This is a genomic window from Paenibacillus barengoltzii G22 (genome assembly GCF_000403375.2).
Classification (GTDB): domain Bacteria; phylum Bacillota; class Bacilli; order Paenibacillales; family Paenibacillaceae; genus Fontibacillus; species Fontibacillus barengoltzii.
In genome coordinates this window covers 189,136-245,756 of record NZ_KE159654.1, presented here as the reverse complement: position 1 = coordinate 245,756, position 56,621 = coordinate 189,136, and the positions used below count along the sequence as shown (strand labels likewise).

At 53.8% G+C, this 56,621-nt stretch carries 58 protein-coding genes and 1 riboswitch (1 of these 59 running past the window's edge); of the genes, 41 read left to right on the top strand and 17 right to left on the bottom strand.

Features of this window, described 5'->3' with window-relative positions; genetic code table 11:
* Window positions 1-591: the 5' portion of a PspA/IM30 family protein gene (locus C812_RS16120; RefSeq protein WP_016313715.1), read on the bottom strand. Its footprint begins 84 nt before the window's first position; 591 of the gene's 675 nt are visible here — the first part of the coding sequence; its start codon is at window positions 589-591; its stop codon lies beyond the left edge, outside the window.
* Between the two features lie 46 nt (window positions 592-637).
* Window positions 638-862 (bottom strand): PspC domain-containing protein, encoded by a 225-nt coding sequence (locus tag C812_RS16115; RefSeq protein WP_016313714.1) that lies wholly within the window; start codon window positions 860-862, stop codon window positions 638-640.
* A gap of 88 nt (window positions 863-950) precedes the next feature.
* Between C812_RS16115 and C812_RS22355 the strand changes: the two genes are divergently transcribed.
* Window positions 951-1,106 (top strand): hypothetical protein, encoded by a 156-nt coding sequence (locus C812_RS22355; protein WP_157274739.1) that lies wholly within the window; start codon window positions 951-953, stop codon window positions 1,104-1,106.
* 275 nt (window positions 1,107-1,381) lie between these two features.
* Complete coding sequence (locus tag C812_RS16110) at window positions 1,382-1,948, top strand: flavodoxin family protein (RefSeq protein WP_016313713.1); 567 nt, start codon at window positions 1,382-1,384, stop codon at window positions 1,946-1,948.
* Window positions 1,949-2,413: 465 nt separating this feature from the next.
* Here the strand turns inward: C812_RS16110 and C812_RS21605 are convergent, their stop codons facing one another.
* Window positions 2,414-3,319, bottom strand: coding sequence for a transposase (locus C812_RS21605; RefSeq protein WP_016313712.1), 906 nt, complete (start codon window positions 3,317-3,319; stop codon window positions 2,414-2,416).
* 350 nt (window positions 3,320-3,669) lie between these two features.
* Between C812_RS21605 and C812_RS16100 the strand changes: the two genes are divergently transcribed.
* Window positions 3,670-4,398: a glycerophosphodiester phosphodiesterase gene (locus C812_RS16100; RefSeq protein WP_016313711.1), complete on the top strand. Its 729-nt coding sequence runs from the start codon at window positions 3,670-3,672 to the stop codon at window positions 4,396-4,398.
* A gap of 13 nt (window positions 4,399-4,411) precedes the next feature.
* Entirely contained in the window at window positions 4,412-5,641 is a 1,230-nt protein-coding gene (locus C812_RS16095) for an SLC45 family MFS transporter (protein WP_016313710.1), read from the top strand.
* Between the two features lie 87 nt (window positions 5,642-5,728).
* On the opposite strand, the gene C812_RS16090 is transcribed toward C812_RS16095, so the two are convergent.
* Window positions 5,729-6,505, bottom strand: coding sequence for a YcnI family copper-binding membrane protein (locus C812_RS16090; RefSeq protein WP_016313709.1), 777 nt, complete (start codon window positions 6,503-6,505; stop codon window positions 5,729-5,731).
* A 38-nt stretch (window positions 6,506-6,543) separates the two neighbouring features.
* Window positions 6,544-8,157 (bottom strand): copper resistance CopC/CopD family protein, encoded by a 1,614-nt coding sequence (locus tag C812_RS16085; RefSeq protein ID WP_167669326.1) that lies wholly within the window; start codon window positions 8,155-8,157, stop codon window positions 6,544-6,546.
* A gap of 410 nt (window positions 8,158-8,567) precedes the next feature.
* On the opposite strand from C812_RS16085, the gene C812_RS16080 reads away from it, so the two are divergent.
* The 8 genes from C812_RS16080 to C812_RS16045 all read left to right on the top strand — a co-directional run bounded on the left by C812_RS16080 (window position 8,568) and on the right by C812_RS16045 (window position 18,054).
* Complete coding sequence (locus tag C812_RS16080) at window positions 8,568-9,542, top strand: diaminopimelate dehydrogenase (protein WP_036625787.1); 975 nt, start codon at window positions 8,568-8,570, stop codon at window positions 9,540-9,542.
* A 547-nt stretch (window positions 9,543-10,089) separates the two neighbouring features.
* Window positions 10,090-11,046, top strand: coding sequence for a cytochrome aa3 quinol oxidase subunit II (gene qoxA / locus C812_RS16075; RefSeq protein WP_036625651.1), 957 nt, complete (start codon window positions 10,090-10,092; stop codon window positions 11,044-11,046).
* Window positions 11,047-11,070: 24 nt separating this feature from the next.
* Window positions 11,071-13,044: a cytochrome aa3 quinol oxidase subunit I gene (gene qoxB, locus C812_RS16070; protein ID WP_016313705.1), complete on the top strand. Its 1,974-nt coding sequence runs from the start codon at window positions 11,071-11,073 to the stop codon at window positions 13,042-13,044.
* On the top strand, window positions 13,041-13,637 hold the full coding sequence (gene qoxC, locus C812_RS16065) for a cytochrome aa3 quinol oxidase subunit III (protein ID WP_009223973.1): 597 nt from the start codon (window positions 13,041-13,043) through the stop codon (window positions 13,635-13,637). Before qoxB ends, qoxC begins: the two co-directional genes overlap by 4 nt.
* A 1-nt stretch (window position 13,638) precedes the next feature.
* On the top strand, window positions 13,639-13,923 hold the full coding sequence (gene qoxD / locus C812_RS16060; RefSeq protein WP_016313704.1) for a cytochrome aa3 quinol oxidase subunit IV: 285 nt from the start codon (window positions 13,639-13,641) through the stop codon (window positions 13,921-13,923).
* A 1,113-nt stretch (window positions 13,924-15,036) separates the two neighbouring features.
* Entirely contained in the window at window positions 15,037-15,411 is a 375-nt protein-coding gene (locus C812_RS16055; RefSeq protein WP_016313703.1) for a metal-sensitive transcriptional regulator, read from the top strand.
* A gap of 66 nt (window positions 15,412-15,477) precedes the next feature.
* A complete protein-coding gene (locus tag C812_RS16050; protein WP_016313702.1) occupies window positions 15,478-15,678 on the top strand; it encodes a copper ion binding protein in 201 nt (66 codons plus the stop codon).
* Between the two features lie 141 nt (window positions 15,679-15,819).
* A complete protein-coding gene (locus C812_RS16045; protein ID WP_016313701.1) occupies window positions 15,820-18,054 on the top strand; it encodes a heavy metal translocating P-type ATPase in 2,235 nt (744 codons plus the stop codon).
* A gap of 96 nt (window positions 18,055-18,150) precedes the next feature.
* On the opposite strand, the gene C812_RS16040 is transcribed toward C812_RS16045, so the two are convergent.
* Genes C812_RS16040 through C812_RS16030 form a run of 3 tightly spaced genes read right to left on the bottom strand, consistent with a single transcriptional unit; the run spans window position 18,151 to window position 19,826 of the window.
* Window positions 18,151-18,768, bottom strand: a complete 618-nt coding sequence (locus C812_RS16040; protein WP_016313700.1) for a hypothetical protein — start codon at window positions 18,766-18,768, stop codon at window positions 18,151-18,153.
* Complete coding sequence (locus C812_RS16035; protein WP_016313699.1) at window positions 18,743-18,949, bottom strand: type II toxin-antitoxin system antitoxin; 207 nt, start codon at window positions 18,947-18,949, stop codon at window positions 18,743-18,745. Before C812_RS16035 ends, C812_RS16040 begins: the two co-directional genes overlap by 26 nt.
* A gap of 19 nt (window positions 18,950-18,968) precedes the next feature.
* On the bottom strand, window positions 18,969-19,826 hold the full coding sequence (locus C812_RS16030; RefSeq protein ID WP_016313698.1) for an SPFH domain-containing protein: 858 nt from the start codon (window positions 19,824-19,826) through the stop codon (window positions 18,969-18,971).
* Between the two features lie 238 nt (window positions 19,827-20,064).
* Here C812_RS16030 and C812_RS16025 point away from each other — a divergent pair, with 238 nt between their 5' ends.
* Complete coding sequence (locus C812_RS16025; protein ID WP_016313697.1) at window positions 20,065-20,328, top strand: hypothetical protein; 264 nt, start codon at window positions 20,065-20,067, stop codon at window positions 20,326-20,328.
* Between the two features lie 477 nt (window positions 20,329-20,805).
* On the opposite strand, the gene C812_RS16020 is transcribed toward C812_RS16025, so the two are convergent.
* Complete coding sequence (locus C812_RS16020; RefSeq protein WP_016313696.1) at window positions 20,806-22,254, bottom strand: aminotransferase-like domain-containing protein; 1,449 nt, start codon at window positions 22,252-22,254, stop codon at window positions 20,806-20,808.
* Window positions 22,255-22,428: 174 nt separating this feature from the next.
* Here C812_RS16020 and C812_RS16015 point away from each other — a divergent pair, with 174 nt between their 5' ends.
* On the top strand, window positions 22,429-23,070 hold the full coding sequence (locus C812_RS16015) for a LysE/ArgO family amino acid transporter (RefSeq protein WP_016313695.1): 642 nt from the start codon (window positions 22,429-22,431) through the stop codon (window positions 23,068-23,070).
* Between the two features lie 92 nt (window positions 23,071-23,162).
* Complete coding sequence (gene nfsA, locus C812_RS16010) at window positions 23,163-23,906, top strand: oxygen-insensitive NADPH nitroreductase (RefSeq protein WP_016313694.1); 744 nt, start codon at window positions 23,163-23,165, stop codon at window positions 23,904-23,906.
* A 58-nt stretch (window positions 23,907-23,964) separates the two neighbouring features.
* Here the strand turns inward: nfsA and C812_RS16005 are convergent, their stop codons facing one another.
* Window positions 23,965-24,795, bottom strand: a complete 831-nt coding sequence (locus tag C812_RS16005; RefSeq protein ID WP_016313693.1) for a TatD family hydrolase — start codon at window positions 24,793-24,795, stop codon at window positions 23,965-23,967.
* 211 nt (window positions 24,796-25,006) lie between these two features.
* Here C812_RS16005 and C812_RS16000 point away from each other — a divergent pair, with 211 nt between their 5' ends.
* The 3 genes from C812_RS16000 to C812_RS15990 all read left to right on the top strand — a co-directional run bounded on the left by C812_RS16000 (window position 25,007) and on the right by C812_RS15990 (window position 27,287).
* Complete coding sequence (locus C812_RS16000; RefSeq protein WP_016313692.1) at window positions 25,007-25,972, top strand: tyrosine-type recombinase/integrase; 966 nt, start codon at window positions 25,007-25,009, stop codon at window positions 25,970-25,972.
* Between the two features lie 332 nt (window positions 25,973-26,304).
* The gene (locus C812_RS15995; protein WP_016313691.1) at window positions 26,305-26,925 is read left to right on the top strand and encodes an HD-GYP domain-containing protein; all 621 of its coding nucleotides are present in this window, start codon (window positions 26,305-26,307) and stop codon (window positions 26,923-26,925) included.
* 26 nt (window positions 26,926-26,951) lie between these two features.
* Entirely contained in the window at window positions 26,952-27,287 is a 336-nt protein-coding gene (locus tag C812_RS15990; protein WP_016313690.1) for a hypothetical protein, read from the top strand.
* A 19-nt stretch (window positions 27,288-27,306) separates the two neighbouring features.
* Here C812_RS15990 and C812_RS15985 read toward each other — a convergent pair whose 3' ends face one another.
* From C812_RS15985 to C812_RS15970, 4 genes are read right to left on the bottom strand one after another with little or no spacing between them, the layout of a single operon-like run.
* On the bottom strand, window positions 27,307-28,122 hold the full coding sequence (locus C812_RS15985) for an ABC transporter ATP-binding protein (protein ID WP_016313689.1): 816 nt from the start codon (window positions 28,120-28,122) through the stop codon (window positions 27,307-27,309).
* Between the two features lie 29 nt (window positions 28,123-28,151).
* The gene (locus tag C812_RS15980; protein WP_016313688.1) at window positions 28,152-28,922 is read right to left on the bottom strand and encodes an ABC transporter permease; all 771 of its coding nucleotides are present in this window, start codon (window positions 28,920-28,922) and stop codon (window positions 28,152-28,154) included.
* Complete coding sequence (locus C812_RS15975) at window positions 28,919-29,212, bottom strand: MTH1187 family thiamine-binding protein (RefSeq protein WP_016313687.1); 294 nt, start codon at window positions 29,210-29,212, stop codon at window positions 28,919-28,921. Before C812_RS15975 ends, C812_RS15980 begins: the two co-directional genes overlap by 4 nt.
* Window positions 29,213-29,267: 55 nt before the next feature.
* Window positions 29,268-30,335, bottom strand: a complete 1,068-nt coding sequence (locus tag C812_RS15970) for an ABC transporter substrate-binding protein (protein WP_016313686.1) — start codon at window positions 30,333-30,335, stop codon at window positions 29,268-29,270.
* A gap of 155 nt (window positions 30,336-30,490) precedes the next feature.
* Window positions 30,491-30,603, bottom strand: a riboswitch (TPP riboswitch).
* A gap of 305 nt (window positions 30,604-30,908) precedes the next feature.
* On the opposite strand from C812_RS15970, the gene C812_RS15965 reads away from it, so the two are divergent.
* Together C812_RS15965 and C812_RS15960 are read left to right on the top strand one after the other, a co-directional pair.
* Window positions 30,909-31,109, top strand: a complete 201-nt coding sequence (locus tag C812_RS15965) for a cold-shock protein (RefSeq protein ID WP_009223993.1) — start codon at window positions 30,909-30,911, stop codon at window positions 31,107-31,109.
* 173 nt (window positions 31,110-31,282) lie between these two features.
* On the top strand, window positions 31,283-31,504 hold the full coding sequence (locus C812_RS15960; protein WP_009223994.1) for a cold-shock protein: 222 nt from the start codon (window positions 31,283-31,285) through the stop codon (window positions 31,502-31,504).
* Window positions 31,505-31,694: 190 nt separating this feature from the next.
* On the opposite strand, the gene C812_RS15955 is transcribed toward C812_RS15960, so the two are convergent.
* Window positions 31,695-32,186: a CcdC family protein gene (locus C812_RS15955; RefSeq protein ID WP_009223995.1), complete on the bottom strand. Its 492-nt coding sequence runs from the start codon at window positions 32,184-32,186 to the stop codon at window positions 31,695-31,697.
* Window positions 32,187-32,337: 151 nt separating this feature from the next.
* On the opposite strand from C812_RS15955, the gene C812_RS15950 reads away from it, so the two are divergent.
* The 6 genes from C812_RS15950 to C812_RS15930 all read left to right on the top strand — a co-directional run bounded on the left by C812_RS15950 (window position 32,338) and on the right by C812_RS15930 (window position 38,010).
* Window positions 32,338-33,873 (top strand): beta-propeller fold lactonase family protein, encoded by a 1,536-nt coding sequence (locus tag C812_RS15950; RefSeq protein ID WP_084770807.1) that lies wholly within the window; start codon window positions 32,338-32,340, stop codon window positions 33,871-33,873.
* A gap of 424 nt (window positions 33,874-34,297) precedes the next feature.
* On the top strand, window positions 34,298-35,374 hold the full coding sequence (locus C812_RS15945) for a sulfate ABC transporter substrate-binding protein (protein WP_016313684.1): 1,077 nt from the start codon (window positions 34,298-34,300) through the stop codon (window positions 35,372-35,374).
* 35 nt (window positions 35,375-35,409) lie between these two features.
* Window positions 35,410-36,240, top strand: coding sequence for a sulfate ABC transporter permease subunit CysT (gene cysT / locus C812_RS15940; protein ID WP_016313683.1), 831 nt, complete (start codon window positions 35,410-35,412; stop codon window positions 36,238-36,240).
* 125 nt (window positions 36,241-36,365) lie between these two features.
* Entirely contained in the window at window positions 36,366-37,226 is an 861-nt protein-coding gene (gene cysW / locus C812_RS15935; RefSeq protein ID WP_016313682.1) for a sulfate ABC transporter permease subunit CysW, read from the top strand.
* A 34-nt stretch (window positions 37,227-37,260) separates the two neighbouring features.
* On the top strand, window positions 37,261-37,416 hold the full coding sequence (locus C812_RS22345; RefSeq protein ID WP_157274738.1) for a hypothetical protein: 156 nt from the start codon (window positions 37,261-37,263) through the stop codon (window positions 37,414-37,416).
* A gap of 369 nt (window positions 37,417-37,785) precedes the next feature.
* Entirely contained in the window at window positions 37,786-38,010 is a 225-nt protein-coding gene (locus C812_RS15930) for a YezD family protein (protein ID WP_009224001.1), read from the top strand.
* A 206-nt stretch (window positions 38,011-38,216) separates the two neighbouring features.
* Here C812_RS15930 and C812_RS15925 read toward each other — a convergent pair whose 3' ends face one another.
* A complete protein-coding gene (locus C812_RS15925) occupies window positions 38,217-39,152 on the bottom strand; it encodes a hypothetical protein (RefSeq protein WP_036625646.1) in 936 nt (311 codons plus the stop codon).
* A gap of 134 nt (window positions 39,153-39,286) precedes the next feature.
* Here C812_RS15925 and C812_RS15920 point away from each other — a divergent pair, with 134 nt between their 5' ends.
* The 15 genes from C812_RS15920 (at window position 39,287) to tnpA (ending at window position 56,103) form a co-directional block, all read left to right on the top strand.
* Entirely contained in the window at window positions 39,287-39,715 is a 429-nt protein-coding gene (locus C812_RS15920; protein WP_009224003.1) for a GNAT family N-acetyltransferase, read from the top strand.
* A gap of 98 nt (window positions 39,716-39,813) precedes the next feature.
* The gene (locus tag C812_RS15915) at window positions 39,814-40,620 is read left to right on the top strand and encodes a sulfite exporter TauE/SafE family protein (protein ID WP_083791430.1); all 807 of its coding nucleotides are present in this window, start codon (window positions 39,814-39,816) and stop codon (window positions 40,618-40,620) included.
* 1 nt (window position 40,621) lies between these two features.
* Entirely contained in the window at window positions 40,622-40,999 is a 378-nt protein-coding gene (locus C812_RS15910) for a DUF1634 domain-containing protein (RefSeq protein WP_016313680.1), read from the top strand.
* 144 nt (window positions 41,000-41,143) lie between these two features.
* Window positions 41,144-41,812, top strand: a complete 669-nt coding sequence (locus C812_RS15905; RefSeq protein ID WP_016313679.1) for an NAD(P)-dependent oxidoreductase — start codon at window positions 41,144-41,146, stop codon at window positions 41,810-41,812.
* Between the two features lie 22 nt (window positions 41,813-41,834).
* Window positions 41,835-43,472, top strand: a complete 1,638-nt coding sequence (locus C812_RS15900; protein WP_016313678.1) for a bifunctional ADP-dependent NAD(P)H-hydrate dehydratase/NAD(P)H-hydrate epimerase — start codon at window positions 41,835-41,837, stop codon at window positions 43,470-43,472.
* 161 nt (window positions 43,473-43,633) lie between these two features.
* A complete protein-coding gene (gene ssuE / locus C812_RS15895) occupies window positions 43,634-44,191 on the top strand; it encodes an NADPH-dependent FMN reductase (RefSeq protein ID WP_016313677.1) in 558 nt (185 codons plus the stop codon).
* Window positions 44,192-44,398: 207 nt separating this feature from the next.
* Window positions 44,399-45,838 carry a 6-phospho-beta-glucosidase gene (locus C812_RS15890; protein ID WP_016313676.1) on the top strand — a complete coding sequence of 480 codons (1,440 nt, stop codon included), beginning with the start codon at window positions 44,399-44,401 and terminating at the stop codon, window positions 45,836-45,838.
* Between the two features lie 241 nt (window positions 45,839-46,079).
* Window positions 46,080-46,910, top strand: a complete 831-nt coding sequence (licT, locus tag C812_RS15885) for a BglG family transcription antiterminator LicT (protein ID WP_016313675.1) — start codon at window positions 46,080-46,082, stop codon at window positions 46,908-46,910.
* 273 nt (window positions 46,911-47,183) lie between these two features.
* A complete protein-coding gene (locus C812_RS15880) occupies window positions 47,184-49,076 on the top strand; it encodes a beta-glucoside-specific PTS transporter subunit IIABC (RefSeq protein WP_016313674.1) in 1,893 nt (630 codons plus the stop codon).
* A gap of 105 nt (window positions 49,077-49,181) precedes the next feature.
* Window positions 49,182-49,778 (top strand): P-loop nucleotide/nucleoside kinase family protein, encoded by a 597-nt coding sequence (locus tag C812_RS15875; protein ID WP_016313673.1) that lies wholly within the window; start codon window positions 49,182-49,184, stop codon window positions 49,776-49,778.
* Window positions 49,779-49,969: 191 nt separating this feature from the next.
* A complete protein-coding gene (locus C812_RS15870) occupies window positions 49,970-51,742 on the top strand; it encodes an ABC transporter ATP-binding protein (protein WP_016313672.1) in 1,773 nt (590 codons plus the stop codon).
* Entirely contained in the window at window positions 51,720-53,648 is a 1,929-nt protein-coding gene (locus C812_RS15865) for an ABC transporter ATP-binding protein (protein ID WP_016313671.1), read from the top strand. The genes C812_RS15870 and C812_RS15865 overlap by 23 nt, the downstream gene beginning before the upstream one ends.
* On the top strand, window positions 53,648-54,409 hold the full coding sequence (locus C812_RS15860) for an AAA family ATPase (protein WP_016313670.1): 762 nt from the start codon (window positions 53,648-53,650) through the stop codon (window positions 54,407-54,409). Before C812_RS15865 ends, C812_RS15860 begins: the two co-directional genes overlap by 1 nt.
* A 167-nt stretch (window positions 54,410-54,576) precedes the next feature.
* Window positions 54,577-55,443 (top strand): SDR family oxidoreductase, encoded by an 867-nt coding sequence (locus tag C812_RS15855; protein WP_016313669.1) that lies wholly within the window; start codon window positions 54,577-54,579, stop codon window positions 55,441-55,443.
* A 186-nt stretch (window positions 55,444-55,629) separates the two neighbouring features.
* On the top strand, window positions 55,630-56,103 hold the full coding sequence (gene tnpA / locus C812_RS15850) for an IS200/IS605 family transposase (RefSeq protein WP_016311435.1): 474 nt from the start codon (window positions 55,630-55,632) through the stop codon (window positions 56,101-56,103).
* Between the two features lie 328 nt (window positions 56,104-56,431).
* Here tnpA and C812_RS21940 read toward each other — a convergent pair.
* Window positions 56,432-56,621, bottom strand: a 190-nt coding sequence (locus C812_RS21940; RefSeq protein ID WP_157274749.1) for an IS3 family transposase, incomplete at its 5' end; no start/stop codon positions are given.

Below are 56,621 nucleotides of genomic sequence, written 5' to 3'. Positions count from 1 at the left end.
GACGCCGGCCGTTCTCCCGTAGCTGGAGGAGACTTCTTGCTGAGCCTCCCAGCTCAGAATTTTCTCTTCCATGCGCTCGAAGCCCCGCGCGGCTGCGCCGCTTTCGATTCCGCGGCTGAAGTTCGGTCGTTCGGTCTCGGCTTTGATTTGGACCTTGCGGGCACGGGCTGCCAGCTCATTCCGTTTCTCCTTCAAGCGGGCGAACTCCGCTTTCCCTTCTGCAATGCGAATTTCCAGCTCAGCGACGCGGTCTCGGGCTTCCTGCGCCTCCTTCGCGTACAGCTGCGCTTGCTCTTCGTAGCGGATTTTCTCCGCAGCGGCATGGCGCGCCGTCACTTCATCGCCTTGCTCCAGGGCGGTCAAAGCCCGAATTTCACTTTGCTTGGCCAGATGGGCGATATCCGCGCTTTTTCTCTCCTGAACAGTCGCAGTCATTTGCTGCTCCTTCAACAATTTCTCCGCGGCGGCGATGTCGTCCTCCAGGTTGCGTAAGTATTGGCCGGTCATCAGGACCGGATCTTCCAGTTTGTTTAACACTTCATGAATGGATGCTTTAGCTAGATTGGCGATACGATCAAATACGCTACTCATTGAAATCTCTCCTTTAGAGTTAATAAAGTTTGGGAACCTTCACTGATCAAAACGGAGCAAACGGGTCATCGTAGCTGTAGTTGCCGATCGGTTCCTTCGGAACGATCAGGCTCGCAATTAAGTACAGGGCAACGATGGTGCCAAAGCTGCAGAATAGCGCTACGATAGCGATCAGCCGCACAACCGTGGAGTCCATCCCAAACCATTGGGCGATCCCGCCGCACAGGCCGGTCAGTTGCTTATCCGTTGCCGAACGATACAGTTTTCTCATGGTCAACCACTCGCTTTCATTTATTTTTAAGTCAATAAGGATCATTGAGTCTAAGTTTCTAGTGCCTCGATTGGGTTATCCGTTGTTCATGTTTTCATTCTACCGGGAATCGCGGCAGCGCATAACGGGCTGGGGACGGTTTGTGAACTGGACCTTGGTCGGGTCGCTCCCTCGTCTGGAAGACGGGGCAGGGGCTTGGATGCGGGAGGGCTACTGGAATTTGGAGGCCGAGCTTATCCGGTAAACCTCAGCGGGAACGAGGTTTGGCGAATCAATCACGATCATTCCGCTTCTAGCTCTGGATCAGGTCTAATCGCAGCCTCAACTGGAAATTTGGCGGGTCCCGGTGTCGTTCTACCAACATATTACTAGACAACCCTTTGCACATTTCCCGAAAAAACGCCATAAACTTATGGAGATTGCATATATTTCAGATGCCTGTCGCATAACAATAAATAGGCGTAAAGCAGGCGCAACTTCGGGAAGTTTCGCTTGAGAATTCGGAGGGGAGTGCAGGGAATGCGCATTGCTGTCATTCAGGGGAGTGCAAGGAATGGAGGGAACACGGAGGAACTCACGCGGCTGGTTTTAGAGGGGTTACCCTATACGAATATCGTTCTGCGGGAGAAAGAGATCAAACCGATCCACGATCAACGGCACGATGAGGGCGGCTTCGATCCGGTGGATGACGATTACGACGATCTGATCTTGCAGGTGCTGGAGCACGATATTTTGATCTTTGCCACACCGGTATACTGGTACGGAGCATCCGGCTTAATGAAGAACTTTATCGATCGCTGGTCGCAAAGCTTGCGTGATGTCCGCTTCAACTTTAAGGAGCGAATGGCGTCCAAAACAGCCTATGCCGTCGTAGTCGGCGGTGATAATCCACGGATCAAAGCGCTGCCGCTCATTCAACAGCTACAGTACACGTTTGATTTCGTAGGGTTACCGTTTGCTGGTTATGTGATCGGGAAGGCCAGCAGGCCGGGGGAGATCTTCAGAGACACTCGAGCGATCCGAGATGCCGCAGCACTCAATGCCGAGTTGCGGAAGGCCGAGCCGTTGGCGGTAAATCGTTCCTGACCTTTACTTTATTCATAAACACAGATGGAAGACCGACGTGCGGTTGCGTTTGCAGCGGCACGTTTTTCCCGTGTGCGCCTTTTGTAAAACTCAGGCGGGGCATACCTATACTGTCGCCCTCCCTTTCAAGATTATCCCTTTGAGTCAGGCGGTAGAGTAAGGGAAATCGTTGTTTCGAAAAAGTGCTCTGTCTGAGGTGATCAGCCTGGTTGGAATCAGTCGAGAATTAAGTTCTTTTTGAATCGAAAAAAACTTAAGATAGCCCTAGGAATACGAACTAGGAGTATGACTAATATAGCAGATTGAAGCTGATATGACCCTAGCCTAGTGAAGAGTCAAGAAGACAAGGTACAGAAGTTAAAGAGAGTAATAGACCGCACAGAATTGAAAGTGAAATTTAAATTGAAGAGGATAAGAAGTTCAAGTACAGATTATAAAGACATATTATCCCCTGATCGCTTCTATTTACGCCGCTGTTGCAAGGAATGTCTTCTGATGACGCTTGATTAACTGGCCGTAAGGGATCGCTGGAATAGACAAGCACATCTGCAGCAAGTTCTGACACATTTCTTCCTCGGAAAAGGACATGCGAAGATGACGGCGGACGGTGTACTCATTCAAATACGCTTGCAGATGGGTTAGCCCCAGGGCAATATAGGTGCGCTTCAGCGAAGTCCACGCCGCTCTGACTTCTTTGCGCAAAGGCAAATACAGTCGAAATGCCAAAGGAAATGACTGGACGGTAGAGGTAGGGACATCGACATGCTTATGGATGAACGCGGCGACATCGTGCTTGTTCGCTCGTTGTCCGTCTCCTCTTGTGTGCGATATCAATTGAATCTTCACTCGCTCCGGCTCGCCAAACTCCGTAACCGTGCACCCGGCGACAACCGGGGTGGCATAAGGCTGAGCCGTCGGATGATAATGCGACAAATCATACGCATATTGATCACAGTTGACCTTCACGTCTCCAGAGAGCAGTTCCCGGGCATCACATTCGCCGAGGGTATGACGGATTTTGTGCAGCATGAGCCAGGCGGTCTTGTAGGTCACTTCAATGACCTGACTCAACCGCAATGCTGAGATGCCGTCAGGGAGCAGAAACAGCTCCATCGCCTGAAACCACTTTACCAAAGGCAGATGTGTTCTTTCAAAAATTGTACCAACCAAAGGCGACGCCTGATAGCCGCATCGTCTGCACTCAAATAAAGGAAGGCGGCGAGAGGACAGGCAGGTACATTCCGTATAAGCACAACGCGGGCAGACGAAGCCATGTGGCCACTTCATCGCGATGATGGCCTCTATGCAATCTGCCTCACTTTGAAAACGACTGCTGATACATTGATATTCCGCATTCATTCCTAATTTCATATCCGATCCCTCCAATCCAATCCTCTAAGCTTAATAAATACGTACGTATGTTCTCTTTTCTAAATTATACCAAACACATGTTCTGTTATCAAGAAAAAAATTCCATATCGTCCATCAAATCTTGCAAAAAAAGTAGATGATTCACGGAAGCCTCTATTCGATCCTGCTCATGGTGCCTCATTCCGGAACAAAAGGGATAAAGGTGAAAAAGTGTGGCCAAAACATTATCTTCTCCCAATTCTGACCCAAAGGGATAATGGTGCTATTTTTATACAGGCCTAACAATGCAGGATTATAGTAGGGGGATGTTTAATATTAATTTTAAATAAATGCCTGGGAGGATGATCCTTTTGAGCGATTTAATTAATTTTGCGCATCGGGGGGCTGCGGGGTATTACCCGGAGAACACGATGCTGGCTTTTGCCAAAGCTCTGGAGCTTGGGGCGACCGGTATTGAAACGGACGTGCAGATGACGCGCGACGGAGAACTGGTTCTCATCCATGACGAGACGCTGCAACGGACGGCGGGAACGCCGGAGTGGGTCAAGGATTTGACTTTGACCGAAATTAAGCAACGGGAGGCGGGATCCTGGTTCCGCGAGGAGTTTGCGGGTGAGCGCATTCCAACGCTGGAGGAGTTGCTGGACCTTGTTCGGAACACGGATACCATCGTCAACCTCGAACTGAAAACTGGCGTCGTATTATACCCGGGCATCGAGCAAAAGGTACTGGATACTGTGCGCCGCTTTGGCTTAAGCGAACGGATCATCATTTCCAGCTTTAATCACTATTCTCTCGTTGAATGCAAAAAGCTGGCTCCGGACATCCGTACCGGCATTTTGTACATGGAAGGCCTGTATGAACCGTGGGATTATGCGAAGCGGGTGGGCGCGGACGCGCTCCACGCTTATCAATACGCGCTGACGCCGGAGCTGGTGGCGGAGGCCAAGGCGAACGGAGTCGTTTATCATCCGTTTACGGTAAACGATACAAAGCTGATGCAGGCGCTGATCGCAGCGGGTGTGGCCGGTATCATTACCGATTACCCGGATCGCTTGGCTGAACTGCTGGTGAAATAAGGAGCGTGTACGGATGAGAAAAACATGGCTGCTGGGTCTCGGGTTTTTTAGCATTAGCTTGACCTGGGCGCTGTACAATGCGTTTGTTCCGCTGTTTTTGGACGACTATTTGAAGAGCGCCGCAATGATCGGGTTTATGATGACGATCGATAATTATTTCGCCATTGTATTGCAGCCATGGATTGGACACCGCAGTGATAAGACGAATACCCGATACGGACGGCGGATGCCTTATCTGCTGATTGGCATGCCGTTAGGGGCAGTGTTTGCGGCTTTGATCCCTTGGCATACCGGGTTCGTCACACTGGTATTGTTTATGGTGTTAATGAATTTATCGATGAGCTTGTTCCGCGCGCCGACGGTGGCACTTATGCCGGACATTACGCCAGAGCCGCAGCGGACCAAAGCAAACGGCATTATCAACTTCATGGGCGGCATTGGCTCGGTGCTGGCTTTTGGCATCGGCTCTCAGCTTTATGGGATCGGCTCGTATATGCCGTTTCTTTTTGCCGGAGTTGTGATGCTCATTTGTTTGTTGGTTCTGAAGACGGTGATCCGTGAACCTGCCGCAGCGCTTGTGGCGGGGGTCGCCGGGGATGATGAAGCCGACAGGAAGCCGAAACCGCAGATTCGCATCAAGGACCAGCTGGACAAGACGACGGTACTGATTTTAGGGGCCATCTTCTTCTGGTTCGTGGCTTATCAAGGCGTTGAGGCATTGTTCACGTTGTACGGCACTAAGCAGATTGGGATGAGCGATGCGGAAGCTTCTTTTTCGTTGACGTTCTTCTCGCTTGCGTTTCTGCTATTTGCGTTGCCAAGCGGCTGGCTGGGAGCTCGTTATGGGAAAAAAGCGATCATTTCCACCGGTGTCGCCGGATTGTTGGTTGTTTTTGGTGTGATGGTTTTCGTTGACTCTGTTCTGTGGCTGCGCCTGCTGCTTATTGTCGGGGGGATCTTCTGGGCGTGTATTAATATCAACTCTTACCCATGGATTGTTGCCACCGGGCGGGAGGAGAGCATCGGGACACGTACAGGGATTTATTACTTTGTATCGTCCCTGGCCGCAATTACATCGCCTCCGCTTCTTGGCTGGGTGATCGATGCGTTTGGTTATCCGGCGCTGTTCATCAGCGCGTCCGTTGGGATGTTGCTGGCGTTATGCTGCCTGTTCGGTATCCCCCGGGAACAACAGCGCTCCGGGAAGGAGCCGTTCGATCAGGCACCCATCGGTATGAAATAAATGGATATATCCGTTATGAAAAAAAACAGCGGGTCTTCCAGCGCGATGAAGCGTGGGGGAGACTCGCTGTTTTTTTATGCGATCAGCCTACTTGCGTCTGGAGCGTAACGCCAGCCCTAAAGCAACCAACGATACGAGCAGCGCGCAGGCCGAAAGTACAAGAGCCGTCGTGCCAACTGGGGAACCACTGCTACTCTCATTGGACGGGGATGCGGATGAGACCTCGCTGTCTGAACCGCTCATCTCCGTATTGTCGGCTGCGGCACTTTCATTGGGGCTGCCGTGATCATGTCCGGCGTCCTCCGTGGTACCTGCCCCGGCATCCGTTCCACCGTGGGAACCGGCACGATCCGCATCGCCTTCCGCGGCGCTCACCACCGTTAATGAATGGGGGCGATCGGAATCTTCCGCGCCGGTCCATTCTACAACGCTGCCGTCGCTGTAATATTGGAAGGCGTCCCAGGCCAGTTCCGCGGGCTCGCCAGGGTTTTGCGCGACGAATTCAAATTGCTGGAACTCGCCGGGGCCGATGCCAGCGCCTTCAGCCGTCCAGGTGACCGCCGTGACGGTTCCATCTTCCGCGGTTGTCAGCTCTACGTTCCAATCCGGTACGGGGCGGTACTGTTTGAAGGCGACTCCTTCCGGGATCTTGAGGGCGATTTTCACCGTATTGATGTCTTTCTCCACAGGTACTTTGATGGTATAGGTTTCCCAGGCTCCCGTTGGGGATTGGCTGGGCTTAACCGTTACATGTGCACTGGCCGTGCTGGTGAACAAGACAAGAATCAAGATCCATGCAAAAGCAGAAGCGATTGCTGCGTAATGCCAAAACGGCTTTTTAAAATTACGTATTGGATTGAACATAACTAAAACCTCCTTTGATCATCGTTAAGATTATTCCTCTACGGATTCCCTACTGTCAGCTCTGTATCGTAATCGTAACTGTCAAGTGAACTTGTCAGAATATGGACGTGAACGTTCCAGCGGCCGCCCATCGTAATCAAGTCACTCACCTCGGGAGGGGAGCCGCCGGGGAAGAGGATTTCGATCGTGCCCATGTCCATTTCCTTTGACGCTAGCTCCAGCGTCACTTGGTCCACATCGCTGCGGGGCTGACCATCCGGACCGAGCACATTCACCTGAAAGGTGTTGGTGCCAGCAACGTTTGGACTTATGCGGATCGTGACCTTCGTTCCATCATCCAACTGATGGATCAGAGCAGCGGGGCCGGGGGACGCAGCGGCTGTGGGCAAGTTCGCCAGGACACCAGCCAATAGAAGCACAGCTAGTCCTGCTCCCAATTCCGTCCATATGCCGGCGGCGTTCAGCGGCTTCCTTGCCTGTCTTCCACGCAGGAAGGACCAACCTCCAAGCAGCAGGCAGATCAGGGTCAGGGCAATTTTGGCCAACAGTACAAGACCATATGTCGTATGCGTTAGCGAGTAAAGCGTTGGTACGTGCAACAAACTCCCATACACGCCAGAGAGTACCAGGATAGCCACCATAATGAAGGCGAGTATGGAAAAACGCCGGACCGTCTGCCAAGAGAGAGGGAGGTGTGACGGTGCAGATTTCAGGGCCTCTTCACCAGCGACAGTCTTGGCTGCTGCCGGAAGCAAAAACGCTATCGCGCCAACACCGCCCAGCCAGATCAACGATGCGGTCAAATGCAGAAAGTCTGCCGCTATGGCTGGTCCCCGCAGGTCTACCGTGGCGGCATGTCCGATAAATGCCTTGGAGAGCAGCAGCCCTAAGCCAAGCAGCATAGCCCCAAGCAAAGGAAGCTGAGACGGTCGGTTGCTTCTGCTGGCGCGCAGCAGGTACAGCGTCCATAAGAGCAAACCTCCCAGCAATAGGAGCTGAACCTTCCAAATCTCCCCGAAGGTGGTATACACGAGCGTTTGCCGCCAAAGTGCCGGATCCAACGCTTCCTTCCATCCCCCGCCTGCATCGTCAGCGGTTTGCTGCGGCAAACTAAGCAGAATGCCGGCGGAGGAGGCGATGAGTCCGCTTAGCCATAGGACACGGCTGCGCCGCTTCAACCGTTCGGACCCCCAGGCGTTGTCCATGCGGGGGAGAAGCCAAGCATGAAAGACAACAGCCCCAAGATAGGCTGTCATTCCGCCATAAAATAGCCAGCGGACTAATAGCAGACTCCATCCTGGAAACGAGCTGCCGCCATCCGTCGTTGAATGGATCGGGAGCCCGCTCTCACCGCCTGGATCACCATGACCGATCTGAAACGGAATTGTGCCCGAGATGGCATGACCGTCGCCGGAAACCACATTCCACTTTGCCGTATACAGCCCCTCCGGCAAATCCGACTGCAGGGAGACGGTCAGCCGAGAAGGCTTCTGGGGATCGATTGCCGCTTCGCCATCGGTTACGTCGTCTCCATTGGGGCCAATGACTTCGAGTTTATGGAAGCCTGCCTCAATCGGTTCATTAAAATCGATGACGATCATCTCTGGGGACGTGTCTAATGTCTCGTTTGCTGCTGGATTGGAAGAAACCACATATGCGTGGGCAAAAACAGAAGCTGGTGTTAGAACAAGAACGATAATACATGCGATAACCGCGAAACCTGTCCATTTACGAAGAAACCTGTTCAATCGAATTCATCCTCAATTCAGATAGTCTATGAGCTTCCTCACAATGATTACCATTTTACATGGATTAATTCCGCCTGAGTATGACTAGAATGGGCTATATCGTGCCTCAATTTCTATCTAATTGTGTCTAATCTGTGAAGCCTGGCAATCCAGGGTTTGCATCAAACGTCAAATAATTTGCACAAATATGCAGAATGTTTAAACAAAAACGCTAACCTTGCATGTAAACTATTCAAAAAATGAGGAGCGTCCATTACAATGGGGGTTAGTCTATGGGTTATGACGAGTTTAACCATCATGAAGGGGGATATTCAGTGGCAACAATTAATGTCGGTATCGTAGGTTACGGAAATTTGGGACGGGGCGTGGAAATGGCGCTGAAGCAGAATCCTGACTTTGAATTGAAAGCGATTTTTTCGCGCAGACAACCAGACGAGGTGGCTGCCGCCAGCGGTGTGGTTCATATCTCCGAAATTGAAAAATATAAAGGTGAAATCGACGTAATGATTCTGTGCGGCGGGTCGGCTACAGATCTGCCGGAGCAAGGGCCGCAATTGGCGTCGATGTTTAATACGGTCGATAGCTTTGATACGCATGCGAGAATTCCGGAATACTTTGCAAAAGTGAACGAAGTAGCGCAGAAAGCAGGAACGGTCAGCGTGATTTCGACGGGCTGGGATCCAGGTTTGTTTTCGTTGAACCGTTTGCTGGCGGAAGCTGTACTCCCGGAAGGGAAGGACTATACGTTCTGGGGCAAAGGGGTCAGCCAAGGCCATTCCGATGCGATTCGCCGTGTACCTGGCGTGAAGGACGGCAAACAGTACACCATTCCGGTAGAGGCAGCCGTAGAACGCGTACGCAACGGAGAAAACCCGGTGCTGACCACTCGTGAAAAACACCTGCGCGAATGCTTCGTCGTTGCGGAGGAAGGAGCGGATCTGGCGAAGATTGAGCAAGAGATCAAGTCGATGCCAAACTACTTCGCGGACTACGACACGATTGTTCACTTCATTAGTGAGGAAGAATTGAAGGCGAATCATTCCGCAATGCCGCACGGCGGTATGGTATTGCGCAGCGGCCGGACCGGTGCAAACAGCACGCAGCTGATCGAGTTCAGCCTGAAGCTGGACAGCAATCCGGAATTTACGGCTAGCGTGCTGGTCGCTTACGCTCGCGCAGCGTACAAGCTGTCGCAAGCTGGTGAGTCCGGGGCGAAAACGGTCTTTGATATTCCGTTCGGCCTGTTGTCGCCGAAATCGCCGGAGCAACTGCGTAAAGAGTTGTTGTAGGCCGAAGATTCTGTTCAGAATTAACTTACAGCGGACATGCTTCATTTGATCGTCTATCTGTACGAAAAATAGCATAAACATGAGGTAAGAGGTTGTCCTGAAGACAAGGGAAGTTTTGCTTTGGGGCAGCCTCTTTTGTTTATGTTCAATCAAAATGTCACGAAAATGTCGCACATTCTTCTCGTATCCAGGAGAGAGGCGAGGGTGCGAGATTGATTGGAATACGAAATATTGTGAACAAAATCACAAAATGGAGATTTTCTATGACAATTCTGCGAACTCTGATAGGCTACAGCCGCATTGTGAACAATTATCAAAATCGCCGATTTTGCCGGAAAACGGCCGAAAATCGCCTTAAATCAACTTTTCATGTGATGTAAAGGATAAAAGTCACACTATTGAATGTAATTTATTTACAGAAATAACATTCTATATGAATTGTTATTCGATCCCCCCTTTCCTAACATAAAAGTAGCTGATCGAACGAAGCCATGCCCTTAGCTTTAGGGGATGGTGTTCACAATGAAGAAAGGGGTATCGGTATCCTATGAAAAGGAAAGGGTTGCTGTTAGCTTTATTTTCAGCCCTTCTTGTCCTCCTGACCGGGTGTAATCAGTTGACGGTGTTAGACCCGAAAGGTCCGGTGGCCAAGACCCAATCGCAAGTCATCATTTTTTCGATTTTAACGATGGCCTTTATTTTGCTGGTCGTTTACACGCTGTACATCTATATGTTAACGAAATATCGGGCTTCCAAAGCAGCGCCGGACTACGAACCGCCGCATGTGGAAGGCAGCAAATGGCTGGAAATCACTTGGATTACGATTCCGATCATTATCGTCGCGGTGCTGTCGGTTGTGACTGTGCGCAGTACGTCAGCCGTCGAAAAAGTGCCAGAAGGCTATGAGGATCAAAAGCCGCTCGTGATTTACGCCGCCTCCTCCAACTGGAAATGGCATTTTAGCTATCCGGAGGAAGGAATCGAGACGGTTAACTATGTGAACATTCCAACGAACCGTCCAGTAGAGTTCCGGCTGTATTCGTACGGTCCGATTACGAGCTTCTGGATTCCGCAACTGGCGGGACAGAAATACGCGATGAGCGACATGGTCAATACGCTGAACATCGTTGCTGAACATGAGGGCTCGTATATGGGTAAGAACTCGAACTTCTCCGGTGAGGGCTTCGCACACATGGAATTTGAAGCGCTGGCTATGGCGCCGTCGGAATATGACAAATGGGTCAAAGAAGTGAAGGACACCGCTCCTGAGCTGACCGAGTCGGAGTTCAATAAATTGCTGGAAACCGCACATGTCGGTCGTCAAACGTACAGCTCCACTCATCTGGACTTCCGTCCTGCGCCGGAAGGCGAGAACGCGGGCCATCATCATGGCGGCGAGAACGGAACCGAGGAAATGGATCATTCGACGATGGATCATTCGACAATGGACCACTCCAACATGGACATGACGGAAGAATCTAGCGAACACGAAGCTCATAACTAATCAACGGGAAGGGAGTACCTGAACATGAAATGGGACGAATTTTTCGTCACGGGTGAGCCGATGATTTATGGCGCGATGGTCAGTATTGTGGTTGTATCGCTGGCGATCGTCATCGGATTAACCTATTTTAAAAAATGGGGCTGGCTGTGGCGCGAATGGTTAACGACCGTCGACCACAAGCGGATCGGCATCATGTATATCATCTCCGCTTTGCTGATGCTCTTCCGCGGCGGCGTGGATGCGTTGCTCATGCGGGCGCAGCTGGCGATGCCGGAAAACGGGCTGCTGGATGCGCAGCACTATAACGAAATTTTTACAACACACGGGGTCATTATGATCCTGTTTATGGCGATGCCGTTTATCGTTGGTTTGATGAACGTGGTCATTCCGCTGCAAATCGGCGCGCGCGACGTCGCGTTCCCGCGGCTGAATGCCGTCAGCTTCTGGCTGTTCTTCGCCGGAGCGATGCTGTTTAACATCTCCTTCGTCATCGGGGGCTCCCCGGATGCCGGATGGACCGCTTACTTCCCGCTGGCGAGCGTTGAGTTCAGCCCAACGGTAGGTAATAACTACTACTCGATCGCGATTCAAATCGCGGGGATCGGTACGCTGATGACTGCCGTCAACTTCCTGGTGACGATTCTGAAAATGCGTGCACCAGGCATGACGCTGATGAAAATGCCGATGTTTACCTGGTCGGTACTGATCACCAATATCATCATCTTGTTTGCGTTCCCAGTATTAACCGTAGCGCTGGCACTGATGATGTTCGATCGCCTGTTTGGTACGCAGTTCTTTACAATGGCCAACGGCGGGATGGATATGCTCTGGGCCAACCTGTTCTGGGTATGGGGCCATCCGGAGGTTTATATCGTTATTTTGCCGGCCTTCGGGATTTACAGTGAAGTCATTTCGACGTTCTCACGCAAAAACTTGTACGGCTATAAATCCATGGTATGGAGTATGATCGTCATTTCGCTGCTGTCGTTTGTTGTATGGGCGCACCACTTCTATACGATGGGTCACGGCGTCATGGTTAACGGGATTTTCTCGATTACAACGATGGCGATTGCAGTTCCAACCGGGGTTAAAATTTTCAACTGGCTGTTTACGCTGCAAAAAGGGCGCATCGAATTTACAACGCCGATGCTGTATTCCCTCGCCTTTATCCCGATCTTTACGATCGGTGGGGTTACCGGGGTCATGCTGGCGATGGCGAGCGCCGACTATCAATACCACAACACGATGTTCCTGGTGGCGCATTTCCACTACGTGCTGATTCCAGGTACCGTATTTGCGGTTATTGCAGGGTTCTATTACTGGTTCCCGAAATTGTTTGGGTTCCGGCTCAACGATCGTCAAGGCAAACTGGCCTTCTGGATTATTGCCATTAGCTTTAACGTAACCTTTATGCCGTTGTTCTTCCTTGGTCTGAAAGGGATGACCCGGCGGATGTACACCTATTCGGAAAGCACCGGCTTTGGTCCGCTGAACTTGATCGCTTCGATCGGTGCGGTGGGACTCGCCATCGGGTTTATCGTGCTGGTGTACAACATTTACTGGAGCTTCCGCTACGCGGAACGGGACAAAACGGGCGATCCTTGGAACGCACGTACGCTGGAATGGAGCACGCATTCTCCGGTTCCAGAATACAACTTTGCCGTTGTGCCTAAGGTCGACTCGCTGGATCCGTTCTGGGTATTGAAGAAAACCGGCAAACCGTTGTACTCGGACAAATACGAAGAGATTCATATGCCGAACAACAGCGGCCAACCGTTTATCCTGGGTGTGATTTTCTTCTTCTTCGGATTCTTTATGGTCTTTAGCTGGTGGGTACCGGCGATCATCGCCGGCCTGGGAATTCTCGTCATGCTGGCAGTACGTTCCTTCGAACGCGACCACGGTCGACATATTCCGGTCAGCGAAATTATCAAAACCGAGAAGGCTTTGGCCAGTCGGTTGGACTCGGATGCAGGATTGCGGGGTGAACACGCATGAAGGTAGATCATACTTTACCGCTCGAATATCAAACGGAAGAGAACAGTAACCGGGTACTTGGGTTCTGGCTGTTCCTGGGCGCGGAAATCGTGCTCTTCGCCACGCTGTTCTCGGTGTATCTAACGCTGTGGAACCGGACTGGCAGCGGCCCGAACGGAGCAGAAATCTTCGAAATCGGACCGGTGTTGGGCGAAACGTTCTTGCTGTTGACCAGCAGCTTTACCTGCGGCTTGGCGGTACACAGCATGCGTCTTGGACTTAGAAAACCGTTTATGGCGTTCTTCGCCATCACGCTGCTGCTGGGCCTCGGGTTCCTGGGCATCGAGATTACCGAGTTTGTGACCTACGTGCATGAAGGCGCAACGATGCAAACGAGCGCGTTCCTGTCGAGCTTGTTCGTCTTGCTGGGGACGCACGGCGCCCACGTGACGCTGGGTCTGCTGTGGGGCAGCGGGTTGATGATTCAGGTGAAACGCGAAGGATTTACTCATGATACGGCGAATAAATCGTTTATTTTCTCGCTGTACTGGCACTTCCTGGACGTGGTCTGGATCTTCATCTTCAGCTTTGTATACTTGAAAGGACTGATGTGACATGAAAAAACTGTTCCCGATTCAACACGTCATGGGATATGTGTTCTCACTGATCCTTTCTGTCGTAGCACTGTCGGTGGTGTTCTGGGATATGTCGTTTGCCATGGGCATGACGATCCTGCTCATCTGCGCGGCCGTACAGATGTCGGTGCAGCTGTTCATGTTCATGCACATCGGCGAGAACCGCAGCAAAGGTGCCTTGTACGCCAACCTCGTATACGCCCTGTTCGTCGGGCTGGTGACCGTCTTTGGTACGTTGCTGACGATGATTTGGGGTTACCAATAAGAGGACAGTCAAATATCGGAAATGAAACCCGTTGTCACGTCGCGTGGCAGCGGGTTTTTTGGCGTTGGCGGGGGATGCTAGATAGAGAGGAGCAGCCTTCGATGGAGCCGCGGGGGTGCTAAGAGGGCGGCGAGCGGATATGCGGCGTTGGGTGGGGGCAAGCGCGTGGGCTACGCGAGTACGTAAGTACGCGAGTACGCGAGTAACCGCTTGGTACGCTTACGTGAATTCCCTATTATCAACGATTGACACTGTCGTCGCGCAAGTTACTTTTAGCTGTTCATAGATACTCCTAACTACTCCTAACTGCTCCTAACTACTCCTAACTGCTACTAACCGACCGGCCGACGTGTACAGTTCCGGCTAACGCTTGCCACAGTGCTTATTTGGGCCAAATGCGGGTGTTTTCATTTCTAACGCTTGTCAGCGAGCTTATTTGCACCAAATGGCTCAATTTCTAGGGCATAACGGGCGAATAAGCTTTCTCATAAGCGTTAGATTCTTAACGCCCTCATTTTGGGCCCAATAGCGTTGCTGGTAAGCGTTAGAGTGCAGATGATACGCTGATGCAGCAAGTGTCTCGGCTGTTACTGCTCATTGTTGCTGTTGTAGCCGTAGTTGCTATTGTCATACTACCGTACCGGTCATTTTAACGGACCGTAGAGCCGTTATTTGAGGTTGGTTGGCGTTTGCTGGCGGCTAACGGACTTCATGGCCGTTATTTTGCGGAATTTGCTCGGGTTGGGATCTCTATGGTGCGAATAAGGTCAATAGGGTCAGTTAGCACGGGAAATGAGCCGGGAAATGACAAATAAGGACTTTGAGGTCCGTTACGGGGCAGCAATAGGAGGACATCGTTGCGAGGAGGCGTTACGAGGTGAGTGTTACGAGGTCAGCATTATGAGGTCAGTGTTACGAGGAAAATATCACGAGGTACATTACGAGGTAAACATTACGAGGTAAACATTACGAGGAAGACATTACGATATAGACATTGTGAGGTCTGTTTTGCGTCGAGAAAAAGATTTGCGGAACTCTCTTTACATACCCCTTGGGGGTATATTATAATGAGCGTACCACAGCAAACCACGTTGGTTTGGAAAGGAGTCATGTATGGCGAAGGTCGAGGGACAGGAACATGTGGCGTCCGCTCATTGCGAGGAGCACGGCGGGCATCAACACGTATCGGAAACGGAGAATGGTAAGCCGGTACGGCGCAGTCATCATTCCGAAGCGATGAAGAGCAACTTGACCAGCCGATTGAACCGGATTGAAGGGCAAATCCGCGGTATCAAAGGGCTGATTGAGAGAGATACTTACTGTGACGATGTGCTGAACCAGATCGCCGCCGTGCAATCTGCGCTGAACAGCGTTGGTCGGCTGCTGCTGGAGGGACACATGAAGAGCTGCGTGATCGAGCGAATTCAAGCCGGTGAGACGGAAGTGCTCGACGAGCTGCTCGTTACGGTCAATAAGCTGATGAAATAAACAGTGGAACCCCCGGGGGGGACGCTGCAGAGGAAGCATCTATAAAACTCATGGGAGGAACGAATCATGCAAAATATTACGTTAACCGTTGAAGGAATGTCCTGCAATCATTGCGTGAAATCGGTAGAAGGAGCGGTTGCCGGCCTTGGCGCTACAGGGAAAGTGGATCTGGCTGCGAGGAAAGTGGAAGTGACTTTCGACGAAACGAAAGTAACGGTTGATCAAATTAAAGCAGCGATCGAGGATCAAGGCTACGACGTCGTTTGATCGAATCCTTTTCCTGTCCTATAAGACGTACAAGCGAGTGCGTTGTGCGTCTTTAGGGACCGGGCAGGGGGAGTTTTTTATTTGCCCTCTATATACCCCTATGGGGTATAAACTTGAGGGGACTGAGATGGAGGAATTGTCATGGAAAAAACATGGCCTGCCGCTGGTGCGAATCACGACCAGACAACATTGCAAATTACCGGCATGACCTGCGCGGCCTGTGCGGCACGGATCGAGAAGGGGTTAAATCGGCTGCCCGGCGTGGAACAAGCTAACGTCAATCTGGCGCTGGAAACGGCGCAAGTGCGGTATGAGCCGGGGACGGTCTCGATCGAGCAGATCATTAATAAGGTAAGCCAGTTGGGCTACGGTGCGGTATTGAAGCCGTCCGAGAAGGAGTCCGGGGAACTTCGCGCACGGGAAATCCGGAAACAACGAAATAAGCTGATCGTGTCGGCAGTGCTTGCGTTTCCGCTGCTTTGGGCGATGGCCGGGCATTTCTCCTTTACCTCATGGATCTGGACGCCGGAGCTGTTTATGAACCCGTGGTTCCAGCTCGCGCTGGCAACGCCGGTGCAATTTATCATCGGCTGGGGCTTTTACGTCGGTGCCTTCAAAGCGCTGCGCAGCCGCAGCGCCAACATGGACGTATTGGTCGCGCTGGGTACGTCGGCGGCGTATTTTTATAGTTTGTATTTGAGCTTGAACTCTTTGTCGATGCCTCATGGGCATACCCCCCAGCTGTATTATGAAACGAGCTCGATCTTGATTACATTAATCCTGCTCGGTAAATGGTTTGAGGCGTTAGCCAAAGGCCGCTCCTCCCAAGCGATCAAAACGTTGATGGGGCTGCAGGCCAAAACAGCGCTGGTTCTCAAAGACGGTGTCGAAACGGTGGTACCGATCGAAGGGGTTGTACCCGGGGACGTATTGATCGTCAAGCCAGGTGAGAAGATCCCGGTTGATGGCGTCGTCATCGGCGGCGTCTCGTCCGTAGATGAATCGATGCTGACTGGGGAGAGCATCCCGGTGGAGAAGAAGGAAGGCGACACGGTCATCGGTGCGACCGTCAACAAACATGGCGTGCTGCGCGTACAAGCGGCCAAGGTAGGCAGTGAAACCGCGCTGGCGCAAATCATCCGCGTCGTTGAGGAGGCGCAAGGCTCGAAGGCGCCGATTCAGCGGGTGGCCGACGTGATTTCCGGGATTTTTGTCCCGATTGTGGTTGGGATTGCGGTAGTTACGTTCTTGGTGTGGTTTTTCTTCGTGGCGCCAGGCAGTTTCGCCGAGGCGCTGGAAAAGGCGATCGCCGTGCTCGTCATCGCGTGCCCTTGCGCGTTGGGGCTGGCGACGCCAACATCGATTATGGCCGGGTCCGGACGAGCTGCGGAGTACGGGATCCTGTTTAAGGGCGGCGAGCACCTCGAGGCCGCCCAAGGGCTGCAAGCGATCGTGCTGGATAAGACCGGCACGATCACGCGGGGGCAGCCGGAGCTGCGGGAAGTCGTCCCGGCCGAGGGCTGGGACGAAGCTGCGTTGCTCCGGCTCGTCGGCGCCGCCGAGCGCGGCTCCGAGCATCCGCTGGCGGATGCTCTGGTGGCCGGGGCGCGGGCGCGCGCCCTGGAGCTGCCCGAGGCGACCGCTTTTGAAGCGGTGCCCGGGCACGGGATCACGGCGGTCGTCGAGGACCGCCGGGTGCTCGCCGGCACGCGCCGCTTGATGGCGCGTGAAGGCGTCGACGTCGCCGCCGCGGAGGCCGGCATGGCCGCGCTGGAAGCGGCCGGCCAAACCGTGCTGCTCGTGGCGGTCGACGGCGTCTACGCCGGCATGGTCGCCGTGAGCGACACCGTGAAGGAGACGTCCAAGGCCGCGGTGGCGCGGCTGAAGGAGATGGGCCTTCACGTGGTGATGATCACCGGCGACAACGTGCGCACCGCCCAGGCGATCGCCGCCGAGGTCGGGATCGACGAGGTGCTGGCCGAGGTGCTTCCGGAAGGCAAAGCCGCCGAGGTGAAAAAACTCCAGGCCCGCGGCCTGAAGACGGCGATGGTGGGCGACGGGATCAACGACGCTCCCGCGCTGGCCGTAGCCGACGTAGGCATCGCCATCGGCACGGGCACCGACGTGGCCATGGAGGCCGCCGACGTCACGCTGATGCGCGGCGACCTGGAAGGCGTGCCGGATGCGATCGCCATGAGCAAGCGCACAATGGGTAACATCAAGCAGAACTTGTTCTGGGCGCTTGCTTACAATTCGATCGGCATCCCGGTCGCCGCTGCGGGCTTCCTCGCTCCGTGGCTGGCCGGAGCAGCGATGGCGCTCAGCTCCGTCTCCGTGGTACTGAACGCGCTGCGCTTGCAACGAGTGAAGCTATAATCTTACGATGTAAAGTGAAACGAGCCTCCCAACTCGTAAGGTTCCGGACGTTTGTTCCGGTCTTACGAGGGAAGGCTCGTTTTTTTGATGGAAATGCTATTTTTTTGGATGGATGACGGGATCCCCAATGATGCCTTGATCCGCCAAGGCGAGAAGCAGCTTCTTCATGAGCTCGACGGTTGCTGTAATAGCGGTCACGTCGGGCTTCTTTAATTTCTCCGTACAGGTCAAGGTGGCACGTCCGTTCTTCATCCGCAGTCGTACATGGATCTTGGAATGAAGGTTCAGCAACTCTTCGATCCCTTCATATTTCAAAGCCGATCGCAGGAGACTGGGATGGGAAGCTTTGGCTCGATATTTTTTGTTCATCGCGGAGTTGGGAAGGGAAGCTTCTCGGAGCCCCCTGGAAAACCAAGCCAAGATATGTCGGTTGGCCGAAAATAACACGAACTCCAGCTTTCGGCGCGGCCGGTAGCTGTACTTCACGGAGATCGCGTACTCATGACCGGAGCTGTCGTTATTCGGGTCGGTGATCGTCACCTCACAGGAACCGAAGTGTGGGGAAAGCGGCAGACGGACATGCTGTCCCTTATACTTCCAGTTCTTAAAAGTTCCTGCAGCGTAAGTCCCTCCAGAGGTTCTGGCGTACTCTTTTAGCAGGGTCGTCGACTTCGGTTCCCACCACGGCTTACTTTTTACGGTCGTCTGCGTCATGCTTCTCTTCCTCCTTGCCCGGCGCCCGGGTGGAAGGCAGTCTTCCCTCGCGGCGCAATGCTTCTCGCAGCAGGTATTCGATATGCCCATTCACGCTTCGGAATTCGTCCGCTGCCCAGCGTTCCAAAGCCTGATATAGCGTCGGGTCAAGGCGAAGTGGGAAGCTCTTTTTGCTGGCCATCGTGAATGGATGCCCCTAATTAATACAACGTGCTAGTATTGATGACCGGCTGGGCGGAACGGTCGGAGACGACAGCGACAAGCAGGTTGTTTATCATAGCGGCTTTGCGTTCGTCATCCAGCTCCACGACTTGACCGGCTTGCAGCCGTTCAATTGCCATTTGAACCATGGTGACGGCGCCGTCAACGATTTTCTCGCGGGCGGCGATGATCGCTTCGGCTTGTTGACGTTGCAGCATCGCACTTGCGATTTCGGTCGAGTAGGCCAGATGCGTCAGGCGCGACTCAATGACTTTAACCCCGGCGATGGCCAGACGGTTCTGCAATTCGCTGGTGAGCTCCAGCGCAATCTCTTCCGTATTGGCGCGCAGGGAGAAGCCAGTTTCGGAGTCGTCCAGTTGATCGTACGGATATTTGCTGGCGACGTGGCGCAGTGCAGCTTCGCTCTGAATTTCTACAAAGGTTTCATATTCATCCACTTCAAAGAGTGCTTTCGCGGAGTCGACTACCGAAAATACCACGACAGTGGCGATTTCGATCGGGTTCCCTTTGACATCGTTAACTTTCAGCTTAGCGCTGTTGAAGTTGCGAACACGCAACGAAACTTTTTTGCGAGTTGAGAACGGGACGGCTAGATAGAAGCCGCTCTTGCGGATTACACCCAGGTAGCGCCCGAAAAAGGTGATAACGGCTGCTTGGTTCGGTTGTACGATCGTCAGTCCGGTTAACAGCACGAAGGCGATGACGAAGGAGAGCACACCGCCTGCCACAGGAACGACATCACTTAGCGTGACGAGAAATCCCCCCAACGCAATAAATCCGAACATAAACAACAGGGCGACAAAACCGTTTAGGCATGAAATTTCTTTTTCTTTCATATGAAGCGACACTCCTTCACATATTAAATTGATATTTATATGATATCACTTTTTCAAAATAATGTAAATGGATTGTGGTGATATTCTCTGCCGGGGTCCTTTACATGATTATCCCCTTCGCTCAGATAGGCAAGAAATCGATGGAGGAACACAGTATGAATCGATTGTTGCTTGGATCGGAGTGGAGCATGTGGCCTGACCGGCCGTCGTGCCGCCATGGGAGTAGCGCGCGTTAGGAATGGAGGATGGGGAAGAGAGTGAGAATGAGGATGCGGATGAGGATGGTCAGGAAGATGACGGTGAGAAGGATGATGAGGAGGAAGGGGATGGAGATGGTGTTTTTAAGGAAGGAAAGGAGGAGGGGAATGAGGTTAAAAGCGAGGCGCCCTCTCAGCTGATCGAACGGGATAGTCGTGGGCTTGAGGAACCGCATCTGCCCGAGCGGGATAATGCGTGGATGAAGTGGAACCGCATCTGCCCGAGCGGGATAATGCGTGGATGAATTGGGGCCGGCTGATCGAAAGGGATCATGTCTGGAGGAAGTTGAATCGCAACTCAAAAAACGGGATGAAGGGTGGGGATATGGGACCGTTACTGATCGCATGGGATAGACATGGGAAGGAGGAGCGCTGATCGAACGGGATAATGTGTGAAGGAAGATGTACCACAGCTAATTGAATGGAATAGACGTGAAAATGAGGAAGTGACTGATCAAAGGGGATAATGTGTAAAGGAAGTTGGAGCACAGCTAATTGAACGTGATAGTTTGTGGGCTCGAGGAACCGCAACTGATCAAAAGGGATCATGTTTGAGGGAGTGGAACCGCAAATTTGAGAAGATGGGCGTGTGAAAGCGGAAGTTCGCTGACCAAATGGGATAATGTGTGAAGAAAGTGGAACCACAATTGACCGAACGGGATAAGCATGGACGAGTGGACCCGTCTGAGGGGACCCATGCCGTAGTGCGATAATTCATGGGCTTAATCCAAGGAGCGCACGATTTGGCTCAGACGGGCAATGCCTTCCTTCAGTTCTTCGGCGGTGGCGTAGGCGTAGGAGAGGCGCAGGTGGCTGCCGGAGGCGCGGTCGTAGAGGTGGCCGGGGTTGACCAGGATGCCGGCTTTTAGGGCGGCGTCAAATATTTTGCGCGGGGAGGGAGAGTTGTGCAGGTTCAGCCAGATGTAAAACCCTCCCTGCGGTACCTTCCAGTCCGCGATATCGCGGAAATGCCGCTCCAGCGCGTCCATTGCCGCTTCTCGCCGCAGGCGGAGCGCCACCCGCAGCCGTTCAAGGTGGCGGTCGTAGTTGCCGCTCCCGAGCCATTCTGCTGCCATCTGTTGCGAGAGGGCGCTGGAGCCGTAATCGCTTTGCATCTTGATGTCCGCTAGCCGCTCGATGACGGGCTGCGGCCCGGCAATCCAGCCAATCCGCAGGCCCGGGCTGAGGGATTTGGACAAGCTGCCGAGATACAGCACGCTGCCGCTGGTGTCATGCGCCTTTAACGGCAGGGGCGGCGGGGCGTCCAGCCATAACTCGCGGTAGACATCGTCTTCCACGAGGGGCAAGCGGGCCGCCTCACAGACGTCCAGCAGCTGCCGTCGCCGCGCCTCGCTCATCACCGCTCCACTCGGATTATGGAAAGTCGGAATGGTGTAAAGCAATGCGCCTGCATACTGCTTGGCGTACACAGAAACGAGGTCGGCGCGCAAGCCTTGTTCATCCATCGGCACGCCGCGCAGCTTCATTCCGGCGCTCTGAAACACGGGCACCGAATACAGATACGACGGTCGTTCGGTCAGTACCGTTGAGCCCTGGGGGAGCAGGCCGACGGCAATGAGCTGGAGCGCCTGCAAAGCGCCGGAGACGATCAGCAGCGAGGTCGGCGAGACGGAGATGCCCTGACGGCGCAGCCGGGCAGCGATGACCTCCCGGAGCCGCAGATCCCCGTTAGGTTCACCATAGCCCAGGTACGGGACCCTGGCGGCCATCCGTCCCAGCAGCTCGGCCATCTCATCCTGCGGCAGCAGGTCGGGGCCCATCTCGCCGGTGCCCAGCCGCAAAATGCCAGGCTGGAACTCGGCCCGGTTAATCTCCTGCACAGCAGGTAGATTAGGGTATTGCACGCCGGAGCTGACGTACTCGTTCCAATCGGGAGGCGGGGAGGCTGTTAGCACGCCCCACGTGTGGTTAACGACGCGGGTGCCGCCGCCCCGGTCACCTTGAAGCAGCCCGGCTGCGATTAGTTCATCCAGCGCGGCGACGACTGTGCTGCGGTTAACCCCAAACCGCGCAGCCAGCTCCCGTTGGGACGGGATGCGCGTCCCAACCGGCCATTCGCCGCTGGCGATCCGGTCACGAAGATGCTCCATGATTTGGCGATGGAGCGGAATCGGCGAATTTCGGCTGGGGCGCCAAGTCGAAGGATTCATATGGAAGACCTCCCTCTTTTGCAGAATGGTCGATTTCTTGCTCGAGCGGTGTTATTTTCCCATTATATCGTTTGGTTGGTTTCAGTTCCATCCAAATGGATGGAGCCAAGTTGGAAGTGGGCAGGTACAATAAGGTTCATGACAAGGAGAGACAGAGATTAGAGGGGGAGAGAGATGGTTAGTGCTGCGATTCATGGGTTCTTTTTGGCGTTTGGGCTTATTTTGCCATTAGGTGTGCAGAATGTATTTGTATTTAACCAGGGGGCTGCCGGACGAAAGCTGCGCCGGGCGTTACCGGCTGTTCTGACCGCTGCTTTGGGCGATACAATATTGATTTTGCTGGCGGTGTTGGGAGTCTCGGTGTTGGTCTTGTCATGGACTTGGCTGAAAACCGTACTCTTTGCTGCAGGCGCTGTCTTTATGCTGTATATTGGTTGGACGATCTGGCGGGACGTGTCCAAGCCGTCTTCCGCAGGGGTATCTGGGCTGCCAGCTAAACAGCAGGCGGTGTTTGCCTTGTCGGTGACGTTTTTGAATCCACATGCGATTTTGGATACGGTTGGCGTGATCGGGACAAGCTCTCTGGATTATACCGGCTGGGCGAAAGGGGCGTTTACGCTGGCTACGATTCTGGTATCGTGGGTATGGTTTTTTGGATTAGCCTGGGCTGGCAAAATGCTTGGAAGCCTGGACCGTGGAGGTCAACTGCTTCGGGGAATCAACCGATTATCTGCGTTGATCGTTTGGGGACTGGCACTATATATGATCGGTTCCGTGATCGCTGATCAGTTGAATTCAGGCGGCGGGGCGCTTTGAAGCTCAGTATGAATGGAACTCGGGGGCTTGCTTCCCGTTGGGGGAAGTTCCATAATTAGGAATGACATCAAGCGAGGAAAAGGAGTGAGGAGATGAACGAGATGATATCGAAGATGCTGGAGCATCGTTCCATTCGTAAATACAGCGATCGTCCGGTGCCCCGGGAGGTCGTCGAGCAAATCGTATCTGCAGGTCAAATGGCCTCCAGTTCCAGTAATGTACAAGCCTATACCGTGATTGCCGTGACGGATGCGGATCGGAAGACGAAGTTGGCCGAGCTTTGCGGCAACCAGGCTTATGTCGCGGAGTGTCCCGTATTCCTGGTCTGGTGCGCAGATTTATCGAGACTTAAGCGGGCCGCCGAGCGGCATATTCCTTCGGAAACGACGTATGAAGGTACGACAGAGAACTTTATTGTGGCGACGGTCGATACGGCGCTGGCTGCTCAAAATGCCGCCATTGCCGCAGAATCGCTTGGCCTTGGCATCGTATATATCGGCGGTATCCGCAACCATAGCGAGGATGTGGCGGATCTTCTGGGCCTACCGCACCTGTCGTATCCCGTATTTGGCATGTGCCTTGGTTACCCGGATCAAACCCCTGAGCTTCGTCCAAGGCTTCCGCTGCCGGCAGTTCTACACTGGAACCAGTATGATACAGCCGGGCAAGAGGAACAGGTGGCAGCTTACGACGAGATCATGTCCAACTATCTGCGTGAACGGACCAGCGGGGCAAAGAATACCCCTTGGTCCAAGCTGATGGCCGAGAAGCTGGCGCAGCCGGCGCGGCTGCATATGCGTGAATTTTTAGAGAAGCGCGGCTTTACCTTGAAATAATACAAACAGCAAAAAGCTGTCCCATTCGGTTTGCAACCGGGGGCAGCTTTTTTCGTCGTTATGATATTCCGTAAAAGCGTCGCGTGTTCTCGTATAACCTCGCGGCGGCTTCTTCTGGAGGAATGCCCAGCAGATTCGCCCAGGCCATCGCGACATGGCGTGTCATGCGCGGATGGGTGATCTGACCGGTAAACGGTCCTTCAAACGGCCAAGGCCCGTCCGTCTCGGCCATCACCTGCTCAGGCGGATAGCGCCGGGCAAGGTCTTGGATCTCCGGTTCGTAGACGATATCCGGCGTAAAAGAGATCACATAACCGCGATCCGCCATACGACGCACAGTGGCTTCGGCCCCCTTGAACCAGTGGAAATGTGCCTTCGTCACATCGTGCCGTTCCAGCAGATCGCAAGCAAGATCGGCATCTTCGTATACCGCATGGAGTACAATCGGTTTGTCTAATGCTTTGGCAAGCATCACAAACTTTTCCAGCAGATCTACATAGGGTTCAAGCTCAAAGGGCTTTCCTTGCTGCAGTGCTTCTTGCCGCGCGTAGTAAGGAAGTCCGACTTCACCGACGGCAATCATATCCCCGGCATGCTGCTTGATCCAATTCAGCAGGTAATCGATTTCCCGATCTTCCGGGATAGGCTGCTCGGGATGGAATCCGAATGCCGGGCGTACCAGGTTCGGATAACGCTCCGCCAAAGCGTTGTTCAACTTACAGGAATCTAAATGCATCGAAACTGCAATCACGGCCTCCACTCCACAGCCCGGCAGCTCTTGCAGCAGGCGGTCGCGGAGATTTGCATCGTAAAGGTCTATATGAATATGGGCGTCAATGAAAGGAATTTGGATTTCCTTCGGTAATTCATGAAGAAGAATGTCGGACATCTCACCAGCCCCTTTCCAAAAACAGGTTAAACCTTGTACTCATTATACCTGTTATCTAAGTGGGATTCCGCGGTTACCACGGGATTTCTTCGTTTTTTCACTAGAGAATGTCCATCCTGTAAAAGGTTAATTCTTACAGCGAACAAAGCCATGTCGTACAATAACAATTATGCGACAAAAATTAAAGTCAACAGGAGGTCCATTACATAAAATGGGTACTAATTATTTGTCGGCTGTAGCTCAACAATTTCCATTCCATCTATCAGTCACACAGGATTATCAGGACGAACAGATTATTCAAATGTTCTTGACGGCATGCGCCAAAGCGCCAAATACCCGCAGAAACTATTTTAGGGCTCTAGAGCAATTCAGGCAATTCCTTTCGGGAATGCGATTTCGGGATGTGACTTGGAGGGAAATTGAAGCTTATAAAATCTACCTCACGAAGGGCTTCTACCGTGATGGACAAAAGCCGCTTGCTCCAGCCAGTGTGGCTGCATTTATCGCACCGCTGAAGTCGTTTTATAAATGGGGAAGCGACAGCAGCATCGGCTTTTTCGATCATAATCCGGCGCAAAATGTCCGTATCCCGGCCATTGCCGTAACGAGCCGCAGACATTATCTGACTCGCAACGAAGTAGGCAAGCTGCTGGAAGCGCTGCGCCGCCAAAGTCTGAGAAATTACTTGATCGGCCTATCCCTGGTGCTGTTGGGCCTTCGCGTGTCGGAGCTATGCGGCATCAAGTGGAAGGATTTTCATACTGATATGTTGGAGACGTCCATCTGGCTCACTGTATCCCACGCAAAACGGGGAAAAACACGCGAGGTTAAAATTCCACGCGAGCTCTGGAGCATGTACCAGGAGCATGCACGCAGATTGGCAAATGGGCAGGAACCGGATCCGGAGCTGAAGCTGTTTGCGATTACGCCGCGGCAAATCGAACGAATCATCAAACAAGCAGGGATTGCGAGCGGAATTCAGAAGCAGCCAACCCCTCACTGGCTAAGACATACCAATGCGACGTTGGCTTTGCTGCAAGGAGCCTCGCTGCAACAGGTTCAGGAAACCCTGGGTCATTCTCATATCAACACAACTCAGCGCTATTTGCATACGGTTGAGCAGATGAAAAAGGCAGCTCCTGACTTCGTGCAAGACTGTTTGATGGAATTTATGTGATATTTCTATTTTTTTAGTGCTATTTATCTATTTTTTGTGTCGAAAATAATGCAAAAATCGCCCTTTTGTCCTATAATGTAACAAGAGTTTATTACAAACCTTGCCATATTTCGACCAGAATTTACCTAGTCCTGTCGCATAATTGTTATTGTACGACATGGTCTGATTTTCATCCGTTTGCTCTGAATCATCATCGGGTAAAAAGCGTTAAAATTTAACTGGTTTTTAGCAAAAAAATATGAGTCAAAAGAACTTTTTTTCTTTGAGAAATACGTCGACTCCGACACGGGAGAGACGAAAGACGACACAGTTTTTTTTAGGGGGCAGAACGGTTGACTGTTTTTAATGAGTTCGTCGACGATTGGTATATGGACTATAGCCCGGAAGCTGTGAAGTGGTTTAACCTGCTTGTGCGCAGGCATCCGGAAACCTATCATCATAGCATACGGGTTGCTATGCTGGCGGAGAAGATCGCCGAGCCGCTGAAGATCACTGGAGCCGAGAAGGATATGCTGGTCCGCGGTTGCTTTATGCATGACATCGGCAAGACGATGATCCCTCGTGCCATCATTGAGCAACGGGGGCCGCTGACGGAAGCCCAGTGGAGGATCATTAAGCTGCATCCGGTTATCGGAGCAGAGCTGGTAGAAGTGGATCCTGCGTTTGGGCCGGGCATTGCGGATATCGTTCGCTGGCATCATGAGCGTTGGGATGGTCGCGGGTATCCGGATGGGCTGAAGGGGAAGGAAATCCCCTATAAGGCGAGAATCTGTGCGGTGGTTGACGCCTTCGATTCGATGACATCGGATCGGCACTATCGGGAACGGAAGCTGACCATGGCGGAAGCCAAGCTGGAACTGCACCAACATCGTGAGACCCAGTTTGATCCGGAAGTGGTGGATGCGTTAATGGAGCTTTCCGATGATATGCTAAATATTTACTCCATCATGTGATCAGCGAAAGATCAGGAGGAATGGACATGGAAAAAGAGTCCTGGAGCCGTTCGGTTACTCCGGAGGAACTGGAGGCAGCGAAACGGACAGGAAGGACTTTGCTCTACCTGCGCGTAACCTTACTTCCCGAATGTACCCAGAAGCTGGAGCGATTCCGGCTGATTGATATGAAGTTAAGCGCCTATGAGCAGGTGCTTGACCGGATGCCGAATCTCTCAGATCCGGCAGGGCATTTAGAATCCATTGAATCGGTGACTTGGCTTATTGCCGTCGCTGGGGAAGCCCAGCATCTGCGGCGATGGGTCGAACTGATGCTGGATGTGGATCAGGTGGAGGTTACCGAGGTGGCAATGGAACGTTGATAGCAGGGGGAAGTCTATTTCAGACTCCTCCTGCTGCTATTTTGCGCTGCTCCGCCGCCATCATCGCCGCAATCTCCCGTTTTAATCGCATAAAATCGGGGTCATCCAGCATTTCCTCACGCCGCGGCCGGGGAAACGGCACCTGGATGGTGTGCAGCACATGGGCCGGCCGGTTCGTAAACAAAACGATCGTGTCCGAGAGCATGAGCGCCTCTTCGATGCTGTGCGTAATCATCAGGACGGAGCGCTTGTTCTCTTCCCAAATATCCAGCAGCCAGCGCTGCATTTCACTGCGTGTCAGGGCGTCGAGCGCACTAAACGGCTCGTCCAGGCACATGACTTCCTGAGGGGCGAGCAGTCCCCGAAGGAACGAAGCCCGCTGCTGCATACCGCCGGACAACATATGAGGATAAGCTCGTTCAAATCCGCGTAACCCCGCTTTTTCGAGCCAATGCTGAATTTCCGCACGGGAGCTCTGCTTTCCGGCTCCGGCGATTTCCTGCGCCAACACAACATTCTCCTCGATCGTCCGCCAAGGGAACAACGCAGGCTGCTGCGGCACGTAACTGATATGTCCGCGCTGTCCGGTGACCGGGCGTCCCTGAAGGAGCACCTCGCCATGATCCGGCGCGGTCAGACCGCCGATGACGTGGAACAGCGTGCTTTTGCCGCAGCCAGAGGGGCCGATGATCGACACGAATTCACCGGCCGGTACTCGCAGTGAAATGTCCTGCAGCACCGGAACCTCCCGGCGCCGGTCGCGGAACGTTTTATGAATCTGCCGAACCTCCAACGCGGGGGTGGCGTTATCTTTGGGTGTAGATGCTTCGCTCATAAACCAAGCCTTCCTTTCCGTTCGCTTCTCTATCTTCGGTCGTTCGCCGGTTTATAGCGGACAAGCCATTTTTCCAACAATGCAACACAGGCGAACATCGCCAGGCTGATGGCCACGATGATGGCGATGGCGACAAAGATCTTATCCGTGCGGAACGATGCCTTCTGCAGCATCATATAGTAGCCAATGCCTTTGTCTGCGCCAATCCATTCGGCAATGACCGCCCCCATCACGCTGTAAGTTGCGGCGATTTTCACCCCGGACATGATCGAGGGGATCGCATAGGGCACCTCCAGCTTGCGGAAAATATCCGCCTTGGATGCACCAATCATTCGCATATAATCAAGCATCGCCCGGTCCGTGCGGCTAAGTCCGTCCATGGCTGCCACGGCGACAGGGAAGAAGCAGACGAGCGTAATGACGATAATCTTCGGCAGGATGCCAAAGCCGAACCAGATCATCAGCAGTGGTGCTAGCGCAATGGTGGGCACGTTTTGACTTAAGATGATGAGCGGATACAGCGATGCCTTCAGAAACGGGACATAATGCAGAACAAACGCCGTCAGCAGGCCGACAAGCGTCCCGATGGCAAAACCGATCAGCATCAGCCGCAGCGTTGCTAAAGTATGTTCCCCCAAGCTGGCCGCACCGGCAACTGCTTCACGACCGATATCCACCGGGCTGGGGAGAATCCATTTCTCGATGTGGAACCAGGCGGTCGCGCCTTGCCAGATCAGTAAAAACAAGATGACCGCCACGAAGGGCGGCCATATGCTGTGCCAAAGGCTGCGGAGATTCATGGCCGATATTTTTCGATCAGCTTATCCATGCTGACGCCTTCGGGATTGTAGCAAATTTTAATTTGCGAAATGATGCCCGTGCTGCCGAATTCAATGACGGCTTCATTCATTTTCTTCACGATGGTCAGCAGCTCGTCGAGATCCCCCTCCATGGTCGTCTCCAGGGGATTCACCTGATATTTGACGCCGGAAGCTTGAATAATTTCAATGGCTCGGTCTACATAGGGAATGACGTCTTCACCGTTAGGCGTTTTCGGAATGATTTGAATGCTTAATAACGCGTTTGGCATGGGTAAGTTCATCCTTTCGAATAAGAGTTTTGGCATTAAAGATTATTAAAGGTAGTTATTCGCTTGGCAAAAACTCGTTGGTAAAAGCGGCATCCACATCAAGCGGTTTCTCCAGGAGCTTGCGTTCAAACATCCAATCGGAATAGTTCTGCCACACTTCTTTCTTTTGCTCGCCCCAGCGCGGAGCATCGTCCTTGTATTTCGGGCTGAGCCATTTTTGACTGGCCACCACCAGGTCTTTGTCGAGCTCGGGTACAGCTTTTAGCAGGATTTGCGCCGCTTCTTCCGGATGGTCGATCGCATACTGATAACCTTTCGTCACAGCCCGCATAAAAGCTTTTACAAGCTCAGGGTTATTCTGGATTGTCTTCTCGTTCGTCACGAGTACCGGTGTGTAGTAGTCCAGCTTCTCGGAGAAATCTTTGACATACAACATGTCCAGCGGCTCGCCCCGCAGCTCGGCCTCAACGCCCGTCCAGGCGTAGAAAATCCAGGCAAAATCAATATCCCGTTTTACCGCTGTAAAATAATCAGCATCCCCGATGTTAACGAATTTCACCTTGTTGACATCAGCGCCTTGCAGATCCATGATCGATTGGATCACCGCTTGTTCCACCGGTGAACCCCAGCCGCCGTAGGCTTTGCCCTCGAAGTCCTTTGGCGACTTGATGTTCTTCTCGACAGGGGCAGCGAAGCCGGACGTATTGTGCTGAATGATCGCGGCAATCGAAACGAGCGGGACGCCTTGGATTCGGCTTTGCGTCACGTTCTCTTGCACGCTGACGCCAAACGGCACCTCTCCTGAGGCCACCATCGCTTCGGCGCCGCCGGAACCAGGCAGGAGGATGTCCACATGCAGTCCTTCCTCGGCGAAATAGCCTTGATCCTTGGCGACGTAAAGCCCGGTATGGTTCGTGTTAGGGCTCCAGTCGAGCACGACTTTCACATGTTGCAGCTCTGCATTAGAGGCTGGATTGGGTGCGGCGGCTTCGGTATTTTGTCCGCCTTGGTTTCCGCCTTCCGCTGTCCCGGCACGATTCCCATTCGCTCCGCCGCAGGCGGACAATACCAGCAGCAAGCAACCAAGAAATATGGCCAGTGCGGTACGTACTTGAACTTTCACGACTCCGACTCTCCTTCGTTGGTGTAAATTTCCGCAGCTTGTTCTTGGTATAACCCTGGATGTGCGTCCTTAAGCGTAACTTCCAACTTCCGGATACAAAAAAACGTCCCGGATCCGGGACGCGATAGGCAATGGAAATGACATGTAAAATAAGTTCATCACCATGGTATGGCTCCCTACGCTGGCATTATCCAGATCAGGTTGAAGGGTCAGTATCTTGGAGGGATACACTCTCAGCCGGCCAATTCCAGCACCCCTGAACAATATGACTGCAGATTACATCTGTCATTATAGTTTTCACTAGTTAGATTTGTCCAGTCTTTCCGGTAGGCTTGAAAAAACAGGGGATTTGCTTTTTATCTGGCAAAAGGCTATAATAGGTTCAAATCATGTTTTTGAAAGAAGATATCATTCACGCATTGAAAAGGGTGTCACTTTTTTAAAACTGGAACTTTTTTCAATGTGTGAATTTTTTTATACAAGTGGTGCATGTTCAATAAGGGTCAGCCTTTATTTGAACGACTTCTGTTAAAAAAATGAATCATGTTAATCTTAAACAGGAGGTATTCTCCCATGGAAACCGGAACAGTAAAATGGTTTAACGCTGAGAAAGGTTTTGGCTTCATCGAAGTGGAAGGCGGAAATGACGTATTCGTTCATTTCAGCGCGATCACTGGCGAAGGCTTCAAAACCCTCGACGAAGGCCAACGCGTACAATTCAACGTGGTTCAAGGCAACCGCGGCCCTCAAGCCGAGAACGTTGTAAAACTGTAAGCTAGTTAGAAACTGCTCTTAATGCGTGCTCGCATTAAGGGCAGTTTTTCTTCGCAAAGATCATTAATGAGGTTAATTCTTCAGAAGTCCGCTTCTGATGATACATATAACACTGCAACAAAATCATCAATGCACCTGGTTGGAACGTTCACCTTGAAGAGGAGGGGAATTTTATGAACTACCGTAAAAAGACGTTAGAAGAAATTCCTGAGGAAAATACGCCGGTATGGACCTGCACTAGCGATGACTGCAACGGGTGGATGCGGGACAATTTCACCTTTGAATATAGCCCCGTATGTCCGCTCTGCTCGTCCGAGATGGTCATGGGGATGCGCATGCTCCCTCAACTGAGCAATCCAAGCTCCGATCAAAGATCGTCGTCCAAGAAGGCATAGGCGAAAGCTGCTGCCGGAATCGGAGAGCGCGGTGAGCAACAACAGCCGTATTCGCTTCATGCGAGTACGGCTGTTGTTGTATTCATCCGGGTGATAGATTGGAAAGTGATGCAAAAATAAAATCTCCATAAAAGGATTGCATCTATATAGAAAATTTAATATGTTTGAGGTGCTGCAACGGTTTCGTGAATCATGAGGAGGCGGTATTCCCGGTCATTGCCCGGTATTGCTTGAGCATATACAGCCGCCAGCGAATAATCATGCCGTAAGCGAGCAGGAAGAACAGCGCCGCGGTTTGCATGACGGAGACGTATTGTTCTACGGCCTCATGCAGCAAGAGACGGACGACAAGCAGTCCAATCAGGATAAAGATAAAGCTGCGGGAACGTTCCGCGTAAATTTCGCCGCCGATGTTCTCGAACTTGGTTGTCCGAATCAACGGATAGGAGAACAGGAGCCAACCGAAAGCGAAGGCGATTACGCCCCACAGGAGAGGAATGTGCGTTTCCGGCACAACAAACATGAAGAGGCCGGTTGTCATTCCTAGCGGGGGAATGATGATTTTCTTCACCGTGACAGGCCGACGACTGGCTTTCAGACGGATAAACAGAACAGCGACGGCCATGGCCATTGCACCAACGGTAAAGGCGGCTTGCATATAAGAGGGATTCATTAGGTTCATAGAGGTTCCCTTTCTGTAAGTATATAGTATGTATATATTGAGTATTTAGCGAAATGGAATAAAGTGACTAGCGAATAGCGATTCGCGAGAACATTATAACATACTCGTCTGCACTTGTTTCAAACTTGGTAAGGGAAGGGGAAGAAGGAAGATGAATAGCGAATTAACGGTCGCCGTCCATTGCTTGTTGTATTTAGATTCCAAGGAGGATCGCATGGCCAATAGCGAACAGATCGCCTGCAGCGTCGCGACCCATCCGGCCCGTGTACGTAAGGTGCTCAGCCTGCTTCGCCGCCACGACCTGGTGACGACGAAGGAAGGGGCCCGCGGCGGGTACTTGCTAAAGTGCGAGCTTTCGCAGGTTACTCTCGGCGATTTGTACCGCATCTTCGCTCAAGGATCGCTGCATCCCAACTGGTGTTCCGGCAGCGAACACTCTTCCTGTAATATCTCCTCGAACATCCCTGCCGTGATGAACCAGATCTACAGCGGGGCAGAGAAACAGGTGGAGATGTTTTTTGATCGGCTTCCGTTGTCTGAAGTGAAGCAGATGCTGGATGAATTTGAGAAAGAGAAGGAAGAGAAATCGGTGAGCAAGGAAGCTGGACCGAATTGGCACTTTTTTGTGGGTTCTTATGCTGATCGCGGGGAGCCCGGAATTTATCTCTGCGAGCTGCAGAGGGATACCGGCGAGATGCGGGTTATCCACGAGACTGCGGGCCTCACCAACCCTTCCTTTGTGACCTTCGATGCGAAGGGTATGCGATTGTATGCGGTAAGTGAACAGACCGAAGGGCAGGTTGCTGGATTTGCGGTTGATCCTAAGGATGGGAAGCTGACGATGTTGCACAGCGAACGGGCAACGCATGGGGCCGACCCGTGCCATCTGGCTTTGAAATGTGGGCGGGATCCGTTTTTGCTGGTCGCCAACTATTCCAGCGGGCATGTGAATGCCTTTGCACTGGAAGCGGATGGGTCGTTAGGAGAAATGACGGCCCTGATCCGCCATGAGGGAAGTAGTGTAAACCAGGAGCGCCAGGAATCGGCTCATGCTCACAGCATTGTGCCTAGCCATGATGGACGGTTCGCCTTCGTCTCTGACCTGGGAACCGACCAGATAGTGATCTATCGGTTGGAGTGCGGACGGCTAGTAAAGCACGGGGTAACCCATTTGCCGCCGGGGACAGGTCCACGGCATTTCGTGCTCCATCCGTCGGAACGGTTTGCTTACGGCATGAACGAGTTGAACAATACAATGACGGCATATACTTTCGATCCGGTGGAGGGGCGGCTTGAGGCGATCCAGCACGTCAGCTCCCTGCCGGATGATTTCCGCGGGGAAAACTATCCGGCCGATATTCACTTCTCGCCGGACGGACGTTACGTATACGGCTCCAACCGCGGACATGACAGCATTGTCCGTTTCCGCATCGATCGGCACACCGGTCGCCTCGAGGACCCGGAATGGACGAGTGTGGGGGGCAGCTGGCCGCGGAACTTCGCCGTCCTGGACGACTATGTGCTGGTGGCGAATCAGTACAGCGGCAATATCGCCGCCTTGCGGCGTGATCCCGAGAGCGGCAGTCTGACGCCTGCGGTGCATAGCTTGAGTATCAGCAAACCCTCCTGCATTGAACCGCTGCCGGCAGACTTTGCCGTGGGTAAGCAGCCGGCAGGTTCCATGTGAATCAGAAGCTTCATCTCATATCCCAGCGGACGAAGGATCCGATCCAGACACCCGAAGGCCTGCATTTTGCCGGTCTTCGGGTGTTTTGCATTGTCTGGAAGGGAGGTCCGCAACCCATACCGCAGCCTGTACCGGCTATAAGGGAGGCCTATAAAAAAATTGATTTTTTTGCATAAAAAGGTTTGACATTTCTGGGCTGTCGCATATAAAATAACACCATAGCATACTAAACAGGTAGGAATAATTAAAAATGTTCTCACCGTACGGACGGAGGAACGCTCTACTTGCCTTGGCAGACACGGGTAGTGGCTCGGTTTGACCGTAGGGGGTGGGGCGTTTCTCCGTTTTCCGTTGTCAAGTGGTTGATACGGTGGATGCCTGCCCTGCCCTAGTAAAGCGAGAAAAGAGTATGGGGAGTGATACGATGAACAGAAGGTTGAAGCAAGGGGTTCTGATGAGTCTGGCATTGATATTGGTTGGGGTCCTGGCGGCTTGCTCGTCCAACACGAGCGGCGGCAACGATGCGGCCAGCGCGGCAGCCGGGAATTCCGGCGGCGGGGAGAAGCCCAAAGCGGTGGAATTGCTGAACGTATCCTACGACCCGACCCGGGAATTATACGAAAATTATAACAAAGCTTTTGCGGCATATTGGGAGAAAGAAAAAGGACAGAAGGTCACCATTAAACAGTCGCATGGCGGATCGGGCAAGCAAAGCCGGGCTGTCATTGACGGGTTGAAAGCCGATGTGGTTACCCTGGCGCTGGGATACGACATTGACGCCATTGCGGAAACCGGGCTGATCAATGAAGGCTGGCAGCAAAAGTTCGAGCATAACAGCTCGCCCTATACCTCCACGATCGTATTTCTGGTTCGTAAAGGAAATCCCAAAGACATCAAGGATTGGAACGATCTGATCAAGGATGGCGTTGAGGTGATCACGCCAAACCCGCAAACCTCTGGCGGGGCGCGGTGGAATTACCTGGCGGCATGGGGATATGCCCTGCATCAAAACAATAACGATGAAACTAAAGCACGGGAGTTCGTGCAAGAGCTGTTCAAGCATGTTCCGGTTCTCGACAGCGGGGCGCGCGGCGCTACTACGACGTTCGTAGAACGTGGACTCGGCGACGTGCTGCTGGCTTGGGAGAACGAGGCCTGGTTGTCCGTGCAGGAGCTGGGGCCGGATAAATTCGATATCGTCTATCCGTCGGAGAGCATACTGGCTGAACCGCCGGTTGCCGTGGTCGACAAAAACGTAGATGCCAACGGCAACCGCGAAGTCGCCGAGGCTTATTTGAAATACCTGTATTCGGAAGAAGGACAGAAGATCGCTGTGGAGAATTACTATCGTCCAACGCTCGACAGCGTCAAGGCGGAGTATGCCGACAAATTCCCGGAGATCAAGCTGTTTACGATTGAGGAATTTGGCGGCTGGGCAGAAGCCCAAACGAAGCATTTCAATGACGGCGGCATCTTTAACCAAATTTACGTACCGCAATAATACGAACCGACCGTAACGAATCGGAGGCGAAGAATATGCGCAGTAGCACCGCAAAGCGCGGCGTTCTGCCCGGCTTCGGGCTGACGATGGGATTTAGCGTGCTGTACCTCAGCTTGATCGTGCTGATCCCGCTTTCCGCCTTGCTGCTGAATTCTACAGGACTAACCTGGGAGAAATTTTGGGATATCGCAACCGACCCGCGCGTGCTTGCTTCATACAGAGTGAGCTTTGTGACCGCGGCGGTGGCCGGATTGATCGATGCGGTGCTTGGGCTGCTGCTGGCCTGGGTGCTGGTCCGGTACGATTTTCCCGGCAAAAACATTTTTGATGCCATGATCGACCTTCCTTTTGCCCTTCCGACGGCGGTGGCCGGGGTTTCCCTCACCGCGATCTATTCGGCCAACGGCTGGATCGGTTCCTTGTTCGAGCCGCTGGGGATTCGCATCGCGTTTACGCCGGCGGGCATCACGCTTGCGCTGATGTTTATCGGCATCCCGTTTGTTGTGCGCACCGTACAGCCAGTGCTGCAGGACCTGGATGCCGAAGTGGAGGAGGCGGCGGCCACGCTTGGCGCTAGCCGCTTCCGCACCTTCCGCCAAGTGGTGCTGCCGGAGCTGCTGCCCCCGATGTTAACGGGGTTTGCGCTCGCGTTTGCCCGCGGCATCGGCGAATACGGCTCCGTTGTCTTCATCTCCGGCAACATGCCGATGAAGACGGAGATCGCCCCGTTGCTCATCATGTCGAGGCTGGAGCAATTCGACTACGCCGGGGCGACGGCGGTTGCACTGATGCTGCTGCTGATCTCGTTTGTGCTGCTGCTGCTCATCAACACGCTGCAGCGCCGGATTCGCAAGACCGCGCGGTAGGAGATTGAGAGCGCGGACTCACGATAACGAGTGTTGCCGATGGGGAGAGCTGACGATCACGAGATGCTATCTGCCCGGTGAGCATAGGCAAGCTCGGGAACGCCAATCGATAGGGAGGGAAGAGGATGGCCGGTTCTGTGCCATTAGCAGCAAGCAAGCCAACGGCTCCGCGGAAGCAGGCGGGGCAGGGTTCTGGCGTAATCAAGTGGGTGCTGATCACGGCGGCCGCACTGGTCCTGCTGTGGCTCATCGTGTTGCCGCTTACCGTCGTCCTGACGGAGGCGCTCAAGAAAGGCTGGGACGTCTACGTAGCAGCCATCCGTGACCCGGATGCATTATCCGCACTGCGGCTGACGCTGCTCGTCGCTTTGATTACCGTCCCGCTGAATACCATCTTTGGAGTGGCTGCCGCTTGGGCCGTCACCAAATTTAAATTTCGCGGCAAGCAGGTGCTGGTCACGTTAATCGACTTGCCGTTTGCCGTATCGCCGGTGATCGGCGGTCTGATCTACGTGCTGGTCTATGGCTCGCACGGGTGGTTCGGACCGTGGCTGGAGGAGCATCATATCTCGATTATTTTTGCTCTGCCAGGCATCATCTTGGCGACGTTGTTCGTGACCTTCCCGTTTGTAGCCCGTGAGCTCATTCCGCTGATGGAGGACCAGGGGCAGCAGGAGGAGGAAGCTGCAATCACGCTGGGAGCGCGGGGCTTCCGGATCTTCTGGAAGGTCACGCTCCCAAACATCAAATGGGGTTTATTGTACGGAATTGTTCTTTGTAATGCGCGAGCGATGGGAGAATTCGGCGCTGTCTCCGTCGTCTCGGGCCACATCCGGGGAGAAACCAACACATTGCCGCTGCATGTGGAGATTTTGTATAACGAATACCAATTCTCCGCGTCCTTTGCGGTAGCCTCTCTCTTGCTTCTGCTGGCGCTTGTGACCCTGCTGCTCAAAGGCTGGTTCACTCGCCAAAGCCGCCATTAGAGAGGGCTGAGACCAGGGACAAGGGGTGCGCCAGTTGCGCAGGCTGGCCTTGGGAAGAGATGGAGCGGGGAAGCACGGGGAGAGCCTTCTGGGTGAAGCCGGGGATAGCTTCCGGGGAGGCGGTTCCGCGAAGGGTGAAGGCTGGCTTCTGTGCAAGCGCGAGCCAGATCCTGTGGGGCTCAGCATCTAACGGAACGTAAAGCCCTTATTGGCCTATTTCCCGGACTTTTCCCGCTGTAACGGAACCAAGAGACCTTATTGGGCAGAAAAAGTAGAGAAAGAACAGAGATCGTCCGAAATAAGGTCTCCTCGTTCCGTTAGAATTGGAAACACCCGCGAAAAGCACAATTAGCGGCGCTAGGTTCCGTTAGAAGTGTGTGACGAACGTGGAAACATGCAGTCGTTTGAGCATGAGCTTGGCGTAGGGATGTTGCAAGTGGTCGGAAGGCTCGGCTGAATTCAAGATTGGGCGCTGGCTGGGCTGTGTAGCGAAAGTGCCTGGGATCCAGCGAGAACTATTGATTTACCTATATACCTAAATCAGGGGAGGGGTAGGGGGATGGCGAAACCATTGCAAGTTGATGAAATTTGGCTGGAACGGATTGCGGAGCTGCTGGGCGGCATGGAATTCGGTTCATTGAACATCGTTGTCCATGAAGGCCAAATCGTGCAAATGGAACGTACGGAGCGCAGACGTTACGAGTTGAACCCGGGCAATGCCTCCAGGGCTACCGGAGCTTCCCGTCATACGGCCAAACCTTTGCGTGAATCTAGACAGCGTTAAGCGGCTGCCAGGCTCCATAAGAACCAGAACCAGAACGAGCACAAAGACTGAATCCAAAATGGAGAACGAGGAGCAACACGAAAACAACAAGCCGAATAACATCGAAAACATCATCCAAGGCAAAAAACAACCCCGATTCCGGGCAGTCAGGCAGAAGGCCTGTCCGCCTCAAGGAATCGGGGTTGTTTGCGTTTCAGATTTTTTTCTTATTGCGTCGTTTCGCCTTCGTCGCCCTTATGGCTTAGCGCTTGCACGGCTTCGGAGGAGACGGCGTCTGAAGCCTTGGGTGTCATCGGCAGCGGATCATGGCCAACGTACGGACGCGCCCTCCGCGGTTTGCGGCTGTTGAGGCGGAAACCGCCGAGAAACAGCAGCAGCTGTGCCCCGAGTAGATATGGGGCAAGCCAAGAACCGGCCCAATGTCCTACGGCCAGCACGGCGATCAAGGCCGCTAGCAGCCGGGCCGGTACCGCGTTAACGTGCCGGTTCCGCCCGCCCATCACGGCCAAGGAAAGCATGAGCAGCGCAAACCAGGTCGAGGCCAGTTGCATCCAGTCGAGCGCCAATTCCCGCGCGCTTTCGCTTCCCGCACCGCTGGAGAGGCTTGTGTCCAGCAGGTGCCACAACCAGAGCAGTGAGATAAAGAAGGCGGCGGCGAGCACTCCCGGCAAAACGGGCCGAAAAATGCGCCATAGCCAGCTTCCCCAGCCAGGGCCTTCCATTTGGCGGAGCAGCTTGTCCCGTTCGGCGATCAGCGTCTCGCTTTCCCGCTCGATGGTTCTCAGCAGCAGAGGCAGGCGAGAGGCGTCATCATCCTCGGTAAACGCGGAGATTTGCGCGAGCACATTTTCGCTGACATAAGGCGCGGCCCGGCAAGCCAGCAGCTTGTCCCGCAGGGCGCTGGGGTCCGGGAGCGTTGACGAAGATGATTCCGTTGCAGACATCAACGACCCCGCAGCTGCCGCATAGCGTTCCAAGGTCGAGTTAATGTAATCCAGCCGGATTCGCTCGTCATGAATGAGTTTGTTGCGCGATGCGACATAAAGTGCAAGGAACGCAGACAATGCCAGAAAGGCAGCCAGCGCGGCATGATCAGGGCTCTGTAGCCAAGAAACCCATTCCGACAGTGACACGGCGATCACCCTTTCCATATTCCTCCTTTCACTATTGCACAGGTGCCGTTCGGATTCAAGCTTGAGTCAGGAGTTTTGTAAATATGATATACTTGAAAATTGGTGAAAACTTACACAAAAAAACAGCAGGCGGAGGGAACGGCATGAATGAACAACAATCGGGGGCCGATGTGAAGATCAGATACGAAGCGCCCGAAGTTACGGATTACCTGAGGCTTCGTGAACTAGCGGGAATGAGTCCGCGCAGCGCAGAAGGAGCAGAGATTGGCCTAAGCAACTCCATCTTCGCCGTCTCGTTGTACGATGATGCGGGATTAGCGGGGATGGGAAGAGTCGTGGGAGATGGAGGCTGCTTTTTGCAGGTGGTGGACATCGCTGTGCGCCCGGATCTTCAGGGAAAGGGCTTAGGCACATTGATCATGAGCGAAATTATGGGGTTCCTGGAGCAACATGCGCCGCCTTTAACTTATGTCAGCCTGATCGCGGATGTGCCGGCAGACAAGTTGTACCGGCGTTTCGGCTTCGAATATACCGCTCCTGGCGGACTGGGGATGTATTGGAGACAACGATAGCGTGAGCAAGGGGAAGGCTTGCAGCAAGTGAAGCCCTCCGGTGAGTAAAGGGCAAAGGAGATGCCATCGGATTGACTACGACAGTAATTGAAATTTTTATGATCGCGATTCTGGCGGGGATCGTGGGCTCGATTCTCGGATTGGGCGGCGGAATTATCGTGACCCCTGCGCTGACGCTGCTGTTTGGCGTGGACATCAACCATGCCATCGGGGCGAGCATCATTTCCGTCATCGCCACTTCAAGCGGATCGGCGGTGGCGTACATTCGCGACCGGATCACCAATTTGCGGGTCGGCATGTTTCTGGAGATCGCCACGACGGTCGGGGCGATTACCGGAGCATTTATCGGGGCGTTGATTGCCCCGCGGTTTTTGTATATTATTTTTGCCTTACTGCTGCTCTACTCGGCCTATGCCATGATCAAAAAAAGCAAACAAGAGGTTCCGGAAAACGTTCCGCTGCATCCGGTGGCCGAAAAGCTGGGGCTGCAAGGGGAGTATTACGACAAGGCGCTGGGCAAGACCGTCGCCTATAACGTAGACCGCGTGTACGAAGGCTTTGGAGTCATGTACGGTGCGGGCGTCATTTCCGGGCTATTGGGCATTGGCAGCGGGAGTTTTAAGGTGATGGCGATGGACGTGTTTATGAAAATGCCGCTGAAGGTGTCGAGTGCCACCAGCAATTTTATGATGGGCGTTACGGCGGCGGCCAGTGCGGGGATCTATTTGCTCCGCGGGGACATAATTCCGGTGATTTCGGCTCCCGTTGCCCTGGGCGTTTTGATCGGAGCCACCGTCGGTTCACGCCTGATGCAGCGCATGAAGAGTAAAACGATCCGCAAGCTGTTTATCCCGGTCATGGTGTACGTGGCGTTTCAAATGATCTATCAAGGATGGAGGGGCTGACATGGGCGACCATAACGAGACAACGCAAAACCGCACCTTTGAGATTGAGACGGCCATCAGCAAAATGCTCCGGGTTGGCGTGATCCTCGCTGCCGCTGTGATCGTAATTGGGCTCATCCAGTTTTTGGTCACGGGCGACAGCGGATACCCGGGGGATACGTACCCTACCAGCTTTGGCGCGATCATGTCCGGCTTGCTGGCCTTGAAGTCGGTTGCGGTCATCCAGACCGGTTTGCTGCTGCTCATTTTGACGCCGGTATTTCGGGTGTTCGTCTCGCTCTTTTTGTTCTGGGCGGAGAAGGACTACCGGTACGTAGTTATTACTGCCATTGTGTTTATCATCTTGATCCTGAGCTTCGCTTTGGGGAAGGCGGGCTAAGGGAATCAGCGGGAATCTGGGGCTTTCTGACCGCGCGGCGGGGGAAGCCCTTTTGTTTTTGGACTTGCGGGGGCAGGATGATTATAATGTAAGCAGCAAAACTTGGGAATCGCATCCAACAGCGAAGAAAGGGCGTACCGATAGATGAAGATCGTATTATTTGGCGCAACGGGCATGATTGGAAAAAGAATCGCGGTGGAGGCGCTGCAACGCGGACATGAAGTGACGGCAGTGGTCAGAGATCCGGCGCAGGCGGCCGAAACGGGGGTGACTGATCTCGTTCCGACGGATTCCAAAAGGGCCGGGCATTTGATCCGGAAGGAAGGGGATATTTTGGTCCCCGATTCCATCGCCCGGCTGGTTCAAGGACAAGACCTTGTGATCAGCGCGTATGGGCCGCGCTTGGGGGAGGAGGACGAGCTCCTGGAAGCCACGCGTTCGCTGATTGAAGGCGTAAAGCGCGGCGGTGTCCGCCGTCTGATCGCTGTGGGCGGAGCAGGCGGCTTGGAAGTTGCTCCAGGTGTGCGGCTCATGGACACGCCCGAGTTTCCGGAGGAGGTGCGGCCGTTGGCCCGGGCCCATGAAGAAGCGCTGAACCTCTACCGGGCGTCGGACCTGGAGTGGACGGTGTTAAGTCCGCCGGCGCTCATCGAGCCCGGGAAGCGCACAGGGATGTTCCGCTTAGGGTTAGACCGTCTGGTCGTCGACGAACGGGATCAGAGCCGGATTACGGCGGAGGATTACGCAGCAGCCCTTCTGGACGAAGCGGAGGACCCGTATTATATCGGCACCCGTTTTACCGTAGGGTACTAGGTTAGATGGGGGAGGAGAACCAGTGAAATTCGTGACATCCGAGCAAATGCGTGCCGTCGACCGCTATGCGATTGAGCAGATCGGCATTCCGGCGGTCGCGTTAATGGAGAACGCCGGGCGGGCGATTGCCGAGGAGGTGCTGCTTTTTTGCCGGCAACGGCGGGAAGGGCGGCTGCCGGAGCGCCCCGAGGAGACGATCCGCGAGCGTCCAGCTGGTGCGGACAGCTTGGACCGGGATCTGGGCAGCCCGCCAGCGTGGCCGGAAGAGCATTGGCTGATTCTCATCGGCAAGGGAAATAACGGTGGCGACGGCCTGGTGTGCGCCCGCCATTTGGTGGATGCGGGCGTTCGGGTGAGCCTGCTGTACGCCGAGGAGCCGGAGCGACTCGGCGGCGAAGCTGCGCTGCAGCATGCGATCGCTGCAGCGCTGGGGCTGCCGGGCGAGGTGTACACGCCCGGCGCGGTGGCGGCGGCCCGATCCCGCGGGGTAACGGGGATCGTGGACGCCTTGCTGGGCACCGGGGCGAAAGGAGCGCCCCGGGGGGCCTACGCCTCCCTGATTCGGGAGGCGAATGAGAGCCGGCTGCCGATCGTGGCAGCCGACATCCCCAGCGGGCTGGATGCCGATACCGGCGCGGTTCACGACCCGTGCATAGAGGCCCGGATTACCGTCTGTCTCGCCTTTTTGAAGGCGGGGCTGACCCAATATCCGGGCGCGAAGGTCGCGGGGGACGTGATCGTCCGCTATATCGGCATTCCCCGCGCGCTTCCGCCGGGGATGGCGGAAGCCGGGGTGCTGCTCACCGAGGAGGCGCTGCGCGGCGAGCTCGGGGTGGACCCGGGGCGGCGGCGCGAAGCCGACGGGCACAAGGGCACGTACGGGCACGTGCTGGTGGCGGCAGGCAGCCTCACGATGAGCGGCGCCGGCCTGCTGGCCGCCAAAGCCGCGCTCCGCGCCGGCAGCGGCCTCGTCACGTGGGCGCTGCCGGAGGCGCTGCTGCCGCAGGTGCTCGGGGCCGTGCCCGAGCTGATGCTGGCGCCGGCCGGCGGCGAAGCCGGCGCCTGGAACGCCGCAGCGGCGTCCGAGCTGCTGCGGCTGCTGGAGGCGCGCGACGTGCTCGCCATCGGCCCGGGGCTGGGCCGCTTCCCGGGCGAGGACGGCTTCCTGCGCGCCGTGTGGGAGGGCGCCCCGCGTCCCCTTGTCGTGGACGCGGATGCCCTGAACATCCTCGCCGCCGCGAACGGTCCGGCGGCGTGGGCGCGCCGGGAGGCGGCGACGATCCTGACGCCGCATCCCGGCGAAATGGCCCGGCTGGCCGGCCTCTCCACGGCCGAGGTGCAGCGGGACCGCATCGGGCTGGCGCACCGCTACGCGGTTCAGCACGGCGTCACGCTCGTGCTGAAAGGCGCGCGCACCGTGGTAGCGGCCCCGGACGGCCGCGTGTTCGTCAACGTCACCGGGCACCCCGGCATGGCGACCGGGGGCTCGGGGGACGTGTTGACCGGCCTGATCGCCGGGCTGCTCGCCCAGGGCCTGGACGCCGTGCAAGCGGCGGCGTTAGGCGTGTACCTCCACGGCCAAGCCGGCGAACGCGCGGCCGCGGCCCGGAAGGGTAACCCGGCGTCGCTCATCGCCGGGGATATCATCGAGGCGCTGTAACCCGCTGCGCCTTTATGCCGCCCGCCGCCGGATTGCCCTTCGGCGGCGCGGTTTGCATTGACTTTTCAAGCAAATATTGATAGCATCGTTTTAAAATTTAGGCAAATGGCCGGGGTTCGCGAAAAAACGAACCTCCGTCGCAGATAAGGGGAGAATCCGATATGAAAGTGACGATTATTAACGGCAGTCCAACACCAGGCTCCCGGCTAGGGGCCGTCATTGCGTTGACGGAGGAATTGCTGCGCGGTGAGGGCTTCGAAGTCAGCCATGTGAACGTGGTGGAGCTGCCGCCGGAGGATTTGATCCATACGAAATTTGAAAGTGAAGCGATCGTCAAAGCGAATGGGCTCGTTGCCGCGGCGGACGCGGTGGTTGTCGCCAGCCCCGTCTATCAGGCGTCGTATACCGGCGTGCTGAAGACGTTCCTTGATCTCGTGCCGCAAAAAGGCCTGGCCGGCAAAGTCGTGCTGCCGCTCTTTATTGGAGGCAGTCTGGCGCATCTGCTGACGATCGATTATGCGCTGAAGCCGGTTTTGTCCGCGTTGGGCGCACGTTATATTTTGGGCGGTGTGTATACGGTGGACGCCCAGGTAGCACGCACCGAATCCGGCGGCTTCGATATTGCCGGGGAGCTGCGCACCCGGCTGGAGGAGAACGTGAAGGAGCTTGCTCGGGAGACGCGCCTGCGGCAGCAGTCAACACCGCCATCTGGTTCATAAGGCGGGTAGTGCCGGCAGTTTTTAGGTTGACAGTCTCCGGATTGCTTGCTAAAGTTGAAGTATAATCATCAAAATAACATGGGGATGTTACCATTCGGGCATAACCTGAGCACTCTGGCATGCATTGCTTTGCAGCCGGGGTGTTCAGGTTTTTTTGTTTTCGAAGGCCAATCCCTGCAATGAAAACAAATGGAAAGGAGATTGAGCATGAATAATTTGAGATTCCCGGAAAACTTTTTGTGGGGCGGAGCCATTGCTGCAAATCAGGCTGAAGGCGCTTACCTGGAGGATGGAAAAGGACTTACCCAGGTAGATTTACTGCCGACCGGAGAGAAGAGACGTCTTTTTATGAAAGGATACCTTCCTTCGCTTAGACCTTTAGAAGGCGAATTTTACCCGTCTCACGAAGCGATCGATTTCTACCACCGCTATAAGGAAGATATCGCCTTGTTCGCCGAGATGGGATTCAAGGCGCTGCGCGTTTCGATTGCCTGGACACGCATTTTCCCTACAGGCGAAGACGCTGTTCCGAATGAGGCTGGCTTGAAATTTTACGATGACCTGTTCGACGAACTGCTGCGCAACGGCATTCAGCCCGTCGTCACCCTCGCTCATTTCGATGTGCCAGTGGCTCTGATTGAGAAATATGGCAGTTGGAGAAACCGGAAAATGGTAGGGCTGTTTGAAACCTATGCCAAGACCGTGCTGGAACGTTATAAGGATAAAGTGAAATATTGGATGACTTTTAATGAGATCAATATGCTGCTGCACCTGCCGTTTCTAGGTGCAGGTCTGACGTTTAAGGAAGGTGACAATGTCAAGCAGATTCAATATCAGGCGGCGCATCATCAACTAGTTGCCAGCGCTTTGGCAGTCAAAGCTTGCCATGAGTTGATACCGGACGGCAAAATCGGCTGCATGCTTGCGGCGGGCAGCTTTTATCCGTATACGTGCAACCCTGAGGATGTGTACCAAAGTATGGAAAAGGACCGCGAGTCCTACTTCTTCATCGACGTTCAATCACGGGGGGAATACCCGGGATATGCCAAACGCTTCTTCCGCGATCACGGGCTAACGATTGAAATGGAGCCAGGCGATGAGGAGATTCTGAAAAACCATACCGTTGACTACATCGGCTTCAGCTATTACTCCAGCCGTACGACGAGTACGGATCCCGAAGTATGCCAAACAATGACCAGCGGAAATGTGTTCGGTTCCGTTGCCAACCCTTTTCTGGCTAAATCTGAATGGGGATGGACCATCGATCCGCTTGGTCTGCGCATTACAGCCAACCAACTCTATGACCGGTACCAGAAGCCTTTGTTTGTCGTGGAGAATGGGCTTGGCGCGCATGATGAAGTCACTCCGGCGGGAGAAGTGAATGATGATTACCGAATCGACTACCTAAAGAGCCATCTCATCGAACTGGGTAAAGCCATCCAGGACGGGTGTGAGATTATCGGCTACACGAGTTGGGGGCCGATTGATATCGTCAGCGCTTCCAGCGGTGAGATGAGAAAACGTTACGGCTTCATCTACGTGGATCGTGACAATGAAGGCAAAGGTACACTAAAGCGGATCAAGAAGAAAAGCTTTGCCTGGTACCAAAGCGTGATCAAATCAAACGGGCAAAATCTTGGCGAGTAACTGAATTTACGGTGTCATTTAACCCTAAAATAAGAATTGGAAGCTGAGGATGCCCTGGCTTCCCCATTCACAGTGAAAGCGTTGACATTTTGGAGATCCGACGGCTAAACTTGACTAAAATCCAATCTTGTATGAGTTCTTTAGGATTGCTGCTGCTCCGCAGGTTTTACCCGAAGGAAAAAATGTTTCGATTGGAGGATATGAAACCGGCTCTGGCCGGACATTAAGGGCGGGGGTTCATATGGAAATAGCCAAAGTCTTTAACAATAATGTCATCAGTGCGTTACAGGAGAACGGGGAAGAGCTGGTGATCATGGGCAGAGGGGTCGGTTTTAAGAAGAAGCCTGGTGATAAGGTCGACAAGAGCCGGATCGAGAAAGTGTTCGCACTCAAAAACAAGCAGACCTCGGATAATTTCAAGATGCTGTTGCGTGAGGTGCCACTTGAGCTGGTTGTGATCGTTGAGGAAATCATCGATTACGCCAGAAAGAATCTGTCCAAGAAGTTGAACGAAAATATATACGTGTCTTTGACAGACCACATCAACTTTGCGGTGGAACGGCATCAACAAGGTTTGGAGATCAAAAACGTCCTTTTCTGGGAGATCAAGCAGTTGTACAAAGAGGAATTCAACATTGGGCTGAAGATGTTGGAGCAGATCAAGCTTAAGATGGGCATCGATCTTCCTGAGGACGAAGCTGCCTTTATCGCGATCCATATCGTCAATGCTGAGATGAACGAAGAAATTCGCACCACGATGGATATAACCAAGTTCATGCAACAGATCATCAATATCGTTAAATATCATTTCGGGACGGAATTTGAAGAGGATTCACTAAGTTATATGCGCTTTATTACACACTTAAAATTTTTTGCCCAACGTATCCTCAAGGGAATCCATTATAAGGAAAACCACGACAATCTTTTCGATTTGATTAAAGAGAAGCATAGGGAATCGGCGTTGTGCGCTGAGAAAATCAAGCTGTTTGTGGAAAAAGAGTACAATCACAAATTAACCAGTGAGGAGATGCTATATCTGACAGTGCATATCGAACGGGTTGTCAACCGATAATCAGCCGATCCATATCGACGGATCATCAATGGACTGTCAAGCATTGACAAGGGTATGAAAGCGTTATACTATAAAGCCATTAACCATCGAATCAACGATCAAAATGATTATAGCGACAGCAATTTAATGGGATTGTTACTGGTGATGCAGGCAAAACCTAAGCTGTGAAAAAATAGCGAGCCATTGCGCTCTCCTATTTTCATGGCTTAGGTTTTTTATTTGCTCCGCAATCCCGGAAATGAAGCTCTTATTAAAATCATGGGGGGGATTAGCATGAAATATGAGAAGTTGGCTAAAGAAATTATTCAGGGCGTAGGCGGTGAAGAAAATGTCGCTTCGCTCGTGCACTGTGCAACGAGGCTGCGCTTTACCTTGAAAGACCGATCCAAGGCGGATAAGGCCAAGCTGGAGAAGACCGAAGGGATTATCACAGTCAAAGAAAGCGGCGGGCAGTTTCAGGTGGTGATTGGAAACCAGGTGCCTGAGGTTTACAGCGCGATTGGCCGGGTGTCCAATATTCTGAATGATGCCAAGTCGGGTGAGAAAGCACAGGGAGGTAAAAAGGGTCTGGGCAGTGTCATTGATGTGATCTCCGGCATTTTTGCTCCGCTGCTCGGCGTGATGGCAGGTGCCGGTATTCTCAAGGGGCTGCTGCTAATCGCTAGCAACTTCGGATGGCTGCAGACAACGGATACGACATACACGATCTTGTATGCGGCAGCAGACAGTTTATTCTATTTCCTGCCGGCCCTGTTGGCAGTTACTACTGCCAGAAAATTCGGAGGCAATGTCTTTTCGGCTTTGACAATCGCCGGAGCGCTGCTGTATCCAAGTATTATTCAACTGAAGACAGATGGAACGGATACGCACTTCTTTGGGATCCCTGTGATTATGATGAGCTATTCATCAACGGTCATTCCGATTATTTTGTCGGTTATCGTCATGAGCAAGCTGGAAAAGTTCTGCAACCGGGTCATTCATGAGAGTGTGAAGAACTTTGTGACCCCGTTGATTTCGCTTGCGGTGATGGTACCGCTGACGTTAATCGTTTTTGGACCGTTTGGCGTATATGTCGGCAATGCGATCGCCAAAGGTCTGCTGGCAGCCTTCGCGTTCAGCCCGTTGATTGCCGGTGCTGTCCTAGGGGCTTCCTGGCAACTGCTTGTAATTTTCGGTGTTCATTGGGGCCTTGTCCCGGTATTTATTAACAATATTGCGGTTTATGGCAAAGACGGCATCAAGCCGGCGGCAACGGCTTCCGTGTTCGCCCAAACAGGTGCAGCACTCGGTGTAATGTTAAGAACGAAAAACAAAAAACTGAAAACGCTCGCTGGCTCCGCAACGCTCTCTGCATTGTTCGGTATTACTGAACCGGCGGTATACGGGGTAACCCTCCCCCTGAAGCGTCCGTTCATTGCTGGGATCATCGGCGGCGCCGTCGGCGGCGCGATTATCGGCCAAGCTGGCACTCAAGCGTTTGCTTCCGGCGCGCCCGGCCTGCTAACTCTGCCAATCTTTTACGGCCCGGGTGGGCAAGGTTTTCCGGGATTGATCATCGGGATTACGACAGCCTTTCTCTTATCAGCGGTATTGGCTTATGTGCTAGGCTTCAAAGATCCGATTGAAGAAGAGGCTGGGGCAAGTGTCGCGGAAAAACCGGCCAAGGACCAGGAGCGAGGCGGCGCTTCCGATAAACCTGGCGATTTGGTGTACAGCCCGATTAGCGGCACGGTGGTTCCTCTGTCGGAGGTGCCTGATCCAGCTTTTGCTGCGGAGGCGATGGGAAAAGGTATCGCCATTGAACCGGCTGAAGGACGGGTGGTTGCTCCGTTCGACGGAACCGTCACTGTAGCGTTTAAGAAGAAGCACGCTTTGTCGGTTGTATCCGATAAAGGTGCGGAAATTCTCATCCACGTCGGAGTCGATACGGTGAAGCTGGGCGGTCAGTATTTCACTTCGTATATTAAGGAAGGAGATCGCGTGTCGAAGGGGCAATTGCTGCTGGAATTCGACGTGGATAAGATCCGGGCGACCGGATACCATACGGTCACACCGGTGATCGTAACGAACACGTTTGATTATGCCGCTGTGCTTCCGCTTCAGCAGGGAGAGGTCCGTGAAGGTGAGGAACTGCTCCGGATCGTTGGCAGCGAGGATCAAGCCTAAAAGGAAGTTCCTTTGAAGATGTGCTAATGCAGATGTGTCGATCTTCATTGTATTGTACAATAAGGAATAGGCTTTGGGCCGAAACTTAAGGAGGATCGCTACATTATGCAGAAATTGGTCTTTTTCGTAGGAGTCGCTGGTACGGGGAAAACGACGGTGGCTCGCAAGCTGGCAAGACGGATGCCGGCGGCTTTTTTGGATCGGGATACGGTGGGCGGCCGCTGTGTCGAGAAGATTCTGGCGATGAACGGTCTGGATGTGAACGATCGGGATTCTGATTTTTACAAGGAGCACTTGCGTGATCTGGAATACGAGACGACCCGGGACATCTGCATCGAAAATTTGGCGGCGGGCCAAAACGTATTTATGATTTCCCCGTTCACGGCGGAACTGAAGAACAAAGACTGGATCGAAAAGCTGATTCAAGAGGCAGGTCTCACCAAGCAAGAAGTGGACGTGAAGGTGGTTGTCGTGACGCTCAAGGACATGGATACCCAGAAGGAACGGATTATCGAGCGTTGTACGGACCGCGATACGTGGAAGCTGGAGCATTGGGACGACTTCAAGCACCGCGTGCAATTTGTACCCGAGATTAATTGGGACATCCCGTCTTCCTCGATTCTGGTGTTCGACAACAGCGGTGAGCTGACGGAGGAGAAAGTGGACAGCATTTACCAATTTATCGTTGGGGACCAGAATTAAACTGAAGGCTTGCGTTATGCCCTTCCTGTCAACCGGTGGATTCCGGGCAGGAGGGGCTTTTTGTTATCGCGTTTTTGTATGAAGTTTGCCGCTGGAAAAATACACAAGCCTTCCCAACTGATTTATAATAAAACAACATAGTTCACCAAATTGACGATTCTTTCAGAATCACCCGCACTGGAGGTATCAGGATGTCCGTCATGATCGCTATTCTCAAAAAATACCGCATCGCCGCCGTCTCCGCGATCGTCATGCTGCTGATTGAGCTGGCGGTGGAGCTGGTTCAACCGCTGATTATCTCGCGGATCATCGACCACGGGATTCGGCAGCACGCGGTATCCGTCGCCTGGATTTGGGGCGGGGTGCTGATGGTGAGCGCGCTGGTGGCATTTCTCGCCGGGGTCGCCAGTTCCTTTTTCGCTTCACATGTAAGCCAAGGCTTTGGGTACGATCTGCGCGATAAGCTGTACGAGAAGGTACAGTCTTTTTCGTATGAAGTGTTTAACCGGTTTGCGGCTTCGTCGTTGATCACTCGGCTGACCGGGGATATTACGGTGCTGCAGGATGTGATCTTCATGTGTCTGCGCTTTGCGTCCCGGGTGCCGCTCGTTGTTGTCGGGAGCGTGGTGATGGCGCTGGTTGTGCATGTGAAGCTGGGGCTGTTGCTGACGGTGACCGTTCCCGTCTTGCTGGCGTTTGTCCTGTGGATGATCCGAAAAGCATCTGCTTTATTTCGTACGGTGCAGCGGCGAACCGATCATGTGAACGGCCTGATCCAGGAGAACCTGACCGGCATGCGGCTGATCCGCGTGTTCGTCCGGATGTCGCACGAGATTGGGCGTTTCGAGCAGCGTAACCGCGCGTTGCGGGAGGGCACCGTCGCCGCGCTAAAGCTGACGGAGACGACGATGCCGTTCCTGCTGTTTATCATGAACGCGGGGATCATCGCGGTGCTGTGGTTTGGTCGAATCGAGATTGCGGACGGGGGGGCCAGCGTGGGGGAAGTCGTTGCTGTGATTAACTATTCACTGCGTACGATTGGCGCGTTGTCGGCGTTGTCCTGGATCATGAGCTCCTTGTCGCGGGGAGCGGCATCTGCCGGACGGGTGCGTGAGGTGCTGGAGGAAAACGATCCGGTAGGCGAGCGGGAAAACCGAGCAGGAGGGGCAAGCGGCGCGGATGTGGAAGAAGAGGCTGCTTCGATTCAAGGCCGCATTGAATTCCGCGAGGTATCGTTCCGCTATCCGGGACGTGACGTAATGGCGCTGGAGCGGATTTCATTTACGGCGGAGCCGGGACAACGGATCGCGATCCTGGGGGCCACCGGCTCAGGGAAATCCTCGCTGGTCCAGCTGATACCAGGCATGTATGAACCAACGGAAGGGACGATCCTCATCGACGGAACGGACCTTCGCGAGCTGGACCGGAAACGGCTGCGCCGTGCGATCGGTTATGTGCCGCAGGAAGTGATGTTATTCTCCGGCACGATCCGGGAAAATATCGCCTGGGGGCGCGAGGACGCGACGTTGGATCAAATCGAGACCGCCGCCCGGCAGGCGCAGATCCACGATACGATCGAGCGCCAGCCGCAGGGCTATGAGACGCGGCTGGGGCAACGCGGCGTGAATCTGTCCGGCGGACAGAAGCAGCGCCTGTCGATCGCGCGGGCGTTGATCCGTCGCCCGGCGATCCTGATTCTGGACGACAGCACGAGCGCGCTGGACGTCCGTACAGAGGCGGCTCTATTGAAGGAGATCTCACGCCTGTCCTGCACGACGCTGCTCGTGACGCAGAAGATCAGCTCCACGATGACGGCGGACCTGATCCTCCTCTTGGATGACGGTCGGTTGATCGCCAGCGGCAAGCACGAGGAATTGCTGCAGCATTCGGAATTGTACCGACGAATTTGCGAATCCCAGCTGGGAAAGGAGGCGGAAGCTCATGTCGTTCAAGACCTTCACTGAGCCATTTCGGCATCCGTACCCGAAGCTGGATGCACTATCGCCATCGCAGGGTGGAGACTCGCGTCAGGAGGCGGCTCCCGCGTCTCGCCGGCCCGGTCATGGCGGTGGACCTGGGGTACGGCCTAAAGTGCGGGCAAAAAATTGGTCCGCCACCTTAAGCCGAATTTGGAGTTATCTATCTGCCCACAAAGCGCGGCTGGCTGCGGTCCTGCTGATGGTTGTATTCAGCTCGGGATTAGCGCTGCTGGGGCCTTATCTGGTTGGGGTGGCCATTGATGACTACTTAGAAGCTGGCGGCGGGCGGCCGTGGGTGCTGTTCCTCGTTGGACTAACGTTAGTTTTTGCCGGATCATCACTCACCTCCTGGCTGCAAAATATCTGGATGATCACCATCGCCCAAGAAACGGTGTATCGCATGCGTTCCGAGCTGTTCGCCCAGCTGCACCGGCTGCCGATTCCTTATTACGGCAAGCGTCAACAGGGCGAGATCATGAGCCGGTTAACCAATGATATAGACAATGTCAGCTCCACACTGAACAGCTCGGCGATCCAAATTTTCTCCAGCGTGCTGACACTGATCGGAACGCTGAGCGTGATGCTGTACCTCAGCCCGCTGCTGACGTTGCTGACGTTCCTTGTTGTACCGCTGATGATGGCCGGGATGCGTTGGATCACGAAACGGACGGGGCCGCTGTACAAGCGACGTCAACAGGATCTCGGCAACCTGAACGGGTACATTGAGGAGACGTTGTCGGGGCAGCGGATCATCAAGGCGTTCTCGCAAGAACACCGGGTGCTGCAGGGCTTCCGTGAACGCAACGGGGCGATCCGCAGCTCCAGCTTCTGGGCGCAGACCATTTCCGGCTTCATCCCGAAGCTAATGAACGGATTGAACAACCTTAGCTTTGCGATTGTTGCGGGGATCGGCGGGGTGCTGGCGGTGAACGGTCGTGCCGGCGTGACCGTTGGGGTGATCGTAGTGTTCGTGGAGTATGCACGGCAATTCACCCGGCCGCTGAACGACCTCGCGAACCAATGGAACACGCTGCTGTCGGCGATCGCCGGGGCGGAGCGCGTGTTTGAGGTGCTGGACGAGGAGGTCGAAGCCAGCGATGAACAAGGGGCGGCAGAGCTGACGTCCGTTCGGGGCGAGGTGGTCTTCTCTGATGTGTATTTCTCTTATGAGGAAAATAAAAACGAGGGCGGCGACACGTTGGAGGACATCAGCTTTACCGCGAAGCCGGGCGATACGATTGCTTTGGTCGGGCCGACGGGTGCCGGCAAAACGACGCTGATTCAGCTGCTCTCGCGCTTCTACGAACCTTCCCGGGGGACGATCACCGTTGATGGACGCGATATCCGCACGATCCGGCGCGACAGCCTGCGTTCACAGATGGCGTTTGTGCTGCAGGATTCGTTCCTGTTCCAGGGCACAATCCGCGACAATATCCGCTTTGGTCGTCTTGATGCGACCGATGCGGAGGTGGAGGAGGCTGCCAAGCTGGCGAACGCCCATTCCTTTATCGTGCGGATGCCGGGCGGCTACGACAAGGTGCTTGGCGCGGACGGCGGCGGCATCAGCCAAGGGCAACGGCAGCTGCTGGCGATCGCACGGGCGATTTTGGCGGATCCCTCTATCCTTGTGCTGGACGAGGCGACGAGCAGCATCGACACCGTGACGGAGATCAAGATTCAAGAGGGCCTGCAGCGGTTGATGCAAGGAAGAACCAGCTTCGTGATCGCCCACCGGTTGAACACGATCCGTCAGGCTGACAAGATCCTGGTCTTGAAGGAAGGCCGCTTGATCGAGCAGGGCTCGCATGAAGAGTTGCTGCGGCGTCGCGGATTCTATTACAGCTTGTACCATGGCGGCTTGGATGCAGCCAATGAGGAGGCGGACGCTTGATGGAGTGGAACGCCTATCTGCGGAAAATCATGTTACAGCGGGACGAGGTTCCGACGTTTGACGACTATCCTTTTCATTTACCGGCGGTCTTATCGCTAGGGCAATTGGAGTTCCATCCGAAAGTCACATACATTATCGGCGAGAACGGGATGGGCAAGTCCACGCTGCTGGAGGGCATCGCCGTCGCCCTTGGATTTAACCCGGAAGGCGGCACGATGAACTTCAGCTTCGCGACAGCCGAGACTCACTCCGAGCTGCATCGTTATTTGCGTACGATCAGGGGGGCGACGCGGCCGCGGGACGGGTTCTTTTTCCGGGCGGAGAGTTATTATAATCTAGCGACGGAAATCGATAAACTGGACCAGGAAAATGTTGCGTGGGTTAGTCCGCCGCGGATCGTCGACTCCTATGGAGGGAAATCGTTGCATACGATGTCGCATGGGGAATCGTTTTTTGCCGCGTTTATGAACCGCTTCAGCGGATATGGCCTGTACATCTTGGACGAACCGGAGGCGGCGTTGTCTCCGTTCCGGCAGATGGCGATGTTGTCCAGGATTCATGAGCTGGTTGGACGTCGCTCCCAGTTTATCATTTCCACGCATTCGCCGATCCTGATGGCCTATCCGGATAGTCTGATGTATCAGCTCACGCCGGACGGGATCAAGGAAACTACGCTTGAAGAGACCGACCATTATATCATCATGAAGGAGTTCGTTAATCGTCGGGAGGGTATGCTAAAAGAGTTGCTGCGAGAGGAATAACGAAGAGGACGATCAGGCAGCTTGACGGATATGTCTACCCACCCGGCGTTGTTGTCGGCATCATACCTCATGAAAGAAGATTTTGACTTATCGATGGTGTGTAACTATAATAGTTACAGGTGAGCGCGTAGACTTCATGGTAATCCATTTGATAGGAGGAGTCTGGGATGAAGATTTTAGTGACAGGAGCGACGGGGCAACTCGGCGCCAAGGTCGTGGAAGCGCTGCTGGCTTCGGTGCCGGCAGAGCAGCTGGCGGTGAGCGTTCGCGATCCGCAAAAAGCAAGTGCGCTGAGCGAGCGCGGTGTGGACGTGCGCAAGGGAGATTTTGACGATCCGGCTTCGCTGGACACGGCTTTTGCCGGTGTGGATCGGCTGCTGATCGTATCCACCCAGGGCGACAACGATACGCGGATTCGTCAGCACATGGCAGCTGTTGAGGCCGCTCAGCGTGCCGGCGTGAAGTTCATCGCGTATACGAGTGTGGTGAATGCAGCGTCGAACCCGTTGGCGTTAGCCCCCGTTCATAAAGCGACCGAGGAAGCGATTGCGAAGACGGGCATTCCTTACGCTTTCCTGCGGAACAACTGGTACATCGAAAATGAAACCGGCTCGATCCAAGGCATTTTGGCTGGAGCTCCGCTGGTCACTTCCGCTGGAGACGGTAAAGTAGGCTGGGCGACACGGGGGGACTACGCGCAAGCGGCCGCAGCGGTGTTGGTTGGCAATGGCCATGAGAACAAAATTTATGAGCTGTCGGGACCGATGCTGACGCATGATGAACTGGCACAACGAATCGGCGAAGTTCTGGGCCGTGAAGTTCCTGTGCAGCATGTTGACGATGCAGCTTATGCCGAAGCAATGCGCCGTGCGGGTGTACCGGAACCGGTAGTTCCGTTCCTCGTCTCCATCCAAAGCGCGATTCGCGAAGGGGCGCTGGACGTTCCAAGCAGCGACCTGGAAGCCTTGCTAGGCCGGCCGGTCACTCCGATTGGGGACGCCATTTCCGACATCGTTAAAGAGCTGCAAGCTTAATATCGAAAAGCCCTGTTCCGGGAGCGGAACAGGGCTTTTTATTATGGCTTTAGCCAGTTGAGCTCGCGAAGCGTGCGAAACAAAAAACCACCCGCTATGCGGGTGGAGGAACGAAGGTTTGACCAACTAGACCATTCCCATAAAATTGAGATGTTCAGGCTCAATAAAAGAAAGGAATGGTCTTAGATGGCAAACAAGAGCTATAGTTTAGCTCACACGAAGTGGATGTGCAAATACCATATCGTGTTCACCCCGAAGTATAGACGGAAAGAGATCTATAATCAAGTGAGGAGAGATTTGATCGAAATATTTAAGCGTCTGTGCAAATACAAGGGAGTGGAGATCATAGAAGGCCACATGATGCCGGATCATGTACACATGCTGGTAGCGATACCACCCAAAATCTCAGTATCCTCATTTATGGGGTATCTGAAGGGAAAGAGCTCACTAATGATATTCGAAAAGCATGCCACCCTAAAGTATAAATATGGAAATCGGAAATTTTGGGCGGAGGGATACTACGTAAGCACAGTGGGCTTGAATGAGGCCACTGTCGCAAAGTATATCCGCGAGCAGGAAGCACATGACCAGGCAATCGATAAACTGAGCGTCAAAGAGTATGAAGATCCATTTAGCAGAAACGGTAGCAAGAAAAAGTAAACCAGTTTAACTGGTAAGTGAAAGTGACAAAAACACTGAGCCTGAACAATTTTATTGTCAGGCTAGCGTCTTTAGGCGCAGTTTGGCAACAAGGGGTTATACCCCAAGAGCAAACCACCCGTTGGACGGGTGGTTATGATTGCGTGCTTGCGGCTTCCTCTTAGGGCTGGCGCCGTGTGGCCAGCCTCTTAACTGCAAAAGTGCAGTTGATTTTCGGCGAAACCGGCTATTTTAGCGTCTAAGATGTAAAAGCGGCTAGGCCCCCTAAATCCGGAGTCCTGACCTACAAGTTTTGTGTTATCGCAGTCCAGCTCATTTTCTTGTGTGTTTACATCGATTTATGGAACTTTGAGGTATCCTCTAGCATTTTGACCCATAACGAAAACTTCATGGGAGCCATATGCTTCAGGCTACCATGCATTCTTCGATAATTATAAAAGTCCATATATTGATCAAGTGCGATAAACGCTTCTTCAAACGTCATAAATTCTCGTCTGCTAAACAAGTCGCGTTCCAAT

What these genes read in the sequence shown, in the direction of transcription:
- C812_RS16115 (WP_016313714.1), bottom strand. Translation starts at nt 862, where the DNA reads ATGAGAAAACTGTATCGTTCGGCAACGGATAAGCAACTGACCGGCCTG.
- C812_RS22355 (WP_157274739.1), top strand. Translation starts at nt 951, where the DNA reads ATGTTTTCATTCTACCGGGAATCGCGGCAGCGCATAACGGGCTGGGGA.
- C812_RS16110 (WP_016313713.1), top strand. Translation starts at nt 1,382, where the DNA reads ATGCGCATTGCTGTCATTCAGGGGAGTGCAAGGAATGGAGGGAACACG.
- C812_RS21605 (WP_016313712.1), bottom strand. Translation starts at nt 3,319, where the DNA reads ATGAAATTAGGAATGAATGCGGAATATCAATGTATCAGCAGTCGTTTT.
- C812_RS16095 (WP_016313710.1), top strand. Translation starts at nt 4,412, where the DNA reads ATGAGAAAAACATGGCTGCTGGGTCTCGGGTTTTTTAGCATTAGCTTG.
- C812_RS16090 (WP_016313709.1), bottom strand. Translation starts at nt 6,505, where the DNA reads ATGTTCAATCCAATACGTAATTTTAAAAAGCCGTTTTGGCATTACGCA.
- qoxA (WP_036625651.1), top strand. Translation starts at nt 10,090, where the DNA reads ATGAAAAGGAAAGGGTTGCTGTTAGCTTTATTTTCAGCCCTTCTTGTC.
- qoxB (WP_016313705.1), top strand. Translation starts at nt 11,071, where the DNA reads ATGAAATGGGACGAATTTTTCGTCACGGGTGAGCCGATGATTTATGGC.
- qoxC (WP_009223973.1), top strand. Translation starts at nt 13,041, where the DNA reads ATGAAGGTAGATCATACTTTACCGCTCGAATATCAAACGGAAGAGAAC.
- qoxD (WP_016313704.1), top strand. Translation starts at nt 13,639, where the DNA reads ATGAAAAAACTGTTCCCGATTCAACACGTCATGGGATATGTGTTCTCA.
- C812_RS16055 (WP_016313703.1), top strand. Translation starts at nt 15,037, where the DNA reads ATGGCGAAGGTCGAGGGACAGGAACATGTGGCGTCCGCTCATTGCGAG.
- C812_RS16050 (WP_016313702.1), top strand. Translation starts at nt 15,478, where the DNA reads ATGCAAAATATTACGTTAACCGTTGAAGGAATGTCCTGCAATCATTGC.
- C812_RS16045 (WP_016313701.1), top strand. Translation starts at nt 15,820, where the DNA reads ATGGAAAAAACATGGCCTGCCGCTGGTGCGAATCACGACCAGACAACA.
- C812_RS16040 (WP_016313700.1), bottom strand. Translation starts at nt 18,768, where the DNA reads ATGACGCAGACGACCGTAAAAAGTAAGCCGTGGTGGGAACCGAAGTCG.
- C812_RS16035 (WP_016313699.1), bottom strand. Translation starts at nt 18,949, where the DNA reads ATGGCCAGCAAAAAGAGCTTCCCACTTCGCCTTGACCCGACGCTATAT.
- C812_RS16030 (WP_016313698.1), bottom strand. Translation starts at nt 19,826, where the DNA reads ATGAAAGAAAAAGAAATTTCATGCCTAAACGGTTTTGTCGCCCTGTTG.
- C812_RS16025 (WP_016313697.1), top strand. Translation starts at nt 20,065, where the DNA reads ATGGAGGATGGGGAAGAGAGTGAGAATGAGGATGCGGATGAGGATGGT.
- C812_RS16020 (WP_016313696.1), bottom strand. Translation starts at nt 22,254, where the DNA reads ATGAATCCTTCGACTTGGCGCCCCAGCCGAAATTCGCCGATTCCGCTC.
- C812_RS16015 (WP_016313695.1), top strand. Translation starts at nt 22,429, where the DNA reads ATGGTTAGTGCTGCGATTCATGGGTTCTTTTTGGCGTTTGGGCTTATT.
- nfsA (WP_016313694.1), top strand. Translation starts at nt 23,163, where the DNA reads ATGAACGAGATGATATCGAAGATGCTGGAGCATCGTTCCATTCGTAAA.
- C812_RS16005 (WP_016313693.1), bottom strand. Translation starts at nt 24,795, where the DNA reads ATGTCCGACATTCTTCTTCATGAATTACCGAAGGAAATCCAAATTCCT.
- C812_RS16000 (WP_016313692.1), top strand. Translation starts at nt 25,007, where the DNA reads ATGGGTACTAATTATTTGTCGGCTGTAGCTCAACAATTTCCATTCCAT.
- C812_RS15990 (WP_016313690.1), top strand. Translation starts at nt 26,952, where the DNA reads ATGGAAAAAGAGTCCTGGAGCCGTTCGGTTACTCCGGAGGAACTGGAG.
- C812_RS15985 (WP_016313689.1), bottom strand. Translation starts at nt 28,122, where the DNA reads ATGAGCGAAGCATCTACACCCAAAGATAACGCCACCCCCGCGTTGGAG.
- C812_RS15980 (WP_016313688.1), bottom strand. Translation starts at nt 28,922, where the DNA reads ATGAATCTCCGCAGCCTTTGGCACAGCATATGGCCGCCCTTCGTGGCG.
- C812_RS15975 (WP_016313687.1), bottom strand. Translation starts at nt 29,212, where the DNA reads ATGCCAAACGCGTTATTAAGCATTCAAATCATTCCGAAAACGCCTAAC.
- C812_RS15965 (WP_009223993.1), top strand. Translation starts at nt 30,909, where the DNA reads ATGGAAACCGGAACAGTAAAATGGTTTAACGCTGAGAAAGGTTTTGGC.
- C812_RS15960 (WP_009223994.1), top strand. Translation starts at nt 31,283, where the DNA reads ATGAACTACCGTAAAAAGACGTTAGAAGAAATTCCTGAGGAAAATACG.
- C812_RS15955 (WP_009223995.1), bottom strand. Translation starts at nt 32,186, where the DNA reads ATGAACCTAATGAATCCCTCTTATATGCAAGCCGCCTTTACCGTTGGT.
- C812_RS15950 (WP_084770807.1), top strand. Translation starts at nt 32,338, where the DNA reads ATGAATAGCGAATTAACGGTCGCCGTCCATTGCTTGTTGTATTTAGAT.
- C812_RS15945 (WP_016313684.1), top strand. Translation starts at nt 34,298, where the DNA reads ATGAACAGAAGGTTGAAGCAAGGGGTTCTGATGAGTCTGGCATTGATA.
- cysT (WP_016313683.1), top strand. Translation starts at nt 35,410, where the DNA reads ATGCGCAGTAGCACCGCAAAGCGCGGCGTTCTGCCCGGCTTCGGGCTG.
- cysW (WP_016313682.1), top strand. Translation starts at nt 36,366, where the DNA reads ATGGCCGGTTCTGTGCCATTAGCAGCAAGCAAGCCAACGGCTCCGCGG.
- C812_RS15930 (WP_009224001.1), top strand. Translation starts at nt 37,786, where the DNA reads ATGGCGAAACCATTGCAAGTTGATGAAATTTGGCTGGAACGGATTGCG.
- C812_RS15920 (WP_009224003.1), top strand. Translation starts at nt 39,287, where the DNA reads ATGAATGAACAACAATCGGGGGCCGATGTGAAGATCAGATACGAAGCG.
- C812_RS15915 (WP_083791430.1), top strand. Translation starts at nt 39,814, where the DNA reads ATGATCGCGATTCTGGCGGGGATCGTGGGCTCGATTCTCGGATTGGGC.
- C812_RS15910 (WP_016313680.1), top strand. Translation starts at nt 40,622, where the DNA reads ATGGGCGACCATAACGAGACAACGCAAAACCGCACCTTTGAGATTGAG.
- C812_RS15905 (WP_016313679.1), top strand. Translation starts at nt 41,144, where the DNA reads ATGAAGATCGTATTATTTGGCGCAACGGGCATGATTGGAAAAAGAATC.
- ssuE (WP_016313677.1), top strand. Translation starts at nt 43,634, where the DNA reads ATGAAAGTGACGATTATTAACGGCAGTCCAACACCAGGCTCCCGGCTA.
- C812_RS15890 (WP_016313676.1), top strand. Translation starts at nt 44,399, where the DNA reads ATGAATAATTTGAGATTCCCGGAAAACTTTTTGTGGGGCGGAGCCATT.
- licT (WP_016313675.1), top strand. Translation starts at nt 46,080, where the DNA reads ATGGAAATAGCCAAAGTCTTTAACAATAATGTCATCAGTGCGTTACAG.
- C812_RS15880 (WP_016313674.1), top strand. Translation starts at nt 47,184, where the DNA reads ATGAAATATGAGAAGTTGGCTAAAGAAATTATTCAGGGCGTAGGCGGT.
- C812_RS15875 (WP_016313673.1), top strand. Translation starts at nt 49,182, where the DNA reads ATGCAGAAATTGGTCTTTTTCGTAGGAGTCGCTGGTACGGGGAAAACG.
- C812_RS15870 (WP_016313672.1), top strand. Translation starts at nt 49,970, where the DNA reads ATGTCCGTCATGATCGCTATTCTCAAAAAATACCGCATCGCCGCCGTC.
- C812_RS15865 (WP_016313671.1), top strand. Translation starts at nt 51,720, where the DNA reads ATGTCGTTCAAGACCTTCACTGAGCCATTTCGGCATCCGTACCCGAAG.
- C812_RS15860 (WP_016313670.1), top strand. Translation starts at nt 53,648, where the DNA reads ATGGAGTGGAACGCCTATCTGCGGAAAATCATGTTACAGCGGGACGAG.
- C812_RS15855 (WP_016313669.1), top strand. Translation starts at nt 54,577, where the DNA reads ATGAAGATTTTAGTGACAGGAGCGACGGGGCAACTCGGCGCCAAGGTC.
- tnpA (WP_016311435.1), top strand. Translation starts at nt 55,630, where the DNA reads ATGGCAAACAAGAGCTATAGTTTAGCTCACACGAAGTGGATGTGCAAA.